A 57671-nucleotide genomic window follows, 5' to 3' on the forward strand; every position below is an offset into this window, starting at 1 on the left:
CTCCAATATGTGATCCCACTTGTTGCTTATAAAACCATCTAGCAACAAAACTCTTAAATACTCGTCCTAAACGTTCTCCTTTATCTAAAAACCAGATTTGCTCCCAAGGTCGGAGGCTCTGTTTTGGAAAGTTCAGAAACTGCGTTTAAAGGAGCAGTGGGGATAGGTGGATTTAACATATATGAATTAGGTAGAACGGGGTATAAGGCTGTAACAGCGGATTCAGAAAAACCTGAAGAACAAACGAAAAAAAGAGATAAGTTCACTCAACAGTTATCTAAACAAATCCCGTTTCAGAATATGTGGCAAACACAACTATTTCAGAATGTATTTCAATATAACATTTTAGATAACGTATTTGATTTTTTCAATGAAGGATACAAAGAACGTTCAGAACTTAGAAGAGAACAGAATAGGTTGAAGTATGATAAAAAAATCTAATCAATATGTCACTAGACAAGAGTTTAATGAGCTAAATACCAAATTTGAAAGTATTAATAAAGGTATAGATATAGATGAGATTTTATATATTCTTAATACGGCCAAAGGTATAGGTGCCTTTATTAAAGTGTTCGGTGGTTTAGCCACTGCAGGGGGCACTATAATATACTTTTTTCAAAATATTAAAATATGGTTGAAAGGATGATATCGTCTTTTATAACTGGTGGAATATTTAGTTTTTTACTTCTTTTTATCCCTTCTACTTTTGAAAAAATAGTAGATGTGGTATCCGAACATCTTATGCAAAAACGTTCAATAGAATATGAGAAGATGAAGTTAGAACAGGAAAGATTAAAAGTTGAGTTAGCAAAGCTAAACAACACTCAACAACTTAATCTTGAAGAGATCAAATCTGATAGTGAGGCCTTTAAAGTAGATCAACCTATCAGATTAGCAAAAGTTAAAGCTCAACAATCCAAAAGTGGTATTAAGTGGATAGATGGAGTACTGCTTTGGTACGACCTCTTGGAGCTTATTATTGGACTATGTTTTATCCGTTATTAGTTTGGTGGAGTGTGAAAGAGGGCATATTTGATAAAAGCCCCCTTTCAATATTAACCCCTTTTGAGCAAGAGATAATCTCTTGCATTTTAGGTTTTTGGTATGCTCATAAAATAGATCAGAAGAAAAGGGTTTAGAAGCTGTAGCTAAAACCTACACTGGTTAGGTGTTTGAAGATAAGAATATCTTCAAGCTTGTTCCCCCTCAAATCCTTCAGATTCCCAACATGAATTAAATTAATACCATATCTAATAAAAAAATCAGTATTCTCAGCAAAACGGTATGCTAAACTATGCCCCACGATAGAATGTCCTATATCAGCTTTCGTCACTATAACGCCTATTTCAAATCCGTATTTAAGATTTGGTGTTATTTTTGTGTACACAGATGAAACTGCTACCACCGATTTCATTTCATATGATGAGCTATATAATGAGTGTAATCCCAGCTGTACGTCAAGCCCTATTTCTTTAAAAAAATAGTCACTATTATTCGTATAATGTAAATCACCACCTAGGAATAAAGCGGCATCCACTTCAGCATAGGGATTCATAGTGAGGGATGCCCCGTATCCTGCTTTAAGCTTTGAAGTTAAACCCGTATTAGTAGCAGGCTGTCTTTCAAAAAGGTATTGTGCAAATTGATAATCTATGGTTGACAGGGTACTATCAATGGGATGATCTTTACCCAGTTTTGCATCATAATTTCCTATGCCCGTCACGGTTACAGATATTTTTTGTTCGCTACAAGTACTAGACGATGCTTGATATATATTACTCGCAAACACAAATAAAAATCACAACGTATAAACTAACCTACAATTCATTGCTATTTTCCTATTCCGCAACTTTAAATAAGAGATTCATAGTTTATCAACTATATTTAAGTCAATAGGTACAAGGCATTTAGTTATTAATCTATTAAAAGGTTGTGTATATGAACATCCCACCACTTTTAATATCTCTAATTAAACACTTTGAAGGTTTAAGATTAAAAGCTTATCGCTGTCCTGCGGGTGTTTGGGCTATTGGCTATGGTCATACTGGTTCAGATGTTTATGTAGGGATGATTATATCTCAACATCAAGCAGAAACTATTTTATATAAAGATGCCACGAAGTGTTTAAACCAAGTGTTTAAAGCTTCTCCAATTCTTAAATCAGCTAGTAATAATCGAATATCAGCGTTTGGAGATTTTGTGTTTAATCTAGGTATTGGTCAGTATCGTAGTAGTACTTTCAAGAAACGTATTGATGAATCTGATTGGCAAAACGCATCTATTGAATGTAAAAGATGGGTTTACTCCAGAGGTAGGAAGTTAAAAGGTTTAATTGCGAGAAGAGAGATTGAAGCTGAGTTGTTGTTAAAAAGTTAGAGTGATTAAAAGGTGTGAGGTGTATATTATAGGATTTTGGTTCGAAGATATAATAACTAGAGAAAAGAAAGGTATAAAACAATGAATAACTTTACAGGTTTTTTGTAGTAATAGTCATTCTTCGTGGTTCACTCTAACTTCTTCCCCCCGAGTTTTTAGGGCGAGAGAAAGAAAGTGATCAGAAAATATCTTCTTACTTAATGAGTTACTATAAACTTTTTACAGTAGCTACATTATTCGCGTAAGATTATTTATCTTCTGGTTTTTTTTAGAGTTATCTTCAGCTTCTTTAGTTCTATTTCCAGCTTCTTTATTTGCGGTGTTTTGAGCGTCTTCCGCCGCTTTCTTGGACTCTTGTGATTTATTAGATGCACCACATCCGCTCATTATAGCTATTGATGATAACAAAGATACTAACGCTATACTTTTATTTATATTCATAACTTATGTCCTTTTTGTTTATATTAGTTTTTACAATTTTAAATAAGTAATAACTAGCTTATCACCCGTATTTGATTCCAGAGGTAACCAGAATTTAGCTGTTAATTGGTTAAAATAGGAATGAATATACTTATTTTTCTATAATGCCTAACCCTATAATAGGTTAGACAAAATTATTTTAAAAAGCGCCGTTAAATAAATAGCTTATAATTTACTTGGTGCATCCGACAGGATTCGAACCTGTGGCCCTTGGAATCGGAATCCAATACTCTATCCAGCTGAGCTACGGATGCCCCTATTTTACATATATACTATATTGTTATAAGAAAAAAGTCTGGAATATTTATTGTTTTATTTTAAATGATTGATCAGGGTGTATAAAAATTTGAACTTGCTCATTCACTTTGTTATATCTTTGTTTAATAAGCTTGACTAATATTTCCCTTAATGTTCTTTAAATGTTCTTATTTTCCAATTTAGTTATTTGATTGAAACATTAACTTTGTTTCGGTAACTTATTCATGCTATTTTAAAAAAGGATTTAAACGTCGTTCTCTTCCTATAGTGCTATTAGAGCCATGTCCACAAACAAAGGATATTTCATCTCCTAAAGTGAGTATTTTGTTATTGATAGAGTTGATTAATTGTTGGTAATCTCCGTAGAGAAGGTCAGTTCTTCCGATATTATCTTTAAATAACGTATCTCCTAAATGAGCGAAATTATTTTCGAAATTGACGTAAATAACATGGCCAGGTGAATGTCCGGGGCAGTGAAATACTTTAAAAACATGCGTTCCAAGCGTTAGAATATCTCCGTCTTGTAGCCAACGGTCTGAAGAAGTATTGCGTGCATCCATGGGAACTGAAAGTAAATTAATTTGTTCTTTTATATTGGACATCATTGCAGCATCATCTTTATGGGGGCCTATAATTGTTAAAGATAAATCTTCTTTTAATTGAGCTGCTCCTCCTACATGGTCAATATGTCCGTGGGTAATCCAAATTTGTTTGACATTAAAATTACGAGATTTAATAACATCTTTTATTAAATCAATATCGCCACCAGGATCAACTATAACTGTTTCTAGGCTTTCTTCATCAAATAAAAACGTACAATTCTGTTTGAAGGGAGTAACGTTTACAATATGAAAAGATAATTTAGACATAGAATATCTCCTTTTCCAATTAATTATTCTCCAGCACTATAAGTATAGTTCAAATATTATTTATTATTGCAAGAACTAAAAAATATAATATGGTTATATTAATTATTAGATAAAAATCATATCATTAGTATTTCTATTCGCATCCTCCATTAGGAGTCATTAAGAATGCTTCGCCACAAGCTTTTGCCAAAGATCGGATTCGAAGTATGTAACGTTGTCGTTCTGTTGTGGATATTACGCCACGCGCATCTAAAAGATTAAATATATGAGATGCTTTGATACATTGGTCATAAGCAGGAAATACACATAAGTGATGGCTATGATTTTTGTTAGGAGATCCTTTTTTTAAAAGAGACAAGCATTCTTTTTCAGAATCTATAAAATGATTATGCAAAATGTTATAATCAGCGTATTCAAAGTTATAGCGTGAATATTCTTGTTCTTGTTGAATGAATATATCACCGTACAAAACGTTTTTTCCATTAACAGTATTGAATACAATATCATAAACGCTGTTGACATTTTGCACATACATTGCAAGTCTTTCGAGACCGTAAGTAATTTCTCCTGATATGGGAGAACATTCTATTCCACAAATTTGTTGAAAGTATGTGAATTGTGATATTTCCATTCCATCGCACCAGCATTCCCATCCTAATCCCCAAGCACCAAGAGTTGGGCTTTCCCAGTTATCTTCAACAAAACGTATATCATGGACAAGAGGATTTATTCCTACAGCTTGTAGAGATTCTATATAGAGATTTTGTAAATTAGATGGATTGGGTTTTATAATAACCTGAAACTGATAATAGTGTTGTAAACGATTTGGATTTTCAGCGTAACGTCCATCTAATGGTCTCCGAGATGGTTGTACATAAGCTGCTTTCCAAGATAGTGGGCCTAGTGCTCGTAAGGTAGTTGATGGATGAAAAGTTCCAGCACCAACTTCCATATCGTACGGTTGTAAAATCGTACATCCTTGTTTTGCCCAATATCTTGTTAAAATTAATATGATGTTTTGAAAAGAAAGATCATTTTTTTTATTATGAATGGGCGTCATATACTACCTTTCTTATAAGAGAGTATCTATTAAAAAAGTATTTATTGCTTATTAACAATTATTTTTTTGCATAACATAATGAAAATATTCAACATTTATATTATAAAGCAAGGCTTGTTGTTTTGTATATTTAAATTGTTTTACGAATATTATCATTCTTGACTAGATTATAATATCAAGACAGAATTGCAATTATTGTGAATCTATGATGAATAAATGCTAGATAATAGCGAATTTCTTGGTTTTAACGTTAGGATGATAGACTATTTAAGATCTTTATTACTAATATAATAGATTAATCCTTTTTTGGAATAATGTAATTGTTTTACAAGCGTTTTATAGATGTTTTACCGTTAATAAGTTCATTGACAAAGCGTGAATAAGATTGACCATTAGTTTTATGGAGGATAATAGGAGAGCGAAAGATTAACTTTCCACGCATTCCTTTGCGACCTGTAACTAGAATACGAGAAGCACATTCTCCTACTCTAGGATAAAGAGGAGTAATTTCTAGGGACCCTATTCTATTTGCACAAGCATTAACAATCTGCATGAGTGATTGAGGTCGTGCAATTAATGATAGTTGTCCTCCAGATCTCATTATAGCACACGCAGTTCGAATCCATTTTTCGAAAGAATCTGCTAGCATTACGTGTGCTTCTTCTTTTATTTTATCAGGCGTAAGAGTTCCTATTCTTTCGTTGAAAGGTGGATTCATGATAACATGGTCATAAAAGTTGTTTTTTAATCCAGCTATATTACGATTTTCTCCGTCTAATGTAACATCTACTTCAATTATGGAAATACGCTTAGAAATTTTTTTGTTCGCAGGCAATGCCAAAGTTTTGCGCGCATAGCTTGCCATCAATGGAGATCTTTCAACCAATAGAATTTTTGCTTCATGTAATCTAGAGGCAACAGCTAATCCAGCAGCACCTGCTCCTGCTCCAAGATCTGCAAGATGAAAGGAGCCTTTTGCATTTACTAAAGATGCTAAAATCATAGCATCCATTCCAGCACGATGTCCGCATGTTAATGGTTGTACTAGGTAGAACTTACCTTTATAAAAAGCATCAATTGTTTCATTTTCTAAGTTTTTTGCATTAATGGTGTTAAACATGTTTCTACTAAAAAGTTTTTTGGAAAGAACATTTATGATTCTAAAATATTTTGCCATTTGATACTGATATTTGTGATACATTATAAATTTATATTATATCAGGAATATTTGTGATTGTTTAGATTGTTATGAGGCTTCTTTATACAAGTAAATTAGGAGTACGTTATTTTTCATGAAAATGCTAAAAGACCTTACTGTCAAGGATATGGAAAGAGTAAATTCTCTTATTTTAAAACGAATTAATTCAGATGTTGGAATTATTCCAGATGTTATAAAGTATCTTATTTTTTCAGGAGGCAAAAGATTACGTCCTATGCTAACTTTAGTGACAGCATTGATGTTTGAGTATCGTGGAGATAGTCATGTATTATTGGCGTGTGCTATTGAATTTATTCATACGGCAACCCTTTTGCATGATGACGTTGTAGATGAAAGTGAATTGAGAAGAGGGAAAACTGCTGCTCGATTGGTATGGGGAAACCAAACAAGCGTTCTTGTTGGAGATTTTTTATTAAGTCAAGCTTTTCAAATGGTGATTGATACAAAATCTCAGGAAGCTTTAGAATCGTTAGCGTCGGTTGCGTGTGCTCTTTCGGAAGGTGAATTGCGACAATTATCTATATCAAAAAATATTAATGTTACAGAAGAAGATTATCTTCATGTTATAAGATCTAAAACAGCTGTATTGTTTTCTGCTGCATTGGAAGTATCTTCTTTTATTGCAGGAGTGCATGATTCAATTAGACAGTCTCTGAAGTCTTATGGGATGAATCTTGGAATTGCTTTTCAACTTGTTGATGATGTTTTAGATTATAGAGGAGAAGTCAGTAAGATGGGCAAGAATATTGGAGATGATTTTCGTAATGGTAAGCCTACTTTGCCAGTTATTCTTGCATTTCAAAGGGGAACAAATCAAGAAAAGAATTTTTGGAAATCTACCATTAATGATGGAAAAGTTAACGTAGAAAGTCTAAAAAAAGCTCTTATTATTATCAAAGATAGTAATGCATTAGTTGATACAGAGTGCAGAGCACATTATTATGGTCAGAAGGCTAAAGATTCTTTACAATGTTTGCCAAACAACAATTGGAAAACTTCTTTGATAGATGTAGTTGATTCTTGTCTCATGCGTCTTAATTAGAAATTGTAATATAAATATGGTGCAAGGAATTTTTTATAACAAAAAGTTTTAAAAATATACCTTATAGATTATTTTAAAGTAGTTTTGATATATATTTTTGTATATGTCAATGAAATATTCTTTTATAAGAAAAAACAACGCGTTTTTCAAAGTTATTTTTTCTATGATTTAATTTTTAAAATATTTATTAAGTGCTATTTTTTTACCGCATTAACGAGGTATTATATATATTATGGGTAGAAGAAATATACAAAAGATCCATTTTAAGGTATCTAAGTCTAAAAAAGCGCAAGAATCGTATGAAAAGTTTGTAAATATTTATGGTAATAGTACTTATGAAGAGGCAGATGTTATTGTTGTCTTGGGTGGAGATGGTTTTATGCTCCAGAATTTTTCTAACTTAAAGAAAAAACCCATGTATGGTATGAACTGCGGTTCTGTTGGTTTTCTGATGAATGAATATCGTGTAGAGAATCTTAAAGAGCGCTTATCTGTTGCTGTAGAATACATTTTTCATCCTTTAAAATTGACAGTTTTTGATTATAATAATTCTATATGTGCAGAAAATATTCTTGCTATCAATGAAGTTTCCATTATTAGAAAAACGGTTCATAAACAATTTGTTCAAGCAGCAAAGTTAAAAGTAAAAATAGATAATCAATTAAGGTTACCTGAATTAGTTTGTGATGGGTTGATTGTTTCTACTCCTATTGGTTCAACTGCGTATAATTTTTCTGCTCGTGGACCAATTTTACCTATGGGCTCTCCTCATTTAGCTCTGACTCCTGTGAGCCCTTTTAAGCCACGTCATTGGCATGGAGCTATTCTTCGCAATGACGTTATGATAGAAGTTCAGGTTTTAGAGCATGAGCAACGTCCTGTAATTGTTACTGCTGATAGATTAGCTATTGAATCAGTATTTCGAATTAATGTAATTCAATCCTTTGATGTGAGTATGCACATTCTATTTGATCCTGATAGGTCTTACTCAGATCGTATACTTGCTGCACAGTTTCCTTCTTAATGATTTGCAAATTATTTTTTAATTGCAAGTGCTGCTTTCATAAAATCGTCTAGATCTCCATTGAGTACATCTAAAGGTGAAGCTTTTGCTATATTAGTTCGTAAATCCTTGACCATTTGATATGGTTGTAAAACATATGATCGTATTTGCCTTCCCCATCCAATTTCTGTTTTGGAAGATTCTTTAATGTTTGTTATTTCTTCGCGTTTTTGTAATTCAATTTCATATAGTTTAGCTCGTAACATATTCCAAGCCTGAGCTTTGTTTTTATGTTGAGAACGTTCTTGCTGACATTGAACTACTACACCTGTTGGTATATGCGTAATGCGAACTGCTGAATCTGTTGTATTGACGTGCTGTCCACCTGCTCCAGAAGCTCTATATGTATCAATACGGCATTCACCTTCGTTTATGTCTATTTCAATAGATTCATCTACTACTGGATATACTAATATCGAACAGAAAGAAGTGTGGCGACGAGAATTACTATCATAGGGTGATATTCTTACTAGTCGATGAACTCCTTGTTCTTCCTTTAACCAACCATAAGCATTAGATCCTTTGATTAATAACGTAGCTGACTTAATGCCAGCTTCTTCTCCATCGTGAACATCTAGGATTTTTGTATTGAATTTTCTTTTTTCAGCCCATCTCATATACATTCTTAATAACATGCTTGCCCAGTCTTGGCTTTCTATTCCTCCTGCTCCGGGATGAACTTCAAGATAGGCATCGTTATAATCTGCTTCTCCATCAAGAAGGCTTTCGAATTGTTTGCATTCTACCTCTAATTTTAGTTTTTGAAGATTATATGAGGTTTCTTGCATTATTGAGGAATCGTTTTCTTCAATGGCAAGTTCTAAGAGTGTTATATTATCACAAAGCCGATGTTGCATTGCTTTTATAGAAGAAATAGTATTTTCTAGATGTTGACGTTCACGCATTAACATTTTAGCTTCTAACACGTTTTGCCATAAGTTAGGATCTTCTGTTTTGGTGTTCAGAAAACTTAATCTTTGTATTGCAGAATCCCAGTCAAAGAGACCTCCTAAGTAATTCAATCTCTTTTTTTATTTCATTTATTGTATTTTGTATATCGTTCGATGCCATGTTACTTTTCTATGTTTGGGAAAGGTTAATCATTATTTTATTATCCTAAAATATATAATCCAGAAAATTTAAACTAGTATAGTCCTTCACTTCCAGAATTAATTGCTTGATTAGCCTGGGGAGATCTTAAGAGGATTTCATCAGAAGAAACATTGCTATTTTCATCAATTACTGTATAAGTGTCCGCTGGTCCTGTACCAGGTTTAAAAGCTTCAACGATTGTATCAGGATCACCTTTTTTAGACAACATTCCTGTCCATTTATTAATAGGGAATAGAGTCATTCCTTCTGGAACAATAAAACGAGAGGGAGGGCTGTTTTTCGTTGCTTCTTTCATAAATGAATTAAAAATCGGTGCGGTAAGGGTGCTACCAGTCGCACGATTATTTAAAGGAGATGGAATATCATAACCAACATAAACTCCAGCTACAAGTGTAGGGGTATATCCTATAAACCATGTATCTCTGTAATTGCTTGTTGTTCCAGTTTTCCCAGCAACAGGTCTATTTAATTTTACTTTGCCTGCTGCAGTCCCGTGCTTAATAACCCCTTCTAACATAGATGTAATTTGATAAGCTGTCATAGGATCTAAAACTTGCTCTCGTTCATCTATTATTTCTGGTTCTTCTTGTCCGTTCCAAGTATCATAATTGCAATCATCGCAAATGCGTTTTTCTTGATTGAATATAGTTTTTCCAAACCTATCCTGTATGCGATCAATAAATGAAGGTTGAATTTGTTTACCACCATTTGCAAATACAGCATAGGCAGATACCATTCTTAAAACGGTTGTCTCTCCAGCTCCTAATGACATAGCTAAAACAGGGAGCATTTTATCATAAATTCCAAAGTTTTCGGCATAATCCGCTACAACTTCCATGCCCATATTATGTGCAAGGCGTACTGTCATGAGATTACGGGATTTTTCAAGCCCAAATCTCAAAGTAGATGCACCAAAAGATGTTTTACTATAATTTTCAGGTTTCCATATTTTCCCTCTAGAAACAATTTCAATCGGTCCATCCATAATTACTGAAGCAGGGGTATAGCCGCTATCTAATGCGGCTGCATATACAATTGGTTTAAAACAAGATCCAGGTTGGCGCATTGCTTGAGTAGAGCGATTAAATTCTGATTGTGAATAAGAGAATCCCCCTATGGTTGCAAGAATTCGCCCAGTACGAGGATCCATTGCAATTAATCCTCCTTGTACTTTGGGAATTTGACGTAGTCTCCATCCTTCATTTATATTCTCTACATAGATTACATCACCAGGAGATAAAACCTTGCGATTTTCTGGCTCTAAAGATGGGTCTTTATTTAAGTGATTGTAAGCCCATCGCATAGAATCTATTGTAATTATGTCCTTTTTCCGTTCAATTGACAATTTGCCATTAGAGCCGATAGTTGGTCGGATTCCTATGGTTATATGCGAATTGGATACTTCAAGCACAACAGCGATATTCCATTCGGGAACGTCATTCAAGGTAGGAATTGATGCTAGAGAATTCCCCCAGTCTGTTTTTAAGTCTATGTGTGTTATAGGGCCACGAAAACCATCATTTTGATCATAGTTAATGAGGCCATCTTGAAGTGCTTTTCGAGCATATAATTGCAATTTTGGATCAAGAGATGTTCGTACGGATAAACCATCTTCATAAAGTGCTTTTTCTCCATAACGATCAATAAGTTGACGCCTTACTTCTTCAGAAAAGTACTCTGTTCCAAAAAGGCGAGACCGATGTTGTTTGCTCTTTATCTTTAGTGGTTTACTCTTAGCTATAGTGGCTTGTTCTCTTGTTATATAACCATTTTCTTCCATACGATCAATGACCCAATTTCGTCGAGAAACTGCCGCTTTATGTTTTCGAAAAGGATCATAATTACTAGGCCCCTTAGGAAGAGCTGCTAGATAAGCTGCTTCTTCTATATTTAATTCACTCACCGATTTATTAAAATAAGTTAGAGCTGCGCTTGCTATACCATATGAATTAAATCCGAAAAAAATTTCATTCAAATAAAATTCTAGGATTTTTTCCTTGTCGTAAGCCTTTTCTAATCGAAAAGATAGGAGTATTTCCTTCATTTTTCGATCCATGGTTTGATTAGAGCTCAATAGGAAATTTTTTGCAACTTGCTGTGTTATAGTTGAAGCTCCTTCTGGACGTCGCCCATTAATAATGTTCTTTATGTTGTGAAGAATAGCTCGTAATATTCCAAATATGTCCACTCCCGAATGATGGTAAAAATTTTTATCTTCAGCAGAAACAAATGCGTATTTAACGTGTGCAGGAATTATTTGAATAGGTAAAAATAAGCGGTTCTCTTTTGCGTATTCCGCTATAAGTGATCCATTGCCAGCGTGAATCCTAGTAGTAACAGAAGGTGAATAGGAATTAAGGGAATCGTAATCAGGAAGATTTTGAGAAATCTTAGCTATATAAATGCTAGTTCCTAATATTGCACCTAGAATCGAATAAGTAGTAAACCCGAAAAAATATCCAATTAAGCTAATTATACGAGAATACAATATAAATTCCTCGAGAAGTTGATTGTAAAGTTACAGGACATTTGATTAAATACCCAATTTTTTGAAAATGTAATTTCATTCTAGGTATTTTACATTAGTTTTTATATCCAAGATAGTTTTTTATGCTTGATTGTCAAGAAAAACACATTATTTTCTTTCTAACTTTAATGTTAGATAGTTATTGTTAAATTAATCAATTAAATTTCTGATGTTGTATCTAAATTTTTATTACTTTTTTGCTATATAAGTATATATAAAGCTTACTAGTTGATTGTTACTTTACTGTTTTTTGAGTAATGTGTCGGCAAAATTATATGATTATTTTAAATAATATAAGGATTTACCTCTTCGAATAGGGTACATATGGTATCTGGAAAAGTTTGTTTTTAGGTTGTATGTTATCTCTGGGGTTTTCCCGATGTAAAAAATCGGTTTTTCCTATTTTCTATAAGTTGGTAGTTGATAGGAGTTTTTCGTTGGATTCTTCCACCAGGAAGGTCTTTGGATATATTTATAAGTTAGTTTGACTCATGCGCATGAATTTTTTTGAGCTGTTTGGTGCGATAAAACGGGGCACTTTGTATCTTGTTAAGTGCGCATTTGAGACCCAAAATATCTTTGTCATCAAGTGCTATCAATCTTATTTTCTGATTATTTATATAATTAAGATTTTTATGGTTGAATGCCTAGGAGAGATAAATTCATGGTTAATAAGATGCTTATTGATGCTTCGCATGTTGAAGAAACACGCGTTGTTGTCTTGCGAGATAATCGCGTTGAAGAACTAGATTTTGAATCTGAGCATAAAAAACAAATAAAAGGGAATATCTACCTTGCGAAGGTTACACGTGTAGAACCTTCTTTACAAGCAGCTTTTGTGGATTATGGAGGTAATCGGCATGGCTTTCTTCCTTTTCTTGAAATTCATCCTGATTATTATCAGATACCATTTTCTGATCGTCAGGCATTATTAAAATCTAATGTTGTTCAAACGGATAGTGAAGATGTAGTAAACGGTGACTTTGAGTCAGCTGAATTGGATAGCGACAATCAATTAGAGGAAAATGATACTGTCAAAGATATTTCTAAGGAAATACAAGAGGAATCCAAAATATGTGAAAGCAGTAATGTTGAAGATATTACGTTGGATTCATCCGAGAATATTTTTAAGAAGTTTAGAAGAAAATACTGCATTCAGGAAGTTATTAAGAATCGTCAAATTCTATTGGTACAGATAGTGAAGGAGGAGCGTGGAAACAAGGGAGCGGCGGTCACGACTTATCTTTCTTTAGCAGGGCGATACTCTGTTCTAATGCCTAATACTCCTAAAGGAGAGACTATTTCGCGTAAGATAACAAATCCTGTTGATCGCAAGAATCTTAAAGAAATTGCTCGTGGACTTGATGTCCCCGCAGGTATGGGAGTTATTCTCCGTACAGCAGGTGCATCTCGCATGAAGATTGAAATAAAACGTGATTTTGAATATCTCATGCGTCTTTGGGATAATGTTCGTGCATTAGCTCTGAACTCAGTTGCTCCTCATTTGGTATATGAAGAGGGTAATTTAATTAAGAGGGCGATTCGTGATCTTTATTGTAAAGATATATCAGAAATTATTGTTTCGGGAGATAAGGGATATCGTGAAGCAAAAGATTTCATGAAGCTCTTGATTCCTAGTTATGCTAAAATAGTTCGGCAATATAAAGATGTACATCCGATTTTCTTTCGTTCTGACATCGAAATTCAATTAGATTCTCTTCATCATACGGAAGTTATTCTTCCATCTAGGGGTTATCTTATTATTAATCAGACTGAAGCTCTTGTTGCAATAGATGTGAACTCAGGTCGTTCGACGCGAGAACATTGTATAGAAGATACTGCTCTTCAAACTAATTTAGAAGCTGCTGAGGAAATTGCACGACAACTTCGTCTTCGTGATTTATCGGGCTTAATAGTTATTGATTTTATTGATATGGAGGAAAAGAGAAATAATCGTGCTGTTGAAAAGAAATTCAAAGAAAGTTTAAAAAAGGATAGAGCTCGTGTTCAAGTAGGATCTATATCTCATTTTGGACTTTTGGAGATGTCTAGGCAACGTACTAGATCATCTGTTTTAGAAAGTACAACCAAAGTTTGTAGTCATTGCAAAGGATCAGGATACATTCGTTCTCAATCCTCTATATCATTAAGTATTCTAAGAAGCATACAAGAATATTTGCTACAACACACTACTCATAACATTATTGTTCATACGCATTCGGATGTTGTATTGTATTTATTGAATCAGAAACGTAATACAATTGTTGAATATGAGGTCAGATTTGGTGTTTCAATTAATATCATGATTGGGATACAACTAAAGGATAAGTTTTTTTATATTGAAAAAGGAACGCCTGTTCAATCTCCAGTGAAGATTGATCATGCAGTTGAATTTTCTAATACTCAAATATTAGAGAATAATTCTATCCAAGATAATAAAGATATTGAATATTCTCGGCAAGGTGATAATTTATTGCCGGATTTTAATTCGGAGTCATTGGTAGATATTAAAAGTAAATGTGATCAAAATATAAATTTAAAAAATGTGAATGATTCATCTGAGGAACATACGGGTATTGTTCGTAAAAGACGAAGGAGGCGTAGGCGTAGTAAGCGTCATACCGTGGATCATGGTGATGTTGTAGCATCTGATGTGCTAGGTTCTGTTCAAAATGTTGTTGATTGTTCATTTGATATGCACACGGAGCCTACCAATATAGAAAACAATTTTTCTGAAAGTAGTTCTAATGAATTTAAAGAGGATTCTGAAGTTTTGCCAGTTAATACTGAGAATAATTATGATATAGATAATGTTAATTCTAATTCTAATGGTTATTCTATTTTCAAGAAAACAAGATGGTGGAAGCGTCGTAAATAATCTATGTTATTGAAAATATTTATGATTTACAGGAAGACAATATTTGTGATTGTATTTTCTATATATTGCTATAATAAGTATTTTATTGTGATATATTAATTGTTAGTAAATGGTAAAACAAAGGAATAATTATATATTTTTTATGTGGAAGATAGTGATTATTTGTATGTTAGATTTTTTTAAATCAATTTGTTTCTTGGGAATAATTTTCTAAAATCCATGATTTTAAAGCATACAATTCTTTTAATGCTTGTAAAGGAGTCATTTCATCGGGTTTTAGTTCTTTTATTTTTTCAATGAATGTTTTATTTTTTTTAGATATGTCACTATGCATTTCTTGTATTGGAGGTTTTTGATAATTGTGTCGGATTTCTTTTTGATTATGGTTATATAATTTTTCAAATATTTTTAAAATATCATACGCTCGTGATGTAACCTTAAAAGGTAATCCTGCTAATTTCCCTACTTGTATTCCATAGGAATTAGTAGCTATTCCTGGAATTACTTTATGTAAAAAAATGATTTCTTCATTGCTTTCACTAATTTGTAAGGTAGCATTATGTAATCTTTCTAATTTTTTTGATAAATCTGTTAATTCATGAAAATGAGTTGCTAATAATCCTCTGCATCTATTAGTTTCATGTAAGTATTCTATAGTAGCCCATGCTATAGAAAGGCCATCTAACGTGGATGTTCCTCTTCCAATTTCATCTAAAATAATAAATGAATGATTGGTTGCTTGATTTAAGATTGATGCTGTCTCAATCATTTCAACCATAAAAGTAGATCGCCCACTTGCTAAATTATCAGCTGAACCAACTCGTGAAAATAATTTATCTACTATACCAATATGGGAATAAGATGCAGGAACATATGATCCCATTTGTGCCATTATAACAATAATAGCATTTTGACGTAGAAAAGTTGATTTTCCTCCCATATTAGGCCCTGTAAGTAGCCATATTTTTCCTTGATTTTGGTTGTTAGAGCAAGATAAATCACAGTCATTTGCTATAAAAGGTTTTGAAAATTTTTTTTTCAATGTTTTTTCAACTACGGGATGACGTCCATCTTTTACAATAAATTTTGTTGAATCATCAACTATTGGGCGACAATAATTTTGTTCGGTTGCTAATATAGATAAAGCAATAGATACATCAATGATAGATATCGCTTGTGAGGCATTATTCAGTAATTCTGATTGCTCTATTATATCATTAGATAGTGAATCAAAAGCTTCTAATTCAATTAACAGAGCTTTATTTGTGGCATTTGTTATACGATTTTCTAAATCAATAAGTTCAAGAGTGGTAAATCGACTTGAATTAGCCGTAGTTTGTCGATGAATAAAGCGTTTTTCATATTCCAAGTTTTTTTTAAGAACAATCGCATTGTTAGAAGTTAATTCGATAAAATACCCTAGATTATTGTTATGTTTTATTTTAAGATTTTTTATTTTTATTTCTTCTGCATATTTACATTGTAAAGATGCAATAACACGTTTTGATTGATCGCGTAGTAATCTGGTTTCATCTAAGGTTAAATCTGCTCCATCACGTAAAAATCCTCCATCTTTTTTAAAAATTGGTAATTCGTCAGACAACATTGATGAAAGTTTTTTTTCCAGAGATTGAGGTAGTTTTTTTAGTGTTTCCACTGAAGAATTTAATTCTTCTGGGAGATTGTTTTTTTTTAATATATTTAATATATCCGTTCCAGAACGTATACCGTCTCGAATGACAGCAAGATCTTTTGGTTCTCCTCTTCCTATTTTGAGACGAGAAATTGATCTTAGAATATCAGGAGCAGATTCCAGTATTATTTTTATAGATTTAATTAACATTGTATTCTTAATAAAAAAATCAATTGAATCGAGACGGTTATTAATTTGTTGTGAGTTAGTCAAAGGTGATGCAATTCTTTCGGCAAAAAGCCTTCCTCCAGCTCCTGTAATGCTATAATCAATTGTATTTAATAGAGATTCTTCTCTTGATCCTGAAATAGTGCGTAGGATTTCTAAGCTAGAACGTGCATAAGATTCAATAAATAATGTAGATTTTATATCTTCTTGTTCAGGAGATCCAATAGTTGCTTTATCTACTAATTGTGTTTTTTTTATGTAAGAAATTATTGCTGCTATTGCTGTTTTTTCAACTTGAGAGAATGATCCAAAAGTATCCACGGTTGTTATCTTATAGTATTCAGAGATACGTCTATCAGCAATCGAGTGATCGAAAAAGACATTTGGTTGTGCTATTGCGATATTACTAAATGTTTCAAAGTATGATTTGTATTCAGCATTTGATAGTTCTTTTTCAGAAAAGATGATTTCCCGTGGATCTATTCGCATGATATCTGAAATCAATCTATTGCTATTTGAACTTGATGTTTTGAAAATTCCTGTGGATATATCAATCCATGCTATGGACCATTCTGTTCGAATACGAGCAACTGCCATGAGATAATTTGAATCTGTTGGAGAAAGCAATTGATCTTCGGTAATTGTCCCAGGTGTTATAAGACGAACAACATTTCTTCTTACTAAAGATTTATTGCCACGTTTTTTTGCTTCAAGAGGAGACTCAATCTGTTCACATATAGCAATTCGATATCCTATTTTTATTAGTTTTTGAATATAATGATCTGCAGTATGTATTGGAACTCCACACATGGGAATATCTTTCCCTAAGTTTTTTCCTCTTTTCGTTAAGGTAATTCCAAGGCAACGGGATGCTACGATAGCATCATCAAAAAATAATTCATAAAAATCACCCATTCTATAAAATAGTAAACTATCAGGATTAACGGATTTTATTTCTATATACTGACGCATCATAGGAGTCGAAGAATTTAATTCTTCTTCTGTATTAATTTTTTTAGAGAAAGATTCTTGTTTAGATAAAAACTCTTTTGTCATGTATTATAAGATTCCTTGCATTTCTAGGAATAGAGTAATTTAGATAATAAGTAAATTAAAGAGATTTCCTATTTTGAAATCAATATTTTATTTTTTATTATATCTAAGTATAATGTCATTATATATTATAAAACATGCTCCAATAGATATAAAAAGATCAGCAAGATTAAAAATTGCAAAGTACCAAGTTTTGGTATGTATCATTATATAATCAATAACATATCCATATAAGCAGTGATCTACTACATTCCCTAGTGCTCCAGCTATAATAAGAATGTATCCCATATCAAGTAATATTTTTTTTTGAGTGTTTTTCTTCCATATAAAAATAATTATAGCTATTATTAAGATGCGGATACTTACAATTATTTTAGGTGATATATTGGATAACATTGAAAAGGATATGCCAGTGTTATGTGTCAAATATAAAGTAAAAAAAGGAAAAATATTCTTAGGACTATGAAGATTTAAACAAGAATCGAGTATAATTTTAACTGATTGATCTAATATTAAGAGACATATGAGTGAAAGAAACATAACTAGACGATAAGAAATCATTTTATAAAACCTTTAAATTATTTCTCATTAATTATGCTCAACTTTAGAGCAACTTGGATTTATAATCTTGGTAATAATCCTATCTTTAATGTGGCAGATTCATAAGATATATTGTAGTGTAAAAACGTTAGACTATTTTGCTATTTGTTTAAGCCAAATGTAGCATTCTTCTTACGATCAATACACGTACCAAAGTTTTATAAAAAGTATGATTACAAGTAAACGCACGTCATTTTAATAATTATCTAATTTTTGAGAGTGATTTTTTCTTTTAATAAATTGAGACGATATTTTAAGTTTTTTCCTGATTTAAAAAAAGGAACCATTTTTTCTTCAACAGAAACAACTTTTCTGGCAAGTGGAGCTTTCGCTAATCTTGCAGCACGCTTTCTTACAGAAAAAGATCCGAATCCTCGTATTTCTACTCGTCTACCATTTGCAAGGGCCTTTGTCATCTCTTCCAATAGAGTATTAACTATTTTTTCAACATTACTATGATTAATTTTTGGATTTTTTTTTGAAAGCTTGTCTATTAAGGAAGACTTGATCATAATACTTTCCCTATATTAAATAATACAACTAATTTTGAGGATTCCATATTGATAATAATCCCTGCATGTTTGTTTTTTCGGTAGATGTAATAACTTCATCTATTATTCCTGTTAATTTATTTTTAAAATTAAAGAACCAATATTCTTTTGGAGGATTCCAGTCTTTAATTTTTGTCACATTTTTGTCTAGTCCAAGTTCATACAAGCTGTTCCAGACTTCATCTCTTCCTCCTATTGTATCTACTAATCCTAATTTCTTAGCTCTAGATCCTGTCCAAATACTTCCATCGGATAAGGTCAACATTTTATCATATGGGATATTACGACTTTTAGAAACAATTTTTACGAACCAATGATAACTGTCACTTACCAAATTTTGAAGTTTTTTTATACCTTCTGGATTCGTTTCTGAAAAAGGAGATGGCTCTCCCTTTAATGGAGATGACTTAATTGTTTTGTATGATACCCCCAATTTATCTAACAAATGTTTAACGTTTGGGAACTGAAGTATTACACCTATAGATCCAATTATTGAGCTATTTGATGCAACTATAGTATTGCTAGCACATGCTATCATATATGCGGCAGATGCGGCCATAGAGCGAGCTTCAGCAACTACTGGTTTGTGAAGCTTTACTTTTTGTATGGCATTAAATATTTGCTCACCTGCATATGCTGATCCTCCTGGAGAAGATAGTGATACTATCAGGGCCTTCACAGAATCGTCTTTGTCAATGTTTGCAATTCGTTCTAATAATTCAGGATTATCATCTATTGTCCCTAGTATTGAAATCCTTGCTACATGTGGACTTTTATCTTCATAAATATAATTCCAGCAAATGTATGCTAATATTAGCAATATTAACTTTGATATAACACTTCTGGTCTTAATTTTTTTTATTTTTTCAAGAAACATTTGCATATACAAAACACCACCTACTACGATTTCCTACTTCATCACTCTAATTACATTCCATATGATAGTAAATGAATAATTAATTTTTTTGTTTTTCTGCACAGAATTATTTTGATTAAATTATAAAAAAATATTTATTATTCTGAAATTGTAAACTTTATAATTGTAGTATAGGTAATAATTATGTAACATCAAAGAGATAACTGCAATTTAATTGGAATGTCTCTCCTTTTATAGTATGGATAATATAAATCAGTTGGATAAAAGAGATAAAATATTATTGCAAGGAATAAAATATCGTAGTCATGTTAGGTCTATTAGATTATTGAAGTTTTTTTTGCCTTTTATGATGATATTATTGGCATTTTGGTTTTGTTTTTCTTCTTGGGAACGTATTAGAACTTTTTCTAAACCCTTTATAGATCTATTTGACATGGAACCTATGGTTATGAAAAAATTTATTCTATCTAATTATAGTAAGGATAGTATTAGATATTCATTAGTTGCAGAAAGTGCAAAAGCTGGCTTTAACAGTAAAAATATTTTCTTTTTGAAAAATTTTGAATTAATTGTGCCTACACAATCACCGGATAACTTGATAATTTTTGCGCATTCTGCAGATCTTGATTTACGTCGTAATATTTTGGATATTAATAAACCTTTTAAAATGAAATTTAAGGATAGTATTCAATTAGATTTTAAAAGTGCTATTCTAGATATAAATAAAATCTATATAAGTAGTTTACATCCTGTTACAGTTACACACTCGGATTTTGTTATTTCTGCACAATCTTCTCAAATAGATCAAAGTAGTAAAAGCGCGAAGTTTATAGGGCAAGTGTCGGTAATAATGAACCCTGAAATTTTGCAGGGGAAAAATAATTAATTCATTGGAAACTATTTTGTTTAGTATTTTTGACTAGTGCTTTTTGAATATTATGTATAAACATTTATTAGTATTTTTATTCGTATTATCTAGATTTAATTTGTCTCAAGCATCAGATAATTATGTAACAAGATTTAAAATGTTTGGGAATGAAAAAATTCATATTAAGAGTGATATATTGGATGTTAGAGATGATGTTCAAAAAGCTTTTTTTTTAGGGAATGTACGATTAAGTCAAGGAGATTTTACCTTGCAAGCTGAAGAAATGACTTTCTATTATCGCAATACTGATAATAACAATATTAATAGTGATAAAATTGATCGTATGGATATAGAAAGAAATATTGTTATAAGGTCAGGGTCAATTAAGACTATGGCTAGCAATGGTTATTTTGATTTTAAAAATAGGGTTTTGGTATTGGGTAAAGGCAGTGGGGAAAAAGTAATATTAGAAGAGAATATAAATACATTTTTTGGATGTAAGTTGATTGTTAATTTAGATACGAATGTTGCTAATTTACAAGGATGCGGATCTGATCAGGTGAGATCTATAATTCATTATAATTAGAAAGATATAGCAACTATTAGGAAGTTCCTAAGGATTTAAGATGATGCAGTGTAAGCATAGTAATGTTTTGCAAGAAAGTTGTTTGTCTGCACGTTCTTTAACTAAAAAGTATAATTCATCATATGTAGTTAAGAATATAGGATTAGATGTTAACCCTGGTGAAATTGTTGGATTGCTTGGTCCTAATGGAGCTGGTAAAACAACCCTTTTCTATATGATAACAGGTTTAATTGCAGTAGATAATGGTTTTATTAAAATTGATGGACATGATGTAACTAAAATGCCTATGTATAGGCGTGCCCGTTTTGGAATTAGTTATTTGCCACAAGAAGCTTCAATTTTTCGAGGATTAACCGTTGAAGAAAATATTCTTGCAGTTTTGGAGCTGTACGAAAAAGATAAGAATAAGCGTCGTGAAAGATTAGATTGTCTTTTGAAAGAGTTTAATATTGTAAAATTGCGCTACGTATTAGCGCCATTATTATCTGGAGGACAAAGAAGGCGTGTGGAAATAGCTCGCTCTCTTGTTAGTTGTCCTTCTTACATATTGCTTGATGAGCCATTTTCTGGAGTAGATCCTGTTGCTATTTTTGATATACAGGTTCTAATTAGAGATTTAGCTTCTCGTGGAATTGGTGTCTTGATAACAGATCATAATGTATATGAAACATTGAAATTAATTGATCGTGCCTATATAATTCATGCGGGAGAGGTCCTCGCTAATGGAACAGTAAAAGATATTGTTGATAATAAAGATGTAAGAAGCCTATATCTAGGTAACAAGTTTGAATTCTAAGAATAATTAATGGTGTTTTTATTTTTAAATTTATTTTTTTTGAATCACAAAATTAAAAACAAATTAGATAGAATATTCACTGAAAAATAATTATTTGTCGATTACTAAAATAAGGACACCTTGTAGGTGTCCTTATGCGCAATAAAAATATATTATGAAAATTTTTTATAAAAATTGTTTATGAAACTTTATAATAGATAATTCCTAGTATAATATCCGTAAGGAAAGTAATAAAAATACACTGGTTTTATAATAAACCTTTATAGTAGACTTATACAACGATCTCTTTATAATAGTTACTGCATTCCTTAAAAAAAATACAAACTGTAAAAATTCTAAATGCCATCAAATTTATCAAAAAACAATATAGGGTTTTCCTTGGACCTATTAAAAATTCAATAAAAATAAAAAAAAACAATACTATAATCTAATACATAAATAATGTAAAAAAGAGAAGCGATATTAATGAATAATAGTAATGCATAAATTGCATTATTCTCAAGAAATGGATGTTGTTTTACTATATTTTTTTTAATGCTTTCTTGAGAGCTATCAAAACATGCCAAGTATTTTTTTTAATAAGGGGATATTTAATAAGTTCTTGAGGATGTACTGTAGATAACGTTGGAATAGTACGGTCTTTAACACTAATATTATGCCATTTTCCAAGATTTTGATAAGTGTTTGTATAGTTATTATTGAAGAAAAAGTTTTTTGTTTTGCTTCCAATAAAAAAGATAATTTTAGGTGAGATAAGTTCAATTTGTTTTATTATTAGAGGGCGGCATATTTCTATTTCTATATCGGAAAGATTTCTATTTCCTGTAGGATACCATGGGGAAATCATAGACATATATGTTTGTGATCTTACAAGATCTATAGACTTGAGCATTTTATCTAACATATTTCCTGTCTTGCCGGAAAAAGGTTCGCCACTTATGTTATCGCTATCGCTAGGTGTATATCCTATAATCATTAGGTCTTTACCTTCTTTTTGTTTAATAGCACATATAGTGGAAATAGACGTACTGCAGAGATTATATTCATGAAAAGAGCAAAGGAGTGATTTTAATTCATGCAAGGAACAAGCTTTGTTAGCAATTGAATAAGCTTTTTGTACTAGTATATTTTCTTTATGAGAAATATTTTTTTCCGGCTTTATCTGGTAGTTAACAGGATTTTCCCCACTTTGTAAGTCAGATATATCTTTTTTAATTTCATCAAAAACCCAATAGACTCCGGAATCTGCATAAAATAGTGCAGTTGTTAATAGTTGTTCTTTTGATAATATTCTCGTAGAATTTATGTGGTTATTTTTCGAAAGTTTTTTCATGTTAGAAAGAGTCTTTTATATTAAAATCTAATTTTAATGCAGTGAAAAACAATTCTTATTTCTATTTTAGGGATATTTATTTGTCGTATAAGATTTTTCTTTTATAGTTGATCATACTATAAATTAGTTTATTCTTTATCAAATTGTAATAATTGTTCTTTGTTATCTGAGCGGATTAATGTGGGAAGTCCCATTTTTTGAAGAATGCTAAGAAAAGGTTTGGGAGGAAGTTCTTCAATATTTACCATGTTCCCAACATCCCAAATTCCTTGTGCTATTAAAATAGCTGCAGCTACGGGAGGTGTCCCGGCGGTATAAGATATTGCTTGGCTATTTACTTCTTGGTATGCATTTTGATGGTCACATATATTGTACAAGAATATTTCTCTTTTTTCCCCGTGATATTTTCCATTTATTAAGCATCCTATACAGGTCTTCCCATGATAGTTAGAAGCTAATGAAGAAGGATCTGGTAATACAGATTTTACTATTTTTAAAGGTGCTACTTCTATGTTTTCTGCGGTTTTTATTGGTTGTTCTGATAGAAGTCCTAGATTTTTTAATATTGTGAATACATTAATGTAATGATCGCTGAATCCCATCCAAAATCTTATATTGGCACCTTTTATGTTTTTATATAAAGAATGTATTTCATCGTGTCCACTTAAATAAACTTTCTGTTTTCCAACAGCAGGGAGTTCATATGTTTTGCTTATTTCAAACATTTTGTTAGTACACCATTGGTTTTTTTGCCAACTGTAAACTACTCCTGTAAATTCTCGTAAATTGATTTCTGCATTAAAATTTGTTGCAAAATATTTATCATGCTTTCCAGCATTAACGTCTATTATATCAATATCTGTTATTTCTTCGAAATATTCATCTTTTGATAAACGTACAAAAGCATTAACTACTCCTGGATCAAATCCTGCTCCTAAAATCGCAGTAATTGATTTTGCATTACATTCATCAAGCATATTCCATTCATAATTATTGTACCAAGGAGGGGTTTCACATATTTTAAGGGGATCTTCGTGAATTGCAGTGTCAATATATGCCACATTTGAGTCAATACAGGCTCGTAAAACTGACATATTAAGAAAAGATGAGCCAACATTAATTACTATTTGAGAATTTGTTTTCTTAATTAATTCTATTGTTGATTCAATATTTAGAGCATTTATCTGGTGTACTTTAATGTTACCAGGAACTTTCATTGATTTTTTTTTGTGGATGCTATCAGCTATTTGTAAGCACTTTTGCAGTGTGCGTGATGCTATATTAATCTCTCCGAGAATATCATTATTTTGAGCACATTTATGAGCTACGACGTGAGCAACGCCTCCAGCTCCAATAATTAAAACATTTTTTTTCATAATTTTAGGGGATCTCTGCTATTAAATTTTTTTAAATCGATATAATTTGCTATTTTTTAGGAAAGATTTTTATAATAATCATCGTATGAAAATTCACGTATAGTTATTATCTTGCCATCTAAATCTTTTATTGCAATCGTCGGCATGTTTATTCCATTAAACCAATTTTTCCTGTTTATGTTATATCCTGCGATATCTTCGAATGATATTTTATCTCCAATTTGAAGGGGTCTTTCAAAGTTGAACTCGCCAAATATGTCTCCTGCAAGGCAAGATCTTCCGCATACCATAGCAGTGTAAGGGCCAGTGTTTGGATATATAGTCGCTGATTCTTGGTAAAGTAAGTAATCAGGAGCATGAGCCTCTACAGAGGAATCAACAATTACTAGGTTCTTAATGTTTTCTAATACATCAAGAACGGTGGTTTCTAATGTTGTAGTATTGGTCACAATAGCTTCCCCAGGTTCTAAATAAAGTTGTACAGAATATCTTTCTGAAAATTCTTTAAGAAGTTGGCAAAAGTCTTCTATGGGGTAATTTTTCTCTGTAAAATGAATTCCTCCTCCTAGGCTAATCCATTCTACTTGATTAATTAAATGACCAAATTCTTGTTCAATATTTTTTAGCATTGTGCTTAAACAAGGAAAAGATTTATTTTCACAATTATTATGGAACATTAGTCCGTTAATATTTTTTATCTCAGGTTCTATTTTGTATCTGCATCTTTCTCCTAAACGACTAAAAGGGCGATTGGGATCAGCAAGAATAAATTTAGAATAGGATATGGATGGATTCACGCGTAGTCCTATATTTTTTTTAAATTTAGATGCCTTTTCTTTAAATTTATTCAACTGAGAAATAGTATTAAAAATTATTGTGTCGCAATTAGAGAGAACGTCATCAATTTCACAATCTTTATATGCAACATTATATGCATGTGTTTCGCCGCCGAATTTTTCACTTCCTAGCAGGACTTCATGGAGTGATGAAGAGGTTGTCCCGTCTATATATTGATTCAATATGTCAAATATTCCCCATGTAGCAAAGCATTTGAGAGCTAAAAGTACTTTTGCTCCAGATTTTTTACGAATTAGTGAAACTACTTCTAGGTTATTTAAAAGTTTTTGTTTATCAATTAAATAGTAAGGCGTTTTAATCATGAGGATTTAAAGATCTTTCGTAAAATCGAATTTTATCTATTTTGATTTTCTAGATCAATAGATTAAAGATTGTGACAGGTTAATAATACATCATGTTTTATTATACTAACAGCATATATTATTATGTTGGTGGTTTTAAGATTGCGTTTAAATCATTGAAAAATTTAGACCACAATATCCTGACTTTGTATACAATAGCGTTTTTGATTTTTCTAGTCCTTGTATTTTGATGAGAGATGTGTCTATCATGTTTTCCTATGATAAAAATCTTAAAAATTATTATACTAGTCTTTAAGGTGATAGTAGTATAAATGTGTTTGTATCAAGTGTATGCATGCACGAGTGGTGATATTTATGAAAATTGGTAATAAAATATACAAAAATCGTGAAGACTTGCCATGTTTGGTTCCGATTTTTCCTCTTTCAGGCATGTTGTTGTTGCCAGGAAGTCGTTTGTCTTTTAGCGTTTTTGAACTTTCACATGTTGCTATGTTTGATTCCGTATTATCTGGTGATAGATTAATAGGATTAGTTCAACCAGCGATAAGTGGTTTTCTTACAAATAGTGACAGTCGGTTATCTCAAATCGGTTGTATTGGTCGTCTTACGTCTTTTGTTGAAACAGATGAAGGCAATTATATTATGACTGTAACAGGAGTTTGTAGATTTAGACTGTTAGAAGAATCCTATAAATTAAATTCTTGGAGTTGTTTTTATATTGCTCCATTTTTATCAGATCTTGTTGGTCATGATAACTATGGTGTTGACAGGACTGCTTTATTGGAAGTATTTCGCAATTATTTGACTGCGAATAACTTGGAGGCTGATTGGGAAAGTATTGAGGGTGCGAGTAATGAGGTGTTGGTAAATTCACTTGCTATGCTTTCTCCTTTTAGTGAAGAAGAAAAACAAGCGTTATTAGAAGCTCCTGATTTTAGAGCTCGCGTACAGATTTTGGTTTCAATTATGAAGATTGTACTTACAAGCAATTATTCTAATTGTAGAAATAGAATTCAATAGATGATTTGTTAGCAATGAACGAAAGTACTCTCAATATAGATATAGATCCACGATTGCTTGAAGTTTTAGTTTGTCCATTAACTAAAGGTAGTCTTGTGCTAATTTCTGAAGGTAGAGAGTTATTTTCAAAAGAAGCATCTATTGCATATCCAATAAGATCTGGTGTTCCTATTATGATTGTTTCAGAAGCTCGTCAAGTGGATTCCAAGTTCTAGAAAGAAAATGTACTAAATATTTACTTTTTACCAGAACAATCATTTGTAAATAATAGTTTTAAAGTGGAAGATTGCAAAATAATATTTTTAATTTTATTCTTGTGGTTGAAGGAGAAAACATCTTGGTGTGCAGGATAGAATTGATTTTTTCCCTGGAGAATAAACGCGTACTGTATTCTTTTCATTTATAAAAGTTGTTACTTGTGCATCAATGATTACTTTGTCTTTTTCTCCCAAAACTATTAGATTAGTTAATCCAATGTTTTTCCCTGTAAGTACTATATTTTTATCTTTTTCAAGTGATAATACATCTGCTATTTGATCGCTTCCAATAATTATTTTTGTAGGGAAATCATTTAATTTTAATACAACTGATTCTCCAATTGCTACACGGATATCTTGTTCATTGTCTGTAATTTTTTTTTCGGATAGCTGCTTACTTGTTGTAACTGGTATTCGGTTTATTTGTGTTTTTTTATTTTGTGGGATATGACCTTGTGCTTGGTGAAAATGTTGCCTTTCTTTTGTTTTATGTTGTATTGGGAGTATAGGTTTTTTCCTATTTGTTATAGTGTTATCCTGTTGGTTTAGATTTGATACAGTTTTTCCCTCCTTCATTACTCCATCTTGAGAAAAAGTTGGATAACTATAAGATATTATAAAAATAGATAAAGCTAATGAGAGTTTAGTATTTGCCATAAATTTAGCCTGTAAAATAAAATTTATAAAATAAAACGTTAATACTTAATTGCGTGCACTGTAAACTTTCTTTTTTAAATTGTAGTAAATTTACTTGATTTTTTTTGGATAATAAAATCCATTAAGTGTCTTCTAAAATCATATCAATATGTTTTTATAATAACATTTGATGCTATTTTTACATTGATCGAACAAAAACTTTTATTATACGAAGCTATATTTTTTGTTATCAAATTATTTTTTTAAATATTTCGCAATTACAAATTTTATAATCTAAAACTAAATGTTCCTCGTAATATTTCTTCACTATACATACATGTGTATCAAGTTTATATAAATAACTTTCAATTAATTTATCAATTATACAATGATTTTGTACTATAATATAACAGATATACCAATTGTTTTATAATAGATTAACTCCTTTTAAACTATTTATATAGGATAATGCCTTTTCAAGTGGGGGTATTCATGATTTTCTCGTATGTAAATAGTAAAGCGAATAGGTGATCGAAATTTTTTCGTATTCGAAACTCTATTATATGTCCTTGAAAACCACGAACACCCTAGTTTTCTAGCTGACCAAAACACGAGCAACCATTAGGGTGAATATTTGAATACTATATATTTGTCAAGAGTGTTTCTAGTATGTCTGCTAGTTTTATTAAACTTTCATGAAAGGATATAAAAACTATGGTAAGTTATTTTAAAACATTTCTAAAAGATAACTCAGGTGCAACTGCTATTGAATATGGATTGCTTGCATCTCTTGTTGCTTTGGCGATTATTGGTGCTGTTACCTCGCTTGGTGGAAAATTGAACGAGGTCTTCTCTTCCATTGCTGGTAAGTTGCCTACGCCTAATAAAGCCTAACAATCCTCCTGCTAATGTTTAAGTAAAATAAATAATAATAATCTCAATAGCCGCAGTAGATGCATCAAAGTATTTATTGTGGCTATTTTGATCGCTTATTTTTTTTAAAATCTTTTTTATCATTAATTATATCTGCTGATATATCGTTTGTAACTTTGTCTTAGTAATAGTTAGTTTATTCATTGTTCTGTGTTAAATATGCGCAATATGGTAATTATTAATTTAATAAAATTGCATTTATAACTTATTTTTTAAATATTTTATAGTTTATAATATTGATATTCAGGACAGACTGTGGTTCATAGATAGAAAAAAATAATTTGTATTTTTAATTTTTTATTAAAGGTTATTATTTCTATGAAGATTAGTTTGATAAATAAATTTCTAAAAGATAAATCAGGTGCAACTGCTATTGAATATGGTTTGCTTGCTTCTCTTATTGCTGTTGCAATTATTGCTTCTGTTACCGCTCTGGGCACTAAATTGAAAGATGTTTTTGAATCTATTATGGCTGGGATTAAAAAAGGATAAGTAATTATTGTTTTATTGAATAGCTGTGATAAAATCGATTTTTTATTGCAGCTATTATAAATTGTTTATCTGATCTTTAAAGTCATTGCTCATATTTTTTATAGTTTCATAAAACAATCTTTAAATATGAGTTTTATGTTATATTAATTAATATTTCGATTTTATTATTGAAATATTTTTTTTATGTTTTTAAGTATCCATATGGATCTTCTTATTTATTTGTACTATTCTAGGTTATTTGCTCGCATATAAAACTAATTTGCACGTTTTTTGTTATGAATTAAGAAACTATTTGAATAATAGAATATTCTAGAAAAGGTATATTTTATACGCTATAGCGTATTAATATTTTTATTTAGTAATCTATATTTAAATTAGGAAGTTATTTTTTATGACAATGAATATTATTAAAAATTTTTTAAAAGATAAATCAGGTGCAACTGCTATTGAATATGGTTTGCTTGCTTCTCTTATTGCTGTTGCAATTATTGCTTCTGTTACCACTATGGGTACTAAATTATCAGATACTTTTAATAATATATCTAATGGGTTAGGGAAAAAGCAGGAAAAGATTAATTCTACACCAAATAGCAATAGCACTCCTAAAGCAGAAGTGCTTAATAAATCTAATAATTCCTCAAATAATAAATCTGATAAAAAGAATCCCCCCCCAAAGAATAAATATGATAAAAAGAATCCCCTAAATAAAAACAATAAGAATTAAAATTATTTGAAAAGAAACTAATAATAAATTACTGTAGTATATTTTACATTGTTGAAATATTTATAGGCTGAACAAGAATCTAATATGCATTTATGTATGAAAAATTTTGTTGATTTTTTAATATAATACTATGATATTCGATACATGAATAAAGAAACGTTTAACCAATTTGGTTTTATTAATAAAAGATATTTTTTAATTATATATAATTAATAATTTTTATTGGTTTTATTTTATGGTGTTTGTATGAGTGCTAGTTAATACTGTTTTTAAATTAATAGCATATAGTTATTATCAATTTTGTCTTATGAGTAATTATGTATTACAATGCACAATATATGAGAGAGTAAAATGATTTTTTCTGCTATTCTTCTTATTCCTGTTTTTTGTCTAGTCTTTGCAGCAATGACCGATCTTTTTTATATGGTTATACCTAATAGAGTTTCGATTATTATGCTTGGTTCTTTTTTATTAATATCTTGTCTTTTGGGATTGGATTATGGATTAATATTATCGCATTTATTGGTTGGTTTGTTAGTTTTCGCTGTTTGTTTTGTTTGTTTTATATTTAATATTATGGGTGGGGGAGACGTAAAGTTATTGACTGCGACATCTGTGTGGTTTGGTTGGGCATCTTCTTTAGTAATCTTTTTATGTTTTGTCTCTGTTTGTGGAGGAATATTGTCTTTGTTGATTTTGGTAATAAGGTTGATTACTCGTTATACTCCTTTATTTGATATGTTCATTCCAAAAACTTTCCTTATGAAAAACAAAATACCCTATGGAATTGCTATATCCATAGGTGGATTAATTAGTTATCCAGATTCATATTTTTTTAAAGTTGCTTTGTTAGGGTTGTCCCAATAGTTTTATTTTATTAACTCTTTTCGTCTATGTTATTTTTAATATGATTTTTATGTTATTAAAATAATCGTTCTTAATTAATTATATTTATTGTTTTTATTTTTTTTATTGTTTTATAGGCGAAAAATGAAATTCACTCGAATTACTGGCATTATAGTATCGGCTGTTTTTGCTCTTGTGGCTGGTATTGTAGCAATGCGTTTTATATCTCCTCATCATGTTCAGAAAGATGAAATTATATCTCAATCTCAGGTAAAGTTTGTTAATATTTTGAGGGCTAGATCTGATATAAATGTGGGATCGGTGATTAATTCTTATCATTTAGAATGGGTTGCTCTCCCAGAAGAAAATGTATTTGATGGTTTTATTGATGATGTTAATAGCCCTAATGCTATAGAAGAATTAAGTGGTAAAGTGGTGGTGAGTCGTATTTTTAAAGGAGATCCGATTCGTCTCGAAAAATTGCAGGGACACGGTAATGGAGGTATTTCTTCCATGCTCCCAAAAGGTAAGCGTGCAGTTTCATTGGAAATTACTCCGTCTAGTGCAGCTGGAGGAATGATTAAGCCTGGTGATCATGTAGATGTTATATCTATTCGTTCTTTCAATGAAAAGTCAATAAAGTCTGAAGTAGTTCTTAGGAATGTGATTGTTATCGCAATAGATCAAACCTTACATGGGGATGATGATCAACCGGGGTTGATTGGGAATATCGCTACTTTGGAGCTGACTCCTGCTCAGACAAATATTCTATTTACAGCTCAACAATTATCAACGAAGGTTTCACTAGTCCTGCGATCTATAGGAGATTTAAACGACGAAGATAATCTTGATAATACTAGCAGTGATAGATCAGATGCTATAATTATCAAATCAGGCGTCGTTTCCAATAAGAATGTTGAAGGTATGCCACAATGAGATATTTTCAATTTGCTTTTTTTGCAATTAATTTTTTCCTATTATTTTTTAATAATTCATTTGCTACATCACAATTAACTAAAGATAGAAAAGCGTCTATAATTGATATCAGTGATGCTGATATAGGTAAGAATAAAAGAATCAATGTTGGTTTAAATAAGGTAATTATCCTACGATTACCAGCTGTTATACAGGACGTTTTAGTTTCGGATCCAAATAAAACAGATGTTGTTATGCATTCTTCAAATACTATATATCTTTTTGGTAAAGATACAGGTCAGGCGAATGTCATTTTATTTGGACATGATAATAAGCAAGTTTTGAATCTAGACGTTTCAGTTGCACGAGACGTTTCATATCTTGAGTCTACTTTAAAGCGTTTTATACCTGATTCGAAAATCAATGTTGAAATGATGTCTGATACTGTTGTATTACACGGGATTGTTCGTACTATTCAGGATTCCCAAAGAGCTGTTGAGCTTTCTGATATATTCCTTTCAAAAAGTGGTAGTATTAATCATAATTATAATGGTGCCAGTAATAGTTCTAAAAAAGTAGTCAATCTATTAAACATTTCGGGGGAGGATCAAGTAACCCTTAAAGTAACAATTGCTGAAGTAAGGAGAGATATACTAAAACAAATAGGATTTCGACACAATATTATGTCTCCTGCTAGTAAAACTAGCTCCTCATTTAGTGGTAGTTTGGGTGATGGTGGAATTGGCTCTTTCGCTGTTAAGAGTGTTCTTGACCGATTTTCCTTTGAGAGTTTTTTGAGTTCTTTGGAGCGAGCAACTGCTATTCGTACTTTAGCTGAGCCAACTCTTACAGCTATTTCAGGTCAAAGTGCTAGTTTTAGATCTGGTGGAGAGCGTTTGTACAATACTGTGAATCCCCAGGGTGTTTCTAATATGACTTCGCATGATTATGGTGTTGTTTTGAATTTTACTCCAACTGTTCTATCTCCAGGTCGTATTGCATTACGTATTCAGACAGAGGTTTCTGAGCCAGTATTGAGTGTTGGTTCAGGTGATGCTCCGGAGTTTCGTGTACGTAAAGCTGATACTACTGTTGAATTGCCCTCTGGAGGCACAATAGTTTTAGCAGGATTATTGAAAGATGACATACAACAGATGAAGTCAGGTATTCCATTATTGTCTAGAATACCTATTTTAGGAGCTTTATTCAGGCAGAATAATTTTTCTAGGGAAGAAGCAGAAATCTTTATTGCAGCTACTCCATATCTTGTTCAGCCTGTTCCAATTAATGATTTAAGTCGTCCTGATGATAATTATGATGTTGAAGATGATACCAAGTCGTTTTTCTTTAATCGAGTTAATAAGATTTATGGAACTAAGGAAGAAATTGAAAAGCAGAATTACAAAGGTGCGGTTGGTTTTATTTATAAATGATGGGGGATATATGATAAAATATTTATTCGCGAGTATTAATTTTAAAATATCAATTGTCATCCAGAAGTCATTTGTTTTTTTGCGTTTAATGTTTTTACAAGCATTTTTTTTCTTACTATTTTATGTAGCTAATTCGGCTGCTTATTATTCTTCCGTAGAATCAAGCGATTACCGTAATAGACATCCAATTTTAATGAGAAAAGTTGAAAAAAACATAGACATACCATTACTAGCTGGTAGGGGATCAATAAAAACTCTTGAGAGTAATACGATAAATGGGTTCTTAGATCAATATAAAAAGGATAATGCTAGCGTCCTTTTCTTAATGATTCCAAGTGCTACTGTTTCTTCTTCTTCTATAAAAAAAGCGGTAAAAGACATACGTAAAATTATCAGATCTAGAGGAATTCCATCTTCTTTTATCTCTGAAAGGTTGTACGACGCTAATTATGGATTAGATATTGATACTATTAGGTTAGCTTACTTTGCGATTAAGCCTGTTGTTGGTAGTAAGTGTGGTTTTTGGCCAGAAGACATTTTAGGAGGTGCTACACCAAATCGTAATTGGAGTAATTATGGATGTGCATATCAAAATAATTTAGCAGCACAGGTAGTTAATCCTTTGGATTTATTTTATCCACGTGCGATGACTCCTCCAGATGCAAATAAGCGCGATAAATCTATTAGTGATTATCGTCAATCTAGTTCTGATGATTAAAAAAGTAATGATGGTTTTAGTAATTAAAAAATAAATTAAGATTAAATGTAAATTATAATAGGTAGTATAAGGTTTTTAGTAAAGGGGGAATATGTTATATGAATGTTGATTATAATGTAAATAATCCAGGTTCCCGTCAAGAAAGCAAGGATGCTTTATCAGAAACATTTACTTTGCCACGTATGTCTGTTCACGCTTTTTGTATTACTGATACCCTTTATTCTGTAATAGAAAGATCTAAAATTGATCGTAGGATGACTTATGTTGACATGCGAATTACTAAAGGGTCAATTGCAGAAGCAGTAAATTTGTTTTCTAATACACCCACTCCTAATCTTATTATTGTTCAAACTAAAATAGATTCTAGGGAGATAATGTCTGCATTAGAGCCTTTGGCTGATGTTTGTGACTCTAGTACGAAGGTTATCGTGGTAGGGGATACTAATGATGTAATACTTTATCGGGATTTAATTGCTAATGGCGTATCTGAATATTTAATTGAACCTTTGTCTGTTTCTGACATTATTAAATCTATTAATTGCATATCTACTGTTAAAGAAAAAGAATCTTCTTCTGGTTGTTCTATATCTTTTATAGGGTCTAGGGGAGGAGTTGGTTCTTCAACTATGGCACATAATTGTGCTTTTAACATTGCTTCTGTTTTTTCAATGGGAACTATTTTAGCAGATCTAGATCTTTCATATGGAACTGTTAATATTAATTTTGATCAAGATCCAATACATGGTATTGTAAATGCTATTTATCCTCAGGGTAAAATTGACGAGGAATTTCTTAGTAAAATTCTTGTTTGTTATGTGGAGAATCTTTCAATTTTAACTGCTCCTACTACTTTGAATCGTACTTATGATTTTGATGAAAAAACTATTATTCAAGTAATTAATTTATTAAAAAAGATATCTCCATTTACGATTCTTGATGTTCCTCATATTTGGAATGATTGGACACGTGGAATTCTTTCCTCAAGTGATAAAGTCGTAATTACTGCTTCTCTTGATCTTGTTAGTTTACGTAATTCTAAGAATTTAATTGATGTTTTAAAAAAAATAAGACCAAATAATAAACCTCTCTATCTTATTCTTAACCAAGTAAAGACTCCTAAGAAGCCTGAAATTTCTATTAGTGATTTTTGTTCGCCATTGGGTATAGATCCTTCTGCTGTCATTCCTTTTGATGGTTATATTTTTGGTATGTCAGCAAATTCAGGTAAAATGATACATGAAATAGATCAGAAATCTTCTGTTTCGGATTTGTTGGTAGATTTCTCGCGAATTCTTATTGATCGTGTAACTATGTCTAAACCTAAAAATGTTATATACGAGAAGATAAAAAATATTTTTAATATGAAGTAAGCCGATGCTTATAGGAGACATATATGTTTGGGAAAAGAAATAAAAACTTCACAACAAGTTCAGTGAATATTGATAATTCGCATTCTTCTCCGAAGGAGGTGCCTGGCGTTGTAGAAAAAAATATTAAATCATCTTCATCTGCTGACAAGGCAGGCGTTATTAATATGACAGATCGTAGTCCACGTTATTATGATATTAAATCGACTATCTTTGCTACTTTAATTGAAATGATTGATATAACTCAGCTTTCTCAATATAGTGCACAGTCTGCGAGAGACGAAATATCATCTCTAATGAATGAGATTGTTTCTGTTAGGAATATAAATATATCTCCTGATGAGCAGAGTGATATTCTTGAGGATCTTTGTAATGATATTTTAGGATATGGTCCCCTTCAGCCTCTTATATCTCGAGATGATATTGCGGATATCATGGTTAATGGTTCAGATAAAGTGTTTATAGAAGTTGATGGCAAAACTGTTGAAACGGGTATTAGTTTTAGAGACAATGAACAACTTCTTACTGTATGTCAACGCATTGTTAATCAAGTTGGTCGACGTGTCGATGAGTCAAGTCCTATATGTGATGCACGTTTATTAGATGGTTCTCGTGTAAATGTCATTATTCCCCCTCTTGCTCTTGATGGTCCTACTTTGACTATTCGTAAATTTAAAAAAGACAAGCTTACTTTGGATCATCTTGTCAAGTTTGGTGCTATTACACCTGAAGGAGCAAGGTTATTGCAAATCATAGGTCGTATTAGGTGTAATATTTTAATTTCAGGTGGAACTGGTTCTGGAAAAACAACATTACTAAATTGTTTGACTCGTTATATAGATTCAGATGAGCGTATAGTTACCTGCGAGGATACAGCAGAACTTCAACTTCAACAACCTCATGTAGTTCGTTTGGAAACACGTCCTCCTAATATTGAAGGTGAGGGTGAGATTACTATGCGTGATTTGGTGAAGAATTGTCTGCGTATGCGTCCTGAACGTATTATTTTAGGAGAGGTTCGTGGTCCGGAGGTGTTGGATTTATTACAAGCGATGAACACAGGGCATGATGGATCTATGGGAACTATTCACGCTAATAATGCACGTGAAAGTTTTGGTAGGATGGAAGCAATGATTGCTATGGGAGGATTTACTTTGCCATCCAAGATGGTAAGAGAGATTATAACTTCTTCGTTAGATATAATTGTTCAAACTCAGCGTTTGCGAGATGGTTCTAGAAGAATTACGAATATTTGTGAAGTTATGGGAATGGAAGGAAATGTTATAATTACTCAGGATCTCCTTACATATGAAATATTTGGAGAAAATGAAACAGGTAAGTTAATGGGTCATCATGTTAGTTCGGGTGTTTCTCGCCCAAAATTTTGGAATAGGGCAGCTCAATATGGTGAAGAAAGTAATTTAGCGGAAGTCCTCGAGTCTCTTGAAAAACAAACTCGTGCTTTGGGGAGAGTGTGATGATATTCGATTTGACTATTCTTTTTGTAGTAGGATTAATTGTTGTTTCGGTATTCTCTATTTTATTTATAATATTAAATAAATTCATTCCTACTGATCCTAATGATATTCCAAAGATTGTAAGTAATGATAAATCTGAATCTTCTTCTAATTTAAAACGTCGTAAAGTCTTGCGAGAAGCAATACAAAATATAGAAGCAAGTCATAAGAAAAAAACTGGCAATACTAACAGTTTATCTTCTTTGATATCTTATTCAGGTTTGTCTATTTCAAAGGAATATTATTATATAGGAAGTGCTATTGCAGGATTTATATTTGGTATTATATCATTAATTATATCTGAAAGTTTTTTTGTTTTTTTATGCATATCTATTTCATCTTCTCTAGTTTTACCACGTTTATTTTTAAAACATCTGATTAAAAAAAGAGTAGCTAAGTTTTTAGATGAGTTTCCTAATGCTTTAGACATTATTGTTCGCTCAGTTCGTACTGGATTGCCAGTTTCAGATGCTATTGCCGTTATTGTTGGACAGTCTTCTGATCCTGTGCGATCAGAATTTCGTCGTGTGATTGAAACACAACATTTAGGACTTAGTATTTCTGAAAGTGTATCTCGCATGATTCGATATATGCCACTTCAAGAAGTTTCTTTTTTTGCTACTGTTATTTCTGTTCAGTCTCAATTAGGTGGAAATCTTTCGGAAGCTTTGGCTAATTTATCGACAATATTACGTGAGAGGAAAAAGATGAAAGTAAAAGTTCAGGCTCTTTCTATGGAGGCAAAGGCTTCAGCATGGATTATAGGATCTTTGCCTTTTTGCGTAGCTACTCTTGTACATTTTACATCTCCAGAATATATGAATATTCTTTTTACAGATAGCAGGGGTCATCTGATTCTTGGTATTGCAGCTGTTTTCATGATTCTTGGTATTCTTGTTATGAAGATGATGATTAATTTTGATGTTTGATCATATATCGATTAGGATTTAAATTAATGGATTTTTTTTATACATTTGATACCGTTAGTCTCGTTTTTTCTATAACAACTATGGTTTCGGTTTTTTCTTTAATATATGCAGTAATTATCCCTTCTTTAGGTAATGGTGAATTTGAAAAACGTAAAAAAAATGTTGCTATTGAAAGAGACAAATTACGTGAAAAACAAAAACAATTTCTTCAAAATAAATCTATTAATTCTAAATTGCGTACCCACGATAATGCTTCCTTGCGAAACTTTGTTAAAAAATTTAATTTAAAGGAATTTCTAGTTGACGAAAAGATAATAAATAAATTACGTGCTGCTGGTTTTAGATCAGAATATTCATTAAATATTTTATTGATAGTACGTTTGATATTTCCTATTGTTTTCATTGTTTTTGGAGTTATATGGATATTTGGATTTGATAAATTAATTCAATATTCTATTTCAATTCGCATATCAGCTGTTATCTTAATAGCATATGTTGGATTTTGTTTGCCTAGTATTTTTATTTCTAATATCGTCGCAAAAAGACAGGCTTCTATAAAACGTGCCTGGCCAGATGCTCTTGATTTATTACTGATATGTGTTGAATCAGGTATTTCAGTAGATCAGTCTTTTCGTCGTATTGCTGAAGAAATAGGAGGTCAATCAGTACCTCTTTCAGAAGAAATATTATTAACTGTAGCAGAGCTTTCATTTCTTCCTAATAGGCAGACAGCATTTGAAAACTTTTATCGTCGTACTCAAATGGATTGCATAAGAAATGCGATGCAGGCTTTAATGCAGTCTGATCGTTATGGAACATCAATAGGTGAATCCTTGCGTGTTCTAGTAGCAGAAACGAGAACAGAGCGCATGATGGAAGCAGAAAAAAAAGCTGCTGCATTGGGACCTAAGCTTACTGTTCCTATGATTTTATTCTTTTTGCCAGTTTTAATGATTGTTATACTTGGACCAGCAATATTGAATATTATAGATACATTAAACAAACATAACTGATAGTTAAAAAAACCATCAGTATGCTATAAGTTAGATGCCATTTTTAAACTAGTTTTTATCTGCTAGTTTTTCCATCTCCTGATCGAAGAGATAGATAGCGTGGTCACCAGATCCTATTAGTTTTATTTTATCCAATATTCTCCTACAAAGAGTCATTTCTTCATCTTGTTCATTTATAAACCATTGTAAAAAGGAGAATAACTGGTTATCTTTTTTATCTAATGAAAATAAAATAGCTTTATCGTATGCCCTTGTTACATCACATTCATTTTTATATACTGATGAGAAAAGGCCTGCGACGTCATTAGCATCAATAATAGGAGCTGATAAATCAGAGAAGGTTGCATCTTCACCTAAATCAACTAAGTACTTGAATATCCTCATTACATGGGAGTATTCTTCCCTTGCATGTCCCAAAAGAAAACTATGGCATCCTTCAAGATTATGGGAAGCGGCCCAAGATGATGCTTGCATATAATAATAATGCGCTTTGAATTCTATATTCATAAGCTCATTGAGAACTTCTCTTTTTTCTTTACTCGTCATAATTTATATACCATCTCTAACTACTGTATTTAAACATCACTATATAGCTAATAGTTTTCACGATTCTAATCAATAAATTTCTAAAATACAAGATTAATAATTATTTAATTATCTATGAAAATATAAATATTTTAAAACCTTTAGTTATTTTTTATAAAAAAACTCAATATAAAAAATAGTAAAGATGTGATAATAATAGATGGCCCTGAGGGAGTATCAAAAACTAATGATCCATAAAGGCCAATAATTACTCCTAAAATTCCAATGATTGTGGTTAGTATAACCATGTTTTCGGGAGATGTTGCAAAACGTCTCGCTGTTACTGTAGGCAATATCAGGAGGGATGTTATTAGTGTAATGCCTATGAGTTTTATTGAAATAGAGATCATCATCGCGGTTATCAAAGTAAAGATTAGTTTTATTTTATCTGGCTGCATACCTTCAGCTTTTGCTATTTCATAGTTTACGGTAGTAGCTAGTAAGGGTTTCCATATTTTTAGGAGTATAATAATATTTAGGATTCCTATACTCCATATCAGTATAATATCGGTTGTATTTACTGCTAGTATGTCTCCAAATAAAAAGCTTGTTATATCTGTATTTACCCAAGTCATAAAAGATAGCATTATAAGGCCAATTGATATTGTTGAATGAGTAATCACTGCAAGAATAGCATCAGAAGATAGAAGTTCATTTTTCTGAATTTGCAGTAATATAAAAGATGTTATGGCAGCTATTATGAATATGCAAATGGTTAGTGGTAGTTGAAACATAAGTGAAAAAGATACGCCTAGAAGTGCTGAATGGGCTATAGTATCTCCCAAATAGGCTATGCGTTGCCAAATAACAAAACATCCAATCGGGCCAGTGGATATAATGATGCCAATTCCAGCTAGTAAGGCACGAATGAAAAATTCGTTGTACATTAATTTTAGTCCATTTATTATAATTTTCCATTTTCTGGAAAAGGGATTGATATAACCAATATATATTTAATATTTTAGTGATCGTATTTGTGATTATGTATTGCTAATATTTCTGTTGCGCGTGATCCAAAGAGACGGATATATTCTGGGTTATCCTTAATAGTTTGAGGCGGTCCTTGATAGCAAATTTTATTATTTAGGCATATAACAATATCCGTAGATGCCATCACCATGTTTAAATTGTGAGATATTAGTAATATCCCGCAACCAGTAGACTTGCGTATTGATGTGATTAGTTCATATAATGCTAATTCTCCAGGAAAATCAATGCCTTGTAATGGTTCATCTAAAACTAGTAAATTAGGTTTTCGCAATAATGCTTTTGCTAGAAGAGCGCGTTGAAATTCTCCTCCTGAAAGTTCAACTACATTTCTATTATGCTTTCCTGTCAAATTAACTTTATCCAGTATTTGTAGAACATCATGTTCTGAAGAGGATATAGATAGTGTCATAAATCTCATTAAACTAAGAGGCAAGGTATTTTCTAAGATGACTTTTTGTGGAACATATCCTATAATTAGTTTAGGATTACGAGTTATAGTACCTGTGGTAGGATTTATTGTTCCTGTAATAAGTTTTGCAATTGTTGATTTTCCAGATCCATTAGGCCCTATCAATGTAACTATTTTGCCTGGTTTTATAGCAAAGTTAATATCTATTAAAACTTTGCGTCCATTCTTGTTAACGCTGATATCATTTAAGATAATTAAAGGCGTAGATGAGGAGTTAAGCATAATCATTTCATTTCATCAGATTTGTTTATAAAAGAGAAAAAGAAGATGTTCTGATATCTGCAAAGAATAGTAATTTTATTAATATAGGATTTACATTATGAAAAACATTCTGAGACTATTTATATTTCTTTTTTTACCATTGTCTAGTGTGACTCAAGCTGATTCTTTGAAAGTAGTTGCTTCTATTAAACCTATTCATTCAATAGTGTCTTTTATTATGAAGGGAGTAGGAAATCCTACTTTGCTTATCAAAGGGATTAGTTCTCCTCATGAATATAATTTACGTGCATCAGATGCGATGATCTTAGAGAATGCAGATGTTGTTTTTTGGCTTGGGAAGGGGATGGAGTCTTTCCTAGTGAAGCCACTCAATTCTTTAAAAAAAAATTCTATCATAGTGACCATATCAGATTACCAAGATTTACATAGGATTAAGTTTTATGATAATTTTCATCATAATGGTGGAAATCAGGTATATGATTTGCATTTATGGTTGAGTCCTTACAATGCTAAATATATAGCGCATGTCATTGCTATGGAGATGATTAAGATAGATCCTAAAAACAAGGATATTTATGAAAAGAATGAAGAAGAATTTAAGAGTAAGTTATATAAGATGGATGAAGAATTCCATGATATATTGAGACAAGTGAAAGGAAAAAATATAATTGTTTTTCATGATGCATATCGTTATTTTGCATCTTATTATGATCTTCATATCGTTACTTTTCCTATGCGGCATTCGATTTTTATGGGTGCAAAATCTTTACAGAAAGTTAAGGATAATATTGTTCTGGATAAAACCTCTTGTATATTTTATGATCCGGGATTTGATCCTAAGATAATAAATTATATGACGGAAGGTACTGGGATTAAATCTGCAATGCTTGATCCAGAAGGAATATTACTTGCAGAAGGTTCTGATCTTTATTTTCAACTTATGAATAATATATCTAATTCAATTGCTGAAAAATGTATTTATTAGGAGGAGAACTTATGTATTCCAAGGTCCGTGGTGTTTTGATATTCCATCTTTTCTATTAAAACCATGAGATCCAAAAAAATCACGCTGTGCTTGGATGAGATTAGCAGTTCCACGATCACTTATGCATGTATCAAAATAGGACAGGGCAGCCGATAATCCTGGTATAGGATACTTATATTTTATACATGTTGTTACTACACTTCTTAAAGAAGGGATTGTTTCCTTTAGTTTTTCTGAAATATTTTGAATATTAAGTAGGTTAGTCTTGTCAGGATTTTCTTTTAGGTGTTCTACAATATCATTAAGTAGATTCGAACGAATAATGCATCCTGCACGCCAAATACTTGCTATTGTTTCAAGGGATAGATTCCAATTATATTTTTTGAATGATTTGGCTATTACTAAAAATCCTTGAGTAAAAGATAATATTGTAGATGCGTAAATAGCATTTTCAAAATCTTTGATTAAGTTATCGAATTTTTTTATTTCGATATGAGAAGAAGGATCAAAGAAAGACTGCATATTTTTATTATCATTTCTATATAAGGAAAGGTTACGGGCGAAGACTGCAGTTTCTGTGAGTGTCATTGATGAAAATACTTTATGTCCTTCAATAATAGATCTAACTCCTGTTCCCTTCTGGGATGCCGTATCACAAATTATATCAACCATCGGTATTCCAGTTATGGGATCATATGATGATAATATTTGAGAAGTTATTTTTATCAAATATGAACTTATTTTTCCAGTATTCCATTTTGAGAAGTATTGACTTATTTCTAAAGGTTTTTTATTTAACTTATCTCTAAAAATTCCATAAATATCTGCTATTAGTTGCATATTCGCATATTCAATTCCATTATGAATCATTTTGACAAAATGCCCTGACCCATCTGGCCCTAATAACGCACAGCAAGGGTTATTGTTATAATTTGCCGATATAGATAAAAGAATATTTTTAATATTATGATACGATTTTTCACTTCCTCCTACCATGAGTGATGCTCCGTATCTTGCTCCTTCTATCCCCCCTGATATTCCTACTCCGACAAAAGAGATTTCCTTGTTTTTCAGTTTTAAAGATCTTTTCTCCGTGTCGGAAAAATGAGAATTTCCACCATCTAACAGTATATCTTCAGGAGATAATAGTGGTTCTAATTTTTCTATTAATTGATCGACAGGATTACCATCGGTAATCATCATAAGTATTTTACGAGGCTTTCGTACTGCGTTTACCATTTGTTGTAGGGTTTTAGCAAAGATAAGTTGCTGAGATAATCCAGATGTTTTCTTAATAAAAATATCTGTTAGTTCAAATTCCTTATTATAAACTGCTAATCGAAAGCCTTTATCAAGAATATTTAAAGCAAGATTTGATCCCATAGATCCAAGACCAATTATTCCAATATCCGCTTGTTTCATCTAGATCCCTTAATATTTTGTCAAAATATTGTTTTAGTAACAACTTTATTTTTTTATATAAATATCACCGTAAAGCATATCTTAAAAAATTCTATATTATAGGTAACTCTTTAAAACGTAAATATTATAAAATATTTTGGCATATGAAACATATTTTGGAATCCAAAAATTATTTATCTAAAATAATTTAATATCTTTACTTAGCAATCCCTTTTTTAATTATAGACGCTTTACGTGCTTCTTCATTAAGATGTTTTGCGCGTTTCCCTGTATTCTCTTTAATGCGTGCGGCTTTTCCACGTAGCTCTTGTAGATAATACAATTTGGAACGACGAACTTTCCCGCGACGTATTACAGTAATATCCTGTATCATTGGAGAATATAGAGGAAACAAACGATTCATACCTTCTCCATAACTAATTTTTCTAACAGTAAAATTCTTATTAATTCCTCGTCCAGAACATGCGATACATATTCCTTCGTAAGATTGAGTTCTGGTTTTATCACCTTCTACAATAATTGTTTTTACACAGATTGTGTCTCCTGAAGAGAATTTAGGAATGGCTCTCTTTGATTCTATTCTAGCCATTTCCTTATGATCTAATTCGTCAATTATATTCATCTATTTTCTCCATTAATTATATTTGTAAAGTGTTGTTTAATTTTGAAATTTATCACATTAATTTTTGTAATACTATTGCTCATTTAGTATAACTTTCTTTAAAAGAAGATCAGGCCTATGTTTTTTCGTTAACGCTACTGATTGTTCTTCACGCCATTTCCTTATCTTTTCATGATCACCAGAATTAAGTATGGAAGGTATCGCCAATCCTTCCCAAATTTTAGGTCTGGTATATTGGGGAAATTCTAAAAGACCGTTTTCAAAGCTTTCATGAATCGCTGACTTCTTATTACCTAAAACCCCTGGAAGAAGGCGTACTACAACATCAAGTAGGATAAGAGCAGCAGGTTCTCCGCCAGACAGTATATAATCTCCTATGGAAATCTCTTCAAGATTACGTGCTTGAACTATACGCTCATCTATTCCTTCAAAATGACCACATACAATAATGAAACCAGAGTTATTTGCAAGTTGTCGTGCTCGTTCTTGTGTTAAAGGTTTGCCACGAGGGCTCATGAGGATTCGAGGGATATCGTCTTGCATGTATTTAGATAACGTGTAATCGATTGCTTTCCCTAGGATATCTGCTCTAAGTATCATTCCCGCTCCACCACCTGCGGGAGTATCATCTACGCTACGGTGTCTATCTGTAGCAAAATTACGTATTTGTATCGCATCAATTGACCACAAGTTGCACGATAGTGCTTTCCCTGCCATAGATTTTCCCAAATGTCCTGGAAACATTTCTGGATAGAGAGTGATTATGCTTACATGTAAAGTCAAGATATTCCCTCAATTGATTCGGGTGGGCAATCATGATTTTCGTCTATATTGTCTACTCCTGCAGCAATTTTATCAATTAATATTTTATTGTTCTGTATATCGACATTTAATATTGCGCATTTATTAAAGGGTATCATATAAGTTTTATCCGCAGAATTTTTTATTTCAAGCATAGATCCTGCACCGAAATTATAAATTGCACATACTTTGCCATAGTATCTTCCTTGAAGATCAAATGTTTCCATTTCTTCTAGGTCGGCATTGAAGAATTCATCATCTTCTAATTCTTCGTCTTTGAAATCTTTTCTTTTAGCATATAGTTTTAAATTACGGAGATTAGATGCTGAATTGACATCATCTATTCCATCCAATGCAACGATTAACCTTTCTTTTTGACGATACATCTTTAATATTTTAATCTCACGATTATAATTTGAATATAAAGAATAACGACTTAATTCCATAGGATTATTTGCATACGAATTAATATATACTTCCCCTTTCAGACCATGTGTCTTTCCTATAGTGGCCATTAGAATCATCTTATCAAGTTTGATCACTACACATACCTCATGCAAGAATCAAACAAAAATGTATGTTTAAATATGTCAAAAAACAAATCATTAATCTTAATTGCAACAATATCATGTTTGTTAGATAGTTTGTCCTTTGTTTTTTTTCTTTTCTTCAAGACGTTCTATTGTTTTCTTATTAGGTAGTCCTTTTATAGGATTGTTTTTGGGATCACGATTTATTAAACCTGATTGATTCAGGAAGAAAAGAACTCGATCTGTTGGTTTTGCGCCCACTTTCATCCAATATTGAATACGTTCAAAATTCAAATTAACTCTTTTGGGATCATCTTTTTTTAAAGTTGGGCTCCAAGTTCCAAGTTTTTCTATAAATTTTCCGTCACGTGGGCTACGAGAATTAGCCGCCACAATAAAATAATAGTGACGATGTTTAGAGCCCCCGCAAGCGAGACGAATTTTTACTGGCATTAATAACTCTCCTTAGAATAATGAATCTCAAGTTGACGATAGTTTTAGTTAGACGATTTTTTATATCCATGTTTGAGATATACAATTATCTTGAAATCATCAAGATCACAATACATTTAAACAGTGTTTTAGTATATGGATAGTAATTACAAATACATCATTGATATATTAAAATTATATTTTATGTGGTTATCATAAAATCAATAAAGCATTATTTTTTTTTAATTGTTCCTTCTTTTTGAAATATTATAAGAATATATATCAACATTATTTCTATATCAAATTTTATTCTTTATATGATAGTTTTTAGCAGGAATTATATGATTTAAGATATAATATTTTATTACGAGTAGTTTCAGATTGAGTGATTGGTAGTTTATTATTCATGGGAACCTTCCATTTTTGCCAAATCCTATTTTCCCTTTTATAGCTCCCATTATTTGTTGAGTTAGCGCATTCTCGCCGCCAAAGCCTTTTGTATTGCGCATCATGTCTGCTATTTGTTTATATAATTTCAAAAGCTTATTTATTCTTACGGCATCAGTTCCTGACCCTGATGCTATGCGCTTTTTGCGAGAGTGCTTTATAATGCTTGGATTAGCCCTCTCTTCTTTGGTCATAGAAGAAATAATTGCGATATTATGAATGATGGTTTTGTCATTAAAGCTGGATGGAATGATGTTTTGTTTGGAAGAGTTCATTCCAGGTAACATGCGTAATAGAGAATGCATACCTCCTATTTTTTGTGCTTGACGAAACTGTTCTGCTAAATCTTCAAGATCAAATTTACCTTTAGCAATTTTTTTAGCGGTTAAAGACGCCTTTTCTTCATCTAAGGTACGAGCTGCTTTTTCAACTAGAGACACTATATCGCCCATGCCGAGTATTGTATTTGCAATTCTATCTGGAAAGAAGTTTTCTAAATCATCTATTTTTTCTCCTGTCCCTATAGCTTTAATGGGCTTTCCTGTGATGGCGCGCATTGATAAAGCTGCTCCACCGCGGCCATCACCATCCATGCGGGTGAGAATAATTCCTGTAAGGTCGATTTTTTTATCAAAATTCCTAGCAATATTAACGGAATCTTGTCCTGTTAAAGAGTCTGCTACAAGTAAAATTTCATGAGGGTTGGTTAGAGATTTAATATCACTTATTTCTTGCATAAGATAATCGTCAACATGATTACGTCCTGCTGTATCTAGAATAACAATATCATAACCACCATCGGCTGCGTTTTTTATTGCACGCTTTGCTATTTCTATGGGAGATTGTTTTGGAATAATCTTGAGAGTATCAATTTGAATTTTTTCTCCAAGATATCTTAATTGCTCCTGTGCGGCTGGACGATGTATATCAAGAGAAGCCATTAATGTTTTTTTGTTTTTTGTAATTTTTAGATTATGTGCAATTTTAGCAGCTGTTGTCGTTTTTCCAGATCCTTGAAGTCCGACGAGCATTATTACTAGAGGTGCTGGGGCATTGAGATTTAATTCTACTTTTTCTTTGCCTAGGATTTCAATAAGTTCGTCATGGACAATTTTTACAACCATTTGTCCAGGTTGAATACTTTTAAGAACTTTCTCTCCTACAGCTTTTTCTTGAACTCTTTTGTTTAGGGTTTGGACTACTTCAAGTGATACATCTGCTTCTAAAAAAGTACGGCGTATTTCTCGTAAAGTTTGAGAAATATCCTTTTCTGACAAACTTCCTCTCCAAGTAATATTTTTAAAAATAGATCCGAGGCGTTCTTGTAAATTGTCAAACACTGCTTTTTACCTTATGATGATAATTTCATTTTTATTATGAGTGTTATATTTTAATAATAAACTCATTAGTTTCCAAAGGGTATATTTTCAAAAAAATTTTATTCAATATAACATAGTAAGCTTGCAACTAAAACATTGAAATTTTTATGAGTCAAGTTCTGAATGTATTGAGTAAATAATGTTAATATCCACTTTTATAGTAGATAGATAAGTTTCGCTTAAGGGGAAAACATGCGGTCTCCTGTTGTAGATTTTGCAAAGATGGAAGGTATAGGAAACAAGATTCTTGTTGTTGATATGCGTGGTTGTATTGAAAGTATATCTTTAGATGTAATCAAGATTTTATCTATGGATAGTAGTACTAATTTTGATCAAATTATGTCCATTCACGATTCGCAAGATAAATTTTTTGATGCTTTTATCCGTATTATAAATAACGATGGATCTGAAGCTCAATCTTGTGGAAATGGTATGCGTTGTGTAGTGCGTTTTCTTTTGAATAAAATAAAGAAAAAAGATTTTACCTTTAAAACTATAAGAGGAATTATTACAGCTAAAGAAAACAGCGATAGATCAATCTCTGTTGATATGGGTGAGCCAATTTTTAATTTTTATTATATTCCTTTGGCTAAACCATTTGATGATGCTGATAGGTATCAATTTTGCATTGGTCCTATCAATAATTTGTATTTACAATCTCCTTTTGTGGTTTCTATGGGCAATCCGCATGCAATTTTTTTTGTAGAAGATGATATATTTAAGTATGATCTTGTTGGCTTTGGCCAGCATTTAGAAAGCCATGTACTGTTTCCTGAAGGTGTTAATCTTTCAATAGCTCGTGTTAATTCTCCTTCATCTATTGATTTACGAACTTGGGAGCGTGGTGTAGGTTTAACTGCTGCCTGTGGATCTGCAGCTTGTGCTTCTGTAGTTGCATCTGGGTCTTTGGGAAAAACAGACCGTATAGTATCTGTTAAGATGCTAGGAGGGAAGCTTATGATCGAATGGAGTCACAATAACCATGTTTTTATGACTGGAGACGCCAATAAAGAATGGGATGGAAAGCTAGATGTTAAAACGGGAAAATGGATAAAAAATAAATTTTAAAGGTGTTTTCGTTTTTTTTTAATTTATGGCAGTTTATTGATAGTATAGATAGAAAAATATATTTTTTTAAATGAAGATCTTATCTTTTATGTATTTATCTAATGATATAAATTTTGTATTTGTAAAATACAAAAAGCAATATTTGTTCTGTTTTTGAAATTGTAATGATAAATTTTTTGGATGATAGTTGGAGAGCGTATTGACAAACAAAAAAGTAACATTTGATCCTTTGTCTTGGATGCGAAAATTAGCAAAAGGATTTTCTTCTACTTCTTCAAGGTTGAAAGAAGGGATCGCGGATATAATATTGACTAGAAGACTTGATAATAGTGTTCGAGAAGAGTTAGAAGATCTCTTAATTTCTTCTGATATAGGGGTCGATATTGCTCATAGAATAGTAGAGGAATTGCTTAAAAATCGTTATGACAAAGATGTAACTATTCAACGTGTATTGCGAGATTTATCTGAACATATTTATAAAATGTTAATGCCAATTTCCAAACCTTTCGAATTAGACTTTGCATACAGACCGCATGTTATTCTTGTTGTCGGGGTGAATGGTGTAGGAAAGACAACTGCTATTGGTAAGTTGTCGAAAAAAATATCAGATTCTGGCTTAAAAGTAATGCTTGCAGCAGGAGATACTTTTCGTTCTGCAGCTATTGATCAACTTAAAATTTGGGCAGATCGTACATCTGCTGATTTCGTTAGTTCTGAGATTGGATCTGATGCTGCTGCTCTTGCATATGAATCTTTAAAGAGAGCACAAGAAAAGAAGGTAGATGTTTTAATTATTGATACTGCTGGTCGCCTCCATAATAATTCTATGCTTATGGCAGGCATTGGTAAGATGATTAGAGTATTAAAACGTTTGGATCCGTATGCTCCTCATAGTGTGCTTCAAGTTTTGGATGCTACAACTGGGCAAAATGCTTTACGTCAAGTAGAAATGTTTCGTGATATTGCTGGTACAACGGGACTTATTATGTCAAAGATGGATGGTACAGCAAGAGGAGGAGAGCTGGTTTCTATAGTTGTCAAATATAAAATTCCTGTTTATTTTTTAGGAGTTGGAGAGGGGGTTGAGGATCTGGAGTCTTTTGCGGCAAAAGATTTTTCTGATGCTATTACTGGCTGTTTAAGTCATGATGAGGTAAAAACATGAGTTCATCGCAATCACAAAATAAAATCGTTTATTTTTTATTAGAAATCGGCCCTGGAATAATCTTTTGGTTATGTAATGTCTATGGAGGGAAAATATTACTTTATTTCCCTGTCTTATCACATTTAGGTAGTTCGATTTTTTTCTCTACTTTAATATTTATGGTTCTAACAATCATATCATTAGGGATTTTTTGGATTGTCTTTCGTGAAGTTAGGATGGTTCCAATTATTTCTGGTATATGCGTATTAGTATTTGGTGGCTTAACGGTTTGGTTCCGTGATGAATCATTTATAAAAATGAAGCCTACATTTTTCTATTCTGTTTTTTCTATTGTTTTGTTTGTTGGTAATCTTTTTGGGAAAAGTTTTGTCAGATTTTTTCTTGCTCAAGTTATATCCTTAGATCCAATAGGTTGGAGTAAACTTACTTTTCGGTGGGCATGTTTTTTCTTGTTTTTAGCTTTTTTAAATGAGATTGTATGGCGGAATTTTTCTACAGAAACATGGATCTTTTTTAAAGCAATGGGAACATTCCCTATTTTTATTATATTTGGTATATTTCAGATAAACATAATTAATAAGCATTCTATTATTTATGAAGAATAATACGAGCGTTATTTATTATTGGAGCCACTTACGCGAATCGAACACGTGACCTCATCATTACGAATGATGCGCTCTATCCAACTGAGCTAAAGTGGCTTAATTATTAATTTTATATCATTGGGAATGATTTTATGGAAGTGACTATCTTTTCAGATATTTTATCCCAAAGTTATAGAAAAATCCATTATATATAGTCTATTTTTTAAATGATTTTTTAATTATAATTTATTAGGAAAAAAATATCTTGATTACATTAACTATAATAATTACAAGTTCTTTTTTGGTATTAAATTTTTTCTAGAATTAATTTTCTAGAATGATTATTCTATTATGTATGATTATTTGAATAAATGTGATTTTTTTGAGGATAACGAATAATAATATATGGAAAAATATGTAAAAGGTTTTTTAGTATATGTAGCACTGTAAGTGCATTTAAAATATGAGGGGTAATACCTATAGTTATGCGTATTCTAACTACAATATATTTCGTAGTTAAAAGATTATCTTGATGCAGCATTGTTGCGAGAGATAATATAAGTATGGTTCTTAGCATTTCGAGCTATAGGAGTTGCTATGAAATTTGTCTTTGTATTTATTTTATTTTTTTTATTACTGGATGTGTGTAATGGCACCAAGAGTTTTGCTCGTAATCGCATAAAGATAGCAGGTTCTGCTACATTGTTTCCTTATTCCAAGATTATTGCTGAAAATTTCAGTGAATATTTTCCTGAGTTTAAAACGCCTTTCGTGGAGTCTGGTGGATCTAGCGTTGGTATAAAAGAATTTTGCCAAGGTAGTAGTGATGATACAATAGATATTGTTAATTCTTCTCGTAAAATAACCAAAGGTGAATTAAAAGAATGTAAAAAGAATGGTGTTTTTGATATTCAAGAAGTGACAATCGGTTATGATGGTATATTACTAGTCAGTGATAGAAATATGGTAAATATTTCTTTAACTATTGAGGATCTTTATAAAGCATTAGCTTCTCATTTAATCTTAAACAATAATGTTGTGCTTAATCCATTTAAAAAATGGTCAGAAATAAGGTGTGGTTTGCCTGAAGTGCGTATTGCTATTTATGTCCCAAGTGAAAAACATGGTACTCGAGAAGTTATAGAACAAAAAGTTTTGAAGGAAGGTTGCGTGAGATCTGGAAATTTTTCGATAATGCGTGATGTTCTTAAGTATAATGATAATCAGTTGAATGCTGCTTGTATGTCAATTAGACATGATGGAGTTGCTGTTGAAGTAGATGGTGATTATGCTGAAACTCTAGCGAGAATAGAGGTGAGTAAAAATGTTTTTGGTTTTTTGGGATTGTCTTTTTATAAAAATAATACTGATGTTTTAAATCTTATAGCAATTGATGGAATTGTTCCTTCTGTGGATACGATTTTATCAGGTCTATATCCGATTTCGCGACCACTTTTATTCTATGTTAAGAAACAGCATTTCAAAAATGTTCTAGGTCTTAAGGAATATGTTGAATTTAGTGTTTCAGATGAAATGATGGATCCTGATTATCAACTTATTAGATATGGTTTAATCCCTATTCCTGATAAGGATAGGAAGATTTTGTTGAATTCTATTGCAGTTGAAAGAAATGGTGAGAATAAGGTTGCTTGATAATGAATTTGTTATTTATCTGAGTTGCTTTTCCTAAAAAGGATGGTGTTCCTTGTTATTTGGTTTTTGTTTTGTTTTCTTGGGTTTTGTATCCTATTTTTTAGGCTGTTTGCGTGCGAGATTATTATCAAAGAAAAATGATGTTCGTCTTTATTCAAAAGAAAGTTATTATGGTACTTATGTAGTCCTTTGTTCTGTTATTCCATGCGTTGTAATTTTTTTATTATGGTCTATGATTTCTCCACATCTAATTGATATAAAGGTCAATAATATTTTTTATTCTCATCTGTATGGATTAGAAGAAGGAGATAAAAAATTTTCCTATAATATGGTACATAAAATTTCGGATTATTTGTCGTCTCTTAGTAATGATAAGAGAGATAAAATACATAAAGATTCAAATAATATATATGATTTATTAAAATCTCAGAATATAGTTTTATCAAATCATCATGTACCATGGATTGTTGAAGCAGCGTTTTATCAGGAAAGTCTATCATACAAAAGTCGGATAATGATGACTTTATCTATTTTCTTTTCTTATTTGTTGGGATTATTATACTCTATATTTCGTATTACAGTTAATTTTTGTGCTCGTACTAGAGTTGAGCAATTTTCTATTTTTTTATTGTGGATCAGTTCTATTATGTCAATTATGATATCGCTTGGTATCATAATATCTCTTTTTGCTAATTCACTTATATTTTTTCATATAATTTCGGCAAAAGATTTTTTCTTTGGTACTGTTTGGGATCCTCATTTTTCATCTATAGGCTCTAATAATATCGTAGGACAATTTGGTCTGATCCCTTTGTTAGTAGGAACGTTTTACATAGGTTTTATAGCCATGTTGTTTTCTGTTCCAATTGGTTTATTAATTGCAATATATATGGCAGAATATGCTCCTAAAAAGTTGCGTGCTATAATTAAGCCTGTTACAGAGATATTAGTCGGTATTCCAACTATCGTTTATGGTTTTTTTGCATTATCTGTGGTAGGGCCTTTTTTGAAAGATATGTCTTTATATATGAATGGTTTAATTACTGGTAACTACAAAAGCTTTATTGAAGCTCAAAGTGTTTTAACTGCTGGTTTAGTGATGGGTATTATGCTTGTCCCATATGTATCTTCTTTGTCAGAAGATGTTATTTCATCTGTTCCTCGTGCTCTACGAGATGGTTCTTTAGGTTTAGGAGCAACCCGTTCAGAGACTATGAAGTATATTATTTTTCCAGCAGCATTTCCTGGTATTGCAGGTGCTATTTTGATAACTGCATCACGTACTATTGGGGAAACGATGATTGTTATCTTGGCAGCTGGTGTTGCTGCTCGTCTTCAGTTTGATCCTTTTGAATCTATGACTACTATAACTGTTAAGATTATGAATCAATTAACGGGGGATCATGAGTTTTCTTCTCCTCAGACGCTGGTGGCTTTTGCATTAGGATTGACATTGTTTTGTATTACATTTTTTCTTAATATCTGTGCTATGTATATCATGAAAAAATATAAGAGAAAGTACGAATGAAATCTTTTTCCGATAGTAAAAAGAACTTAAAATGTCGCTATGTTTCTGAATGGCTATTCCGTTTTTATTGTTTATTAGCTGTGTTAGCTGTTTTTGTTTTTCTTATTATGTTACTATGTTCAGTTGTTTCTAAGGGGGTTGGAGTTTTATGGCAAGCAAGAATTTCTTTGCCAATAGAATTTTCTGAAAATATTATTGATCCTCAGAAAAATCGTTTTTCAGATCCTTCTATTCTATTAAAAGCAAATTATAATTTGTTGATTCGAAAATCTTTAGCTCGTAAGTTTAGTATTTCTGATGCTAATCATTCATTATTATCTAAAGCTAGTGATATGATATCTACTACTTCCCGTAATAGTTTGCGAAAAATCTTGCTTGCAGATACATCTTTAATAGGCAAGACAGTAGAGGTATCATTTTTAGCAAGTGCTAATGTCGATTCTGCTTTGAAAGGATATTTAGATCTTTCTTTGCCTGAAAATGTGCGTAAGATTTCTGATTATCAGTTAAATTGGTTCCAAAAGTTAAATTCAGAAGGATCTTTATCTTTGCATTTTAATTATGCTTTTTTTATAAACGGTGCTTCCAGTCGACCAGAAGCAGCAGGGATTGGTGTTTCAGTAATTGGTTCTTTGTATATGATATTGATAGTTATAGGATTATCTTTCCCTTTAGGAATTGCGTCTGCTATATATTTAGAAGAGTTTTCTCCTAAAAGTTTTTTTTCTAGTTTTATTCAGGTGAATATTAGCAATTTAGCTTCTGTTCCTTCTGTCGTATATGGTATTCTTGGCTCAGCTATGTTGATTAATTTTTTTAAGATGCCGCGTTCAACATCGCTTGTAGGTGGTTTGATTTTAGCTTTAATGACATTGCCTAATATTATTATTGCTACAGGTGTTGCGTTGAGGACAGTCCCTTCGTCTATTAGATCTGCAGCATTGGGATTGGGATCTTCTAAGATTCAAACTGTCTTTCATCATGTTTTGCCATTGGCTATGCCAGCTATTTTGACGGGATCTATTGTTAGTTTAGCACGGGCATTAGGAGAGACAGCTCCTCTTTTATTTGTAGGAATGATTGCTTTTGTTACAGATTATCCAGAAGGTGTTACTGATGTTGCTACGGCATTTCCTGTTCAAATTTATTTATGGGCAGCTGACGCAGAAAGATCTTTTGTAGAGAAGACATTTGGAGCTATATTGTTGTTATTGATTTTTCTAGCAGTTATTAATATAGCCATGTTATGGTTGAGGAATAGATTCAAACAACGTTGGTAATGAGGATATTTGATATATTATAATGAATCAGATTTATAAAATGATAAGCAACAAGGTATCTGTATGTTATGGTGAAAAAAGAGTCTTGTTTGATATAAACTTGAAAATTCCTAAGAATTCAGTTACGGCCTTAATAGGCCCTTCAGGGTGTGGAAAATCAACTTTTCTGCGATGTTTAAATCGTATGAATGAAACAATTGATAATTGTTTTTTTACTGGTGAAATTATTTTAGATGGAGAGAATATTTATAAGCCATCGGTTGATGTTGTAAGGTTGCGTGCTCGAGTTGGAATGGTATTCCAGAGACCGAATCCATTTCCCAAATCTATATATGAAAATGTTGCGTATGGGCCACGCATACATGGTATAGGGAAGAAGAAAGAAGATATAGATCAAATTGTAGAAATGAGCTTAAAAAAGGCAGGTTTGTTTGATGAGGTTAAGGATATACTTTTTCAAAATGCTTTTCTTCTATCTGGGGGGCAGCAACAGCGTGTTTGTATCGCACGTGCTTTAGCTGTTAATCCTGAAGTTATTTTAATGGATGAACCATGTTCTGCTCTTGATCCTATTGCTACAGCTTCTATAGAAGAGTTGATACATGAATTACGTGAAAATTTGACAATTGTTATCGTAACGCATTCTATGCAACAAGCTGCTCGTGTATCACAGCGTGCTGCTATGTTTCATATGGGACACCTGGTTGAAGAGGATAATACTGACAAGATGTTTACACATCCGTCTGATCGTCGAACTCAAGATTATATAATGGGGCGTTGTGGTTAAGATAGCTGCTAATTATTTTAAAACAGGAGAGTATATTTATGTCTTTTCATATATTATCAGCGTATGATGAAGAATTAGATTTTCTTTCTCGGCGGATTGTTGAAATGGGGATGATTGCTAGAAAGATGGTTGATTCTTCAGTTAGAGCTTTTATAGAAGGGGATACTGCTCTTGCTCATAAGGTAATTGATGAAGATGTTGTTCTAGATAAGCTAGAGAGGGATATAGGGGACAAAGCAATTATAACAATTGCTAAGCGTCAACCAATGGCATCTGATTTACGTGAGATAGTTGGATCAATTAAAATAGCTGCTGATTTGGAGCGTATTGGGGATTTATCTAAGAATACCGCAAGGCGTGTTTTGGCTTTACAGATGTTTGGTGTTCCTAGGAAGTTAGTTTTGACAATTGAGCCTTTAGCAACTTTATCTTTAGAGCAGCTATCTGAGATTTTAGATGCATACGGTAGTAGATCAACAGAAAAAACTCAATCTATTTGTAATCGTGACGGTGAGTTAGATGCTATGCATACATCATTATTTCGAGAATTATTGACATATATGATGGAGGATCCTCGTAATATCACATTGTGTACTCATCTTCTTTTTTGTTCTAAAAACATTGAGCGTATTGGAGATCACGTTACCAATATTGCTGAAACTATCCATTATATGACTACAGGTATACAGCCATATAAAGAGCATTTAAGAAAAGACAATCACTAATATATTTTTCTAAAACTAAAGATAGCTTTTTATAGTTATTTAATATCCTTTTATATAATTTATTTTTATTTCTTTCCTCAAAATGAGGAAAGAAAAGATTGTTACATGAAATAGTATATAGAATATATTTATAAAAAATCATTTCTTTATTGCTTAGCACTGTTACCTTCTGTGTTTCAGGATAAAGGTTTGTCTTTTGTTTCATTATTTTCCGATATCGGATTTTGGGTTTTTCCTTTAGAAATGGTTACTAATGCAGGTCGTAGGACGCGTTCATTTATAGCATATCCGTCTTGAATTACTTTTATTACTGTGTTAGCAGGTATTTCATCATTTGGTTCTTCACACATAGCTTGATGCATATTGGGGTTAAATTTTTGATCTTTAGCATCAATTTTCTTAACACCATATCTTTCTAACGTTGACATCATATCACGTCTGGTCATCTCTATCCCGTCTATCAATGATTTAAAAGATTGTTCGTTGTCTTTTTCACTATTTGCTGGTTCTGTATTAATAGAGTCAATTGCACGAGAAAGATTATCAGAAACAGCAAGAATATCACGAGCAAATGTTGCTATTGAATAAGATTGAGCATCTTTGATTTCTCTGTCGGTTCTACGACGTAGATTTTCCATGTCTGCAATAACACGTACATATTTATCACGTAATTCTTCTAATTCATTTTGTATTTCTTCTAGGGGATTAACGTCGGATTGTTCATTTTTTTCATTTAAAGTATTTGAAATTGTATTAGAGTTATTTGTTTCTTCTGCAATTTTTTTTTCACTCATGAAAATCTCCATTGTTTCATTTGCTTAATTTTTTAAAGGTAAAAGATATTTTTGACGAAGTAACATTTCGACATGAGTATTTTAATTGTACTTAAAAATCTCATGCAAGCAACTATACTTAGGAAACAATTTCCCATCAATGGTCAAAATAACTTAATTTTATCTTAAATTTATATGATAAGTAAAATTAAGTTATACCATGATAGTCAAGTTTTTCTTTCTAAAACAGCACTCTTAAATAGCTGTTGCTGTGCTAACACATCTATTTATAATTTTTATTATAGTAAAATTCAAATATTCTATATGAGATAGAATAATTTTTCTTATTTCCACTATCATCCATTTCATATTAATTTTATTTTAAACATCATATCCATATACTGGTAATATTCTAGAGCTTAACAGAGTATAAGCATATATAATTATTTATGTCAAAGAATAACAAGGGTATAGTGTA

56 protein-coding genes, 2 tRNA genes and 2 pseudogenes (1 of these 60 running past the window's edge) are annotated in these 57671 nt (G+C 31.7%); 33 read left to right on the forward strand and 27 right to left on the reverse strand.

Features of this window, described 5'->3' with window-relative positions; genetic code table 11:
• Positions 1-123: 123 nt before the first annotated feature.
• The 3 genes and pseudogenes from GY664_RS01385 to GY664_RS01395 all read left to right on the forward strand — a co-directional run bounded on the left by GY664_RS01385 (position 124) and on the right by GY664_RS01395 (position 1139).
• The gene (locus GY664_RS01385; protein ID WP_333947674.1) at positions 124-441 is read left to right on the forward strand and encodes a hypothetical protein; all 318 of its coding nucleotides are present in this window, start codon (positions 124-126) and stop codon (positions 439-441) included.
• A complete protein-coding gene (locus tag GY664_RS01390) occupies positions 425-646 on the forward strand; it encodes a hypothetical protein (protein WP_333947675.1) in 222 nt (73 codons plus the stop codon). The genes GY664_RS01385 and GY664_RS01390 overlap by 17 nt, the downstream gene beginning before the upstream one ends.
• Positions 643-1139 (forward strand): annotated as a pseudogene (locus GY664_RS01395) (hypothetical protein). Before GY664_RS01390 ends, GY664_RS01395 begins: the two are co-directional and overlap by 4 nt.
• On the opposite strand, the gene GY664_RS01400 reads toward GY664_RS01395, so the two are convergent.
• The gene (locus GY664_RS01400) at positions 1136-1723 is read right to left on the reverse strand and encodes a hypothetical protein (RefSeq protein ID WP_333947676.1); all 588 of its coding nucleotides are present in this window, start codon (positions 1721-1723) and stop codon (positions 1136-1138) included. The pseudogene GY664_RS01395 and the gene GY664_RS01400 overlap by 4 nt on opposite strands.
• 215 nt (positions 1724-1938) lie before the next feature.
• Here GY664_RS01400 and GY664_RS01405 point away from each other — a divergent pair, with 215 nt between their 5' ends.
• Positions 1939-2376 carry a lysozyme gene (locus tag GY664_RS01405; RefSeq protein ID WP_333947677.1) on the forward strand — a complete coding sequence of 146 codons (438 nt, stop codon included), beginning with the start codon at positions 1939-1941 and terminating at the stop codon, positions 2374-2376.
• A gap of 228 nt (positions 2377-2604) precedes the next feature.
• Here the strand turns inward: GY664_RS01405 and GY664_RS01410 are convergent, their stop codons facing one another.
• From GY664_RS01410 to GY664_RS01430, 5 genes are all read right to left on the reverse strand, one after another.
• Complete coding sequence (locus tag GY664_RS01410; RefSeq protein ID WP_333947678.1) at positions 2605-2817, reverse strand: hypothetical protein; 213 nt, start codon at positions 2815-2817, stop codon at positions 2605-2607.
• Positions 2818-3033: 216 nt separating this feature from the next.
• Positions 3034-3110 (reverse strand) — tRNA-Arg (locus GY664_RS01415).
• A gap of 231 nt (positions 3111-3341) precedes the next feature.
• Positions 3342-3983 carry an MBL fold metallo-hydrolase gene (locus tag GY664_RS01420; RefSeq protein ID WP_333947679.1) on the reverse strand — a complete coding sequence of 214 codons (642 nt, stop codon included), beginning with the start codon at positions 3981-3983 and terminating at the stop codon, positions 3342-3344.
• A 133-nt stretch (positions 3984-4116) separates the two neighbouring features.
• Positions 4117-5043 carry a glycine--tRNA ligase subunit alpha gene (locus tag GY664_RS01425; RefSeq protein WP_333947680.1) on the reverse strand — a complete coding sequence of 309 codons (927 nt, stop codon included), beginning with the start codon at positions 5041-5043 and terminating at the stop codon, positions 4117-4119.
• 325 nt (positions 5044-5368) lie between these two features.
• Entirely contained in the window at positions 5369-6163 is a 795-nt protein-coding gene (locus GY664_RS01430) for a tRNA1(Val) (adenine(37)-N6)-methyltransferase (protein WP_333947681.1), read from the reverse strand.
• A 172-nt stretch (positions 6164-6335) separates the two neighbouring features.
• On the opposite strand from GY664_RS01430, the gene GY664_RS01435 reads away from it, so the two are divergent.
• On the forward strand, positions 6336-7304 hold the full coding sequence (locus GY664_RS01435) for a polyprenyl synthetase family protein (protein WP_333947682.1): 969 nt from the start codon (positions 6336-6338) through the stop codon (positions 7302-7304).
• 232 nt (positions 7305-7536) lie between these two features.
• The gene (locus GY664_RS01440; RefSeq protein WP_333947683.1) at positions 7537-8328 is read left to right on the forward strand and encodes an NAD kinase; all 792 of its coding nucleotides are present in this window, start codon (positions 7537-7539) and stop codon (positions 8326-8328) included.
• Between the two features lie 11 nt (positions 8329-8339).
• On the opposite strand, the gene prfB is transcribed toward GY664_RS01440, so the two are convergent.
• Together prfB and GY664_RS01450 are read right to left on the reverse strand one after the other, a co-directional pair.
• Positions 8340-9438 (reverse strand): peptide chain release factor 2 gene (gene prfB / locus GY664_RS01445; protein WP_333947684.1). Its coding sequence is split into 2 segments (ribosomal slippage): positions 8340-9365 and positions 9367-9438, totalling 1098 coding nucleotides; the frame shifts between segments, so codons are not numbered across the junction.
• Between the two features lie 73 nt (positions 9439-9511).
• Entirely contained in the window at positions 9512-11956 is a 2445-nt protein-coding gene (locus GY664_RS01450) for a penicillin-binding protein 1A (RefSeq protein WP_333947758.1), read from the reverse strand.
• A 715-nt stretch (positions 11957-12671) separates the two neighbouring features.
• Here GY664_RS01450 and GY664_RS01455 point away from each other — a divergent pair.
• Positions 12672-14885 carry an Rne/Rng family ribonuclease gene (locus tag GY664_RS01455; RefSeq protein ID WP_333947685.1) on the forward strand — a complete coding sequence of 738 codons (2214 nt, stop codon included), beginning with the start codon at positions 12672-12674 and terminating at the stop codon, positions 14883-14885.
• Between the two features lie 184 nt (positions 14886-15069).
• Here the strand turns inward: GY664_RS01455 and mutS are convergent, their stop codons facing one another.
• The 4 genes from mutS to sppA form a co-directional block, all read right to left on the reverse strand.
• On the reverse strand, positions 15070-17802 hold the full coding sequence (gene mutS / locus GY664_RS01460; protein WP_333947686.1) for a DNA mismatch repair protein MutS: 2733 nt from the start codon (positions 17800-17802) through the stop codon (positions 15070-15072).
• A gap of 87 nt (positions 17803-17889) precedes the next feature.
• Positions 17890-18360 carry a signal peptidase II gene (lspA, locus tag GY664_RS01465; protein WP_333947687.1) on the reverse strand — a complete coding sequence of 157 codons (471 nt, stop codon included), beginning with the start codon at positions 18358-18360 and terminating at the stop codon, positions 17890-17892.
• 245 nt (positions 18361-18605) lie between these two features.
• Positions 18606-18911 carry an integration host factor subunit beta gene (locus GY664_RS01470; protein WP_333947688.1) on the reverse strand — a complete coding sequence of 102 codons (306 nt, stop codon included), beginning with the start codon at positions 18909-18911 and terminating at the stop codon, positions 18606-18608.
• A gap of 28 nt (positions 18912-18939) precedes the next feature.
• Positions 18940-19833, reverse strand: a complete 894-nt coding sequence (gene sppA / locus GY664_RS01475; protein ID WP_333947689.1) for a signal peptide peptidase SppA — start codon at positions 19831-19833, stop codon at positions 18940-18942.
• A 250-nt stretch (positions 19834-20083) separates the two neighbouring features.
• On the opposite strand from sppA, the gene lptC reads away from it, so the two are divergent.
• The 3 genes from lptC (at position 20084) to lptB (ending at position 22077) form a co-directional block, all read left to right on the forward strand.
• Positions 20084-20713, forward strand: coding sequence for an LPS export ABC transporter periplasmic protein LptC (gene lptC, locus GY664_RS01480; RefSeq protein ID WP_333947690.1), 630 nt, complete (start codon positions 20084-20086; stop codon positions 20711-20713).
• A gap of 139 nt (positions 20714-20852) precedes the next feature.
• On the forward strand, positions 20853-21281 hold the full coding sequence (locus GY664_RS01485; protein WP_333947691.1) for an LptA/OstA family protein: 429 nt from the start codon (positions 20853-20855) through the stop codon (positions 21279-21281).
• Positions 21282-21321: 40 nt separating this feature from the next.
• Complete coding sequence (gene lptB / locus GY664_RS01490; RefSeq protein WP_333947692.1) at positions 21322-22077, forward strand: LPS export ABC transporter ATP-binding protein; 756 nt, start codon at positions 21322-21324, stop codon at positions 22075-22077.
• Between the two features lie 520 nt (positions 22078-22597).
• Here lptB and GY664_RS01495 read toward each other — a convergent pair.
• The 3 genes from GY664_RS01495 to GY664_RS01505 form a co-directional block, all read right to left on the reverse strand.
• Positions 22598-23410: a uracil-DNA glycosylase gene (locus GY664_RS01495; RefSeq protein ID WP_333947693.1), complete on the reverse strand. Its 813-nt coding sequence runs from the start codon at positions 23408-23410 to the stop codon at positions 22598-22600.
• A gap of 128 nt (positions 23411-23538) precedes the next feature.
• Positions 23539-24786 (reverse strand): saccharopine dehydrogenase family protein, encoded by a 1248-nt coding sequence (locus GY664_RS01500; RefSeq protein ID WP_333947694.1) that lies wholly within the window; start codon positions 24784-24786, stop codon positions 23539-23541.
• A gap of 56 nt (positions 24787-24842) precedes the next feature.
• The gene (locus tag GY664_RS01505; protein ID WP_333947695.1) at positions 24843-25946 is read right to left on the reverse strand and encodes a carboxynorspermidine decarboxylase; all 1104 of its coding nucleotides are present in this window, start codon (positions 25944-25946) and stop codon (positions 24843-24845) included.
• A 354-nt stretch (positions 25947-26300) separates the two neighbouring features.
• Between GY664_RS01505 and GY664_RS01510 the strand changes: the two genes are divergently transcribed.
• Together GY664_RS01510 and GY664_RS01515 are read left to right on the forward strand one after the other, a co-directional pair.
• Positions 26301-26966: an LON peptidase substrate-binding domain-containing protein gene (locus GY664_RS01510; protein WP_333947696.1), complete on the forward strand. Its 666-nt coding sequence runs from the start codon at positions 26301-26303 to the stop codon at positions 26964-26966.
• 14 nt (positions 26967-26980) lie between these two features.
• Positions 26981-27181 carry a Trm112 family protein gene (locus GY664_RS01515; RefSeq protein WP_333947697.1) on the forward strand — a complete coding sequence of 67 codons (201 nt, stop codon included), beginning with the start codon at positions 26981-26983 and terminating at the stop codon, positions 27179-27181.
• A gap of 93 nt (positions 27182-27274) precedes the next feature.
• On the opposite strand, the gene GY664_RS01520 is transcribed toward GY664_RS01515, so the two are convergent.
• Complete coding sequence (locus GY664_RS01520; RefSeq protein ID WP_333947698.1) at positions 27275-27880, reverse strand: pilus assembly protein N-terminal domain-containing protein; 606 nt, start codon at positions 27878-27880, stop codon at positions 27275-27277.
• 693 nt (positions 27881-28573) lie between these two features.
• Between GY664_RS01520 and GY664_RS01525 the strand changes: the two genes are divergently transcribed.
• From GY664_RS01525 to GY664_RS01575, 11 genes and pseudogenes are all read left to right on the forward strand, one after another.
• Positions 28574-28753, forward strand: coding sequence for a Flp family type IVb pilin (locus GY664_RS01525; protein ID WP_333947699.1), 180 nt, complete (start codon positions 28574-28576; stop codon positions 28751-28753).
• A 357-nt stretch (positions 28754-29110) separates the two neighbouring features.
• The gene (locus tag GY664_RS01530) at positions 29111-29284 is read left to right on the forward strand and encodes a Flp family type IVb pilin (RefSeq protein ID WP_333947700.1); all 174 of its coding nucleotides are present in this window, start codon (positions 29111-29113) and stop codon (positions 29282-29284) included.
• Positions 29285-29675: 391 nt separating this feature from the next.
• Positions 29676-29837: pseudogene (locus GY664_RS01535) on the forward strand (Flp family type IVb pilin); the annotation flags it as partial.
• Between the two features lie 522 nt (positions 29838-30359).
• Entirely contained in the window at positions 30360-30875 is a 516-nt protein-coding gene (locus GY664_RS01540; protein ID WP_333947701.1) for an A24 family peptidase, read from the forward strand.
• 123 nt (positions 30876-30998) lie between these two features.
• The gene (cpaB, locus tag GY664_RS01545; protein ID WP_333947702.1) at positions 30999-31790 is read left to right on the forward strand and encodes a Flp pilus assembly protein CpaB; all 792 of its coding nucleotides are present in this window, start codon (positions 30999-31001) and stop codon (positions 31788-31790) included.
• Positions 31787-33202 (forward strand): type II and III secretion system protein family protein, encoded by a 1416-nt coding sequence (locus GY664_RS01550; RefSeq protein WP_333947703.1) that lies wholly within the window; start codon positions 31787-31789, stop codon positions 33200-33202. Before cpaB ends, GY664_RS01550 begins: the two co-directional genes overlap by 4 nt.
• 10 nt (positions 33203-33212) lie before the next feature.
• On the forward strand, positions 33213-33920 hold the full coding sequence (locus GY664_RS01555) for a CpaD family pilus assembly protein (RefSeq protein ID WP_333947704.1): 708 nt from the start codon (positions 33213-33215) through the stop codon (positions 33918-33920).
• Between the two features lie 98 nt (positions 33921-34018).
• The gene (locus tag GY664_RS01560; protein WP_333947705.1) at positions 34019-35290 is read left to right on the forward strand and encodes an AAA family ATPase; all 1272 of its coding nucleotides are present in this window, start codon (positions 34019-34021) and stop codon (positions 35288-35290) included.
• A gap of 23 nt (positions 35291-35313) precedes the next feature.
• Positions 35314-36765 carry a CpaF family protein gene (locus GY664_RS01565; RefSeq protein ID WP_333947706.1) on the forward strand — a complete coding sequence of 484 codons (1452 nt, stop codon included), beginning with the start codon at positions 35314-35316 and terminating at the stop codon, positions 36763-36765.
• A complete protein-coding gene (locus tag GY664_RS01570; RefSeq protein WP_333947707.1) occupies positions 36765-37733 on the forward strand; it encodes a type II secretion system F family protein in 969 nt (322 codons plus the stop codon). Before GY664_RS01565 ends, GY664_RS01570 begins: the two co-directional genes overlap by 1 nt.
• Positions 37734-37759: 26 nt before the next feature.
• Complete coding sequence (locus GY664_RS01575; protein ID WP_333947708.1) at positions 37760-38746, forward strand: type II secretion system F family protein; 987 nt, start codon at positions 37760-37762, stop codon at positions 38744-38746.
• 48 nt (positions 38747-38794) lie between these two features.
• Here GY664_RS01575 and GY664_RS01580 read toward each other — a convergent pair whose 3' ends face one another.
• The 3 genes from GY664_RS01580 to GY664_RS01590 form a co-directional block, all read right to left on the reverse strand.
• Complete coding sequence (locus GY664_RS01580) at positions 38795-39292, reverse strand: ferritin (RefSeq protein ID WP_333947709.1); 498 nt, start codon at positions 39290-39292, stop codon at positions 38795-38797.
• Positions 39293-39432: 140 nt separating this feature from the next.
• On the reverse strand, positions 39433-40218 hold the full coding sequence (locus GY664_RS01585; RefSeq protein WP_333947710.1) for a metal ABC transporter permease: 786 nt from the start codon (positions 40216-40218) through the stop codon (positions 39433-39435).
• A gap of 74 nt (positions 40219-40292) precedes the next feature.
• Positions 40293-41018: an ATP-binding cassette domain-containing protein gene (locus GY664_RS01590; RefSeq protein WP_333947711.1), complete on the reverse strand. Its 726-nt coding sequence runs from the start codon at positions 41016-41018 to the stop codon at positions 40293-40295.
• A gap of 91 nt (positions 41019-41109) precedes the next feature.
• On the opposite strand from GY664_RS01590, the gene GY664_RS01595 reads away from it, so the two are divergent.
• Positions 41110-41997 carry a zinc ABC transporter substrate-binding protein gene (locus GY664_RS01595; protein ID WP_333947712.1) on the forward strand — a complete coding sequence of 296 codons (888 nt, stop codon included), beginning with the start codon at positions 41110-41112 and terminating at the stop codon, positions 41995-41997.
• A 9-nt stretch (positions 41998-42006) separates the two neighbouring features.
• Here GY664_RS01595 and gndA read toward each other — a convergent pair whose 3' ends face one another.
• From gndA to ffh, 6 genes are all read right to left on the reverse strand, one after another.
• The gene (gene gndA, locus GY664_RS01600) at positions 42007-43419 is read right to left on the reverse strand and encodes an NADP-dependent phosphogluconate dehydrogenase (protein ID WP_333947713.1); all 1413 of its coding nucleotides are present in this window, start codon (positions 43417-43419) and stop codon (positions 42007-42009) included.
• 196 nt (positions 43420-43615) lie between these two features.
• Complete coding sequence (rplS, locus tag GY664_RS01605) at positions 43616-44041, reverse strand: 50S ribosomal protein L19 (RefSeq protein ID WP_333947714.1); 426 nt, start codon at positions 44039-44041, stop codon at positions 43616-43618.
• Positions 44042-44113: 72 nt separating this feature from the next.
• Complete coding sequence (gene trmD, locus GY664_RS01610; RefSeq protein ID WP_333947715.1) at positions 44114-44824, reverse strand: tRNA (guanosine(37)-N1)-methyltransferase TrmD; 711 nt, start codon at positions 44822-44824, stop codon at positions 44114-44116.
• A complete protein-coding gene (rimM, locus tag GY664_RS01615; protein ID WP_333947716.1) occupies positions 44821-45384 on the reverse strand; it encodes a ribosome maturation factor RimM in 564 nt (187 codons plus the stop codon). Before rimM ends, trmD begins: the two co-directional genes overlap by 4 nt.
• Positions 45385-45477: 93 nt before the next feature.
• Positions 45478-45825 carry a 30S ribosomal protein S16 gene (rpsP, locus tag GY664_RS01620; RefSeq protein ID WP_333947717.1) on the reverse strand — a complete coding sequence of 116 codons (348 nt, stop codon included), beginning with the start codon at positions 45823-45825 and terminating at the stop codon, positions 45478-45480.
• A gap of 383 nt (positions 45826-46208) precedes the next feature.
• Positions 46209-47591 carry a signal recognition particle protein gene (gene ffh / locus GY664_RS01625; RefSeq protein WP_333947718.1) on the reverse strand — a complete coding sequence of 461 codons (1383 nt, stop codon included), beginning with the start codon at positions 47589-47591 and terminating at the stop codon, positions 46209-46211.
• A gap of 231 nt (positions 47592-47822) precedes the next feature.
• Between ffh and dapF the strand changes: the two genes are divergently transcribed.
• From dapF to GY664_RS01640, 3 genes are all read left to right on the forward strand, one after another.
• Positions 47823-48698, forward strand: coding sequence for a diaminopimelate epimerase (dapF, locus tag GY664_RS01630; RefSeq protein ID WP_333947719.1), 876 nt, complete (start codon positions 47823-47825; stop codon positions 48696-48698).
• Positions 48699-48897: 199 nt separating this feature from the next.
• Positions 48898-49863 (forward strand): signal recognition particle-docking protein FtsY, encoded by a 966-nt coding sequence (gene ftsY, locus GY664_RS01635; protein ID WP_333947720.1) that lies wholly within the window; start codon positions 48898-48900, stop codon positions 49861-49863.
• Positions 49860-50468, forward strand: coding sequence for a septation protein A (locus GY664_RS01640; RefSeq protein ID WP_333947721.1), 609 nt, complete (start codon positions 49860-49862; stop codon positions 50466-50468). Before ftsY ends, GY664_RS01640 begins: the two co-directional genes overlap by 4 nt.
• A 19-nt stretch (positions 50469-50487) precedes the next feature.
• Here GY664_RS01640 and GY664_RS01645 read toward each other — a convergent pair.
• Positions 50488-50564, reverse strand: a tRNA-Thr gene (locus GY664_RS01645).
• Positions 50565-51044: 480 nt separating this feature from the next.
• Here GY664_RS01645 and GY664_RS01650 point away from each other — a divergent pair.
• Genes GY664_RS01650 through phoU form a run of 5 tightly spaced genes read left to right on the forward strand, consistent with a single transcriptional unit; the run spans position 51045 to position 56420 of the window.
• The gene (locus tag GY664_RS01650; protein ID WP_333947722.1) at positions 51045-52100 is read left to right on the forward strand and encodes a PstS family phosphate ABC transporter substrate-binding protein; all 1056 of its coding nucleotides are present in this window, start codon (positions 51045-51047) and stop codon (positions 52098-52100) included.
• Between the two features lie 52 nt (positions 52101-52152).
• Positions 52153-53628 (forward strand): phosphate ABC transporter permease subunit PstC, encoded by a 1476-nt coding sequence (gene pstC / locus GY664_RS01655; protein ID WP_333947723.1) that lies wholly within the window; start codon positions 52153-52155, stop codon positions 53626-53628.
• The gene (pstA, locus tag GY664_RS01660; RefSeq protein ID WP_333947724.1) at positions 53625-54908 is read left to right on the forward strand and encodes a phosphate ABC transporter permease PstA; all 1284 of its coding nucleotides are present in this window, start codon (positions 53625-53627) and stop codon (positions 54906-54908) included. The genes pstC and pstA overlap by 4 nt, the downstream gene beginning before the upstream one ends.
• Positions 54909-54930: 22 nt before the next feature.
• Positions 54931-55695 (forward strand): phosphate ABC transporter ATP-binding protein PstB, encoded by a 765-nt coding sequence (gene pstB / locus GY664_RS01665; RefSeq protein WP_333947725.1) that lies wholly within the window; start codon positions 54931-54933, stop codon positions 55693-55695.
• 38 nt (positions 55696-55733) lie between these two features.
• Positions 55734-56420: a phosphate signaling complex protein PhoU gene (gene phoU, locus GY664_RS01670; protein ID WP_333947726.1), complete on the forward strand. Its 687-nt coding sequence runs from the start codon at positions 55734-55736 to the stop codon at positions 56418-56420.
• A gap of 176 nt (positions 56421-56596) precedes the next feature.
• Here the strand turns inward: phoU and grpE are convergent, their stop codons facing one another.
• Positions 56597-57214, reverse strand: a complete 618-nt coding sequence (grpE, locus tag GY664_RS01675) for a nucleotide exchange factor GrpE (RefSeq protein WP_333947727.1) — start codon at positions 57212-57214, stop codon at positions 56597-56599.
• Between the two features lie 428 nt (positions 57215-57642).
• Here grpE and GY664_RS01680 point away from each other — a divergent pair, with 428 nt between their 5' ends.
• On the forward strand, positions 57643-57671 hold the 5' portion of the coding sequence (locus tag GY664_RS01680; protein ID WP_333947728.1) for a sensor histidine kinase. It continues 1492 nt past the right edge of the window; 29 of the gene's 1521 nt are visible here — the first part of the coding sequence; its start codon is at positions 57643-57645; the stop codon falls past the right edge of the window.

The sequence above is a fragment of the Candidatus Liberibacter brunswickensis genome (assembly GCF_036858155.1).
In the GTDB taxonomy this organism is placed as follows: domain Bacteria; phylum Pseudomonadota; class Alphaproteobacteria; order Rhizobiales; family Rhizobiaceae; genus Liberibacter; species Liberibacter brunswickensis.

Bases quoted from the DNA above. Each gene is read 5' to 3' on its own strand.
- GY664_RS01390 (WP_333947675.1), top strand. From the start codon at position 425: ATGATAAAAAAATCTAATCAATATGTCACTAGACAAGAGTTTAATGAG.
- GY664_RS01405 (WP_333947677.1), top strand. From the start codon at position 1,939: ATGAACATCCCACCACTTTTAATATCTCTAATTAAACACTTTGAAGGT.
- GY664_RS01410 (WP_333947678.1), bottom strand. From the start codon at position 2,817: ATGAATATAAATAAAAGTATAGCGTTAGTATCTTTGTTATCATCAATA.
- GY664_RS01420 (WP_333947679.1), bottom strand. From the start codon at position 3,983: ATGTCTAAATTATCTTTTCATATTGTAAACGTTACTCCCTTCAAACAG.
- GY664_RS01425 (WP_333947680.1), bottom strand. From the start codon at position 5,043: ATGACGCCCATTCATAATAAAAAAAATGATCTTTCTTTTCAAAACATC.
- GY664_RS01430 (WP_333947681.1), bottom strand. From the start codon at position 6,163: ATGTTTAACACCATTAATGCAAAAAACTTAGAAAATGAAACAATTGAT.
- GY664_RS01435 (WP_333947682.1), top strand. From the start codon at position 6,336: ATGAAAATGCTAAAAGACCTTACTGTCAAGGATATGGAAAGAGTAAAT.
- GY664_RS01440 (WP_333947683.1), top strand. From the start codon at position 7,537: ATGGGTAGAAGAAATATACAAAAGATCCATTTTAAGGTATCTAAGTCT.
- GY664_RS01455 (WP_333947685.1), top strand. From the start codon at position 12,672: ATGGTTAATAAGATGCTTATTGATGCTTCGCATGTTGAAGAAACACGC.
- mutS (WP_333947686.1), bottom strand. From the start codon at position 17,802: ATGACAAAAGAGTTTTTATCTAAACAAGAATCTTTCTCTAAAAAAATT.
- lspA (WP_333947687.1), bottom strand. From the start codon at position 18,360: ATGATTTCTTATCGTCTAGTTATGTTTCTTTCACTCATATGTCTCTTA.
- GY664_RS01470 (WP_333947688.1), bottom strand. From the start codon at position 18,911: ATGATCAAGTCTTCCTTAATAGACAAGCTTTCAAAAAAAAATCCAAAA.
- sppA (WP_333947689.1), bottom strand. From the start codon at position 19,833: ATGCAAATGTTTCTTGAAAAAATAAAAAAAATTAAGACCAGAAGTGTT.
- GY664_RS01485 (WP_333947691.1), top strand. From the start codon at position 20,853: ATGTTTGGGAATGAAAAAATTCATATTAAGAGTGATATATTGGATGTT.
- lptB (WP_333947692.1), top strand. From the start codon at position 21,322: ATGATGCAGTGTAAGCATAGTAATGTTTTGCAAGAAAGTTGTTTGTCT.
- GY664_RS01495 (WP_333947693.1), bottom strand. From the start codon at position 23,410: ATGAAAAAACTTTCGAAAAATAACCACATAAATTCTACGAGAATATTA.
- GY664_RS01500 (WP_333947694.1), bottom strand. From the start codon at position 24,786: ATGAAAAAAAATGTTTTAATTATTGGAGCTGGAGGCGTTGCTCACGTC.
- GY664_RS01505 (WP_333947695.1), bottom strand. From the start codon at position 25,946: ATGATTAAAACGCCTTACTATTTAATTGATAAACAAAAACTTTTAAAT.
- GY664_RS01510 (WP_333947696.1), top strand. From the start codon at position 26,301: ATGAAAATTGGTAATAAAATATACAAAAATCGTGAAGACTTGCCATGT.
- GY664_RS01515 (WP_333947697.1), top strand. From the start codon at position 26,981: ATGAACGAAAGTACTCTCAATATAGATATAGATCCACGATTGCTTGAA.
- GY664_RS01520 (WP_333947698.1), bottom strand. From the start codon at position 27,880: ATGGCAAATACTAAACTCTCATTAGCTTTATCTATTTTTATAATATCT.
- GY664_RS01525 (WP_333947699.1), top strand. From the start codon at position 28,574: ATGGTAAGTTATTTTAAAACATTTCTAAAAGATAACTCAGGTGCAACT.
- GY664_RS01530 (WP_333947700.1), top strand. From the start codon at position 29,111: ATGAAGATTAGTTTGATAAATAAATTTCTAAAAGATAAATCAGGTGCA.
- GY664_RS01540 (WP_333947701.1), top strand. From the start codon at position 30,360: ATGATTTTTTCTGCTATTCTTCTTATTCCTGTTTTTTGTCTAGTCTTT.
- cpaB (WP_333947702.1), top strand. From the start codon at position 30,999: ATGAAATTCACTCGAATTACTGGCATTATAGTATCGGCTGTTTTTGCT.
- GY664_RS01550 (WP_333947703.1), top strand. From the start codon at position 31,787: ATGAGATATTTTCAATTTGCTTTTTTTGCAATTAATTTTTTCCTATTA.
- GY664_RS01555 (WP_333947704.1), top strand. From the start codon at position 33,213: ATGATAAAATATTTATTCGCGAGTATTAATTTTAAAATATCAATTGTC.
- GY664_RS01560 (WP_333947705.1), top strand. From the start codon at position 34,019: ATGAATGTTGATTATAATGTAAATAATCCAGGTTCCCGTCAAGAAAGC.
- GY664_RS01565 (WP_333947706.1), top strand. From the start codon at position 35,314: ATGTTTGGGAAAAGAAATAAAAACTTCACAACAAGTTCAGTGAATATT.
- GY664_RS01570 (WP_333947707.1), top strand. From the start codon at position 36,765: ATGATATTCGATTTGACTATTCTTTTTGTAGTAGGATTAATTGTTGTT.
- GY664_RS01575 (WP_333947708.1), top strand. From the start codon at position 37,760: ATGGATTTTTTTTATACATTTGATACCGTTAGTCTCGTTTTTTCTATA.
- GY664_RS01580 (WP_333947709.1), bottom strand. From the start codon at position 39,292: ATGACGAGTAAAGAAAAAAGAGAAGTTCTCAATGAGCTTATGAATATA.
- GY664_RS01585 (WP_333947710.1), bottom strand. From the start codon at position 40,218: ATGTACAACGAATTTTTCATTCGTGCCTTACTAGCTGGAATTGGCATC.
- GY664_RS01590 (WP_333947711.1), bottom strand. From the start codon at position 41,018: ATGATTATGCTTAACTCCTCATCTACGCCTTTAATTATCTTAAATGAT.
- GY664_RS01595 (WP_333947712.1), top strand. From the start codon at position 41,110: ATGAAAAACATTCTGAGACTATTTATATTTCTTTTTTTACCATTGTCT.
- gndA (WP_333947713.1), bottom strand. From the start codon at position 43,419: ATGAAACAAGCGGATATTGGAATAATTGGTCTTGGATCTATGGGATCA.
- rplS (WP_333947714.1), bottom strand. From the start codon at position 44,041: ATGAATATAATTGACGAATTAGATCATAAGGAAATGGCTAGAATAGAA.
- rpsP (WP_333947717.1), bottom strand. From the start codon at position 45,825: ATGCCAGTAAAAATTCGTCTCGCTTGCGGGGGCTCTAAACATCGTCAC.
- dapF (WP_333947719.1), top strand. From the start codon at position 47,823: ATGCGGTCTCCTGTTGTAGATTTTGCAAAGATGGAAGGTATAGGAAAC.
- GY664_RS01640 (WP_333947721.1), top strand. From the start codon at position 49,860: ATGAGTTCATCGCAATCACAAAATAAAATCGTTTATTTTTTATTAGAA.
- GY664_RS01650 (WP_333947722.1), top strand. From the start codon at position 51,045: ATGAAATTTGTCTTTGTATTTATTTTATTTTTTTTATTACTGGATGTG.
- pstA (WP_333947724.1), top strand. From the start codon at position 53,625: ATGAAATCTTTTTCCGATAGTAAAAAGAACTTAAAATGTCGCTATGTT.
- pstB (WP_333947725.1), top strand. From the start codon at position 54,931: ATGAATCAGATTTATAAAATGATAAGCAACAAGGTATCTGTATGTTAT.
- phoU (WP_333947726.1), top strand. From the start codon at position 55,734: ATGTCTTTTCATATATTATCAGCGTATGATGAAGAATTAGATTTTCTT.
- grpE (WP_333947727.1), bottom strand. From the start codon at position 57,214: ATGAGTGAAAAAAAAATTGCAGAAGAAACAAATAACTCTAATACAATT.